This is a genomic window from Mycobacterium parascrofulaceum ATCC BAA-614, assembly GCF_000164135.1.
GTDB lineage: Bacteria > Actinomycetota > Actinomycetes > Mycobacteriales > Mycobacteriaceae > Mycobacterium > Mycobacterium parascrofulaceum.
Genome location: NZ_GG770555.1, coordinates 533,476 through 588,955, shown reverse-complemented (window position 1 = coordinate 588,955; position 55,480 = coordinate 533,476). Strand labels below are relative to the sequence as shown.

General features: G+C 68.9%; 59 protein-coding genes (1 of these 59 cut by a window edge). 32 read left to right on the top strand and 27 right to left on the bottom strand.

Annotated elements, in window-relative coordinates; genetic code table 11:
- Positions 1-226, bottom strand: the beginning of a protein-coding gene (locus HMPREF0591_RS18225) for an HNH endonuclease signature motif containing protein (RefSeq protein WP_007170112.1). It extends 1,151 nt beyond the left edge of the window; only the first 226 of its 1,377 coding nucleotides appear in the window; the start codon lies at positions 224-226; its stop codon lies off the left edge, out of view.
- A gap of 227 nt (positions 227-453) precedes the next feature.
- Between HMPREF0591_RS18225 and HMPREF0591_RS18220 the strand changes: the two genes are divergently transcribed.
- Together HMPREF0591_RS18220 and HMPREF0591_RS18215 are read left to right on the top strand one after the other, a co-directional pair.
- Positions 454-918 carry a hypothetical protein gene (locus HMPREF0591_RS18220; RefSeq protein WP_007170111.1) on the top strand — a complete coding sequence of 155 codons (465 nt, stop codon included), beginning with the start codon at positions 454-456 and terminating at the stop codon, positions 916-918.
- A gap of 127 nt (positions 919-1,045) precedes the next feature.
- Positions 1,046-2,176, top strand: coding sequence for a nitronate monooxygenase (locus tag HMPREF0591_RS18215; RefSeq protein ID WP_007170110.1), 1,131 nt, complete (start codon positions 1,046-1,048; stop codon positions 2,174-2,176).
- A 7-nt stretch (positions 2,177-2,183) separates the two neighbouring features.
- Here the strand turns inward: HMPREF0591_RS18215 and HMPREF0591_RS18210 are convergent, their stop codons facing one another.
- The 3 genes from HMPREF0591_RS18210 to HMPREF0591_RS18200 are packed head-to-tail and all read right to left on the bottom strand — an operon-like array spanning position 2,184 to position 3,168.
- A complete protein-coding gene (locus HMPREF0591_RS18210; protein WP_007170109.1) occupies positions 2,184-2,408 on the bottom strand; it encodes an Rv1893 family protein in 225 nt (74 codons plus the stop codon).
- A 57-nt stretch (positions 2,409-2,465) separates the two neighbouring features.
- Positions 2,466-2,756 (bottom strand): hypothetical protein, encoded by a 291-nt coding sequence (locus HMPREF0591_RS18205; protein WP_007170108.1) that lies wholly within the window; start codon positions 2,754-2,756, stop codon positions 2,466-2,468.
- Positions 2,757-2,769: 13 nt separating this feature from the next.
- Positions 2,770-3,168, bottom strand: coding sequence for a hypothetical protein (locus HMPREF0591_RS18200; protein WP_007170107.1), 399 nt, complete (start codon positions 3,166-3,168; stop codon positions 2,770-2,772).
- A 211-nt stretch (positions 3,169-3,379) separates the two neighbouring features.
- Here HMPREF0591_RS18200 and HMPREF0591_RS18195 point away from each other — a divergent pair, with 211 nt between their 5' ends.
- From HMPREF0591_RS18195 to HMPREF0591_RS18185, 3 genes are read left to right on the top strand one after another with little or no spacing between them, the layout of a single operon-like run.
- Complete coding sequence (locus tag HMPREF0591_RS18195) at positions 3,380-4,666, top strand: cytochrome P450 (protein WP_007170106.1); 1,287 nt, start codon at positions 3,380-3,382, stop codon at positions 4,664-4,666.
- Between the two features lie 9 nt (positions 4,667-4,675).
- The gene (locus HMPREF0591_RS18190) at positions 4,676-5,689 is read left to right on the top strand and encodes an alcohol dehydrogenase catalytic domain-containing protein (RefSeq protein WP_007170105.1); all 1,014 of its coding nucleotides are present in this window, start codon (positions 4,676-4,678) and stop codon (positions 5,687-5,689) included.
- A 13-nt stretch (positions 5,690-5,702) separates the two neighbouring features.
- Positions 5,703-6,251, top strand: a complete 549-nt coding sequence (locus HMPREF0591_RS18185) for a YceI family protein (protein WP_007170104.1) — start codon at positions 5,703-5,705, stop codon at positions 6,249-6,251.
- Between the two features lie 13 nt (positions 6,252-6,264).
- On the opposite strand, the gene HMPREF0591_RS18180 is transcribed toward HMPREF0591_RS18185, so the two are convergent.
- Positions 6,265-7,371 (bottom strand): DUF7159 family protein, encoded by a 1,107-nt coding sequence (locus HMPREF0591_RS18180; RefSeq protein ID WP_040623331.1) that lies wholly within the window; start codon positions 7,369-7,371, stop codon positions 6,265-6,267.
- A 601-nt stretch (positions 7,372-7,972) separates the two neighbouring features.
- Between HMPREF0591_RS18180 and ag85B the strand changes: the two genes are divergently transcribed.
- Positions 7,973-8,965: a diacylglycerol acyltransferase/mycolyltransferase Ag85B gene (gene ag85B / locus HMPREF0591_RS18175; RefSeq protein ID WP_007170101.1), complete on the top strand. Its 993-nt coding sequence runs from the start codon at positions 7,973-7,975 to the stop codon at positions 8,963-8,965.
- Positions 8,966-9,071: 106 nt separating this feature from the next.
- Here ag85B and HMPREF0591_RS18170 read toward each other — a convergent pair whose 3' ends face one another.
- On the bottom strand, positions 9,072-9,608 hold the full coding sequence (locus tag HMPREF0591_RS18170; RefSeq protein WP_244268943.1) for a hypothetical protein: 537 nt from the start codon (positions 9,606-9,608) through the stop codon (positions 9,072-9,074).
- A 140-nt stretch (positions 9,609-9,748) separates the two neighbouring features.
- Here HMPREF0591_RS18170 and HMPREF0591_RS18165 point away from each other — a divergent pair, with 140 nt between their 5' ends.
- From HMPREF0591_RS18165 to HMPREF0591_RS18135, 7 genes are all read left to right on the top strand, one after another.
- Complete coding sequence (locus HMPREF0591_RS18165; protein ID WP_007170099.1) at positions 9,749-10,324, top strand: chorismate mutase; 576 nt, start codon at positions 9,749-9,751, stop codon at positions 10,322-10,324.
- Between the two features lie 93 nt (positions 10,325-10,417).
- Positions 10,418-10,867 carry a resuscitation-promoting factor RpfC gene (gene rpfC / locus HMPREF0591_RS18160; RefSeq protein WP_007170098.1) on the top strand — a complete coding sequence of 150 codons (450 nt, stop codon included), beginning with the start codon at positions 10,418-10,420 and terminating at the stop codon, positions 10,865-10,867.
- A gap of 38 nt (positions 10,868-10,905) precedes the next feature.
- Positions 10,906-11,379, top strand: coding sequence for an SRPBCC family protein (locus HMPREF0591_RS18155; RefSeq protein WP_170826151.1), 474 nt, complete (start codon positions 10,906-10,908; stop codon positions 11,377-11,379).
- A 6-nt stretch (positions 11,380-11,385) separates the two neighbouring features.
- The gene (locus HMPREF0591_RS18150) at positions 11,386-12,219 is read left to right on the top strand and encodes an SDR family oxidoreductase (protein ID WP_007170096.1); all 834 of its coding nucleotides are present in this window, start codon (positions 11,386-11,388) and stop codon (positions 12,217-12,219) included.
- 26 nt (positions 12,220-12,245) lie between these two features.
- On the top strand, positions 12,246-12,662 hold the full coding sequence (locus HMPREF0591_RS18145) for a lipoprotein LpqH (RefSeq protein ID WP_040623324.1): 417 nt from the start codon (positions 12,246-12,248) through the stop codon (positions 12,660-12,662).
- Positions 12,663-12,715: 53 nt separating this feature from the next.
- Entirely contained in the window at positions 12,716-14,047 is a 1,332-nt protein-coding gene (locus tag HMPREF0591_RS18140; protein ID WP_040623322.1) for a cytochrome P450, read from the top strand.
- A 62-nt stretch (positions 14,048-14,109) separates the two neighbouring features.
- Positions 14,110-14,565, top strand: a complete 456-nt coding sequence (locus HMPREF0591_RS18135) for a nuclear transport factor 2 family protein (protein WP_007170093.1) — start codon at positions 14,110-14,112, stop codon at positions 14,563-14,565.
- A 95-nt stretch (positions 14,566-14,660) separates the two neighbouring features.
- Here HMPREF0591_RS18135 and HMPREF0591_RS18130 read toward each other — a convergent pair whose 3' ends face one another.
- The gene (locus HMPREF0591_RS18130) at positions 14,661-16,583 is read right to left on the bottom strand and encodes a heavy metal translocating P-type ATPase (RefSeq protein ID WP_139093891.1); all 1,923 of its coding nucleotides are present in this window, start codon (positions 16,581-16,583) and stop codon (positions 14,661-14,663) included.
- 144 nt (positions 16,584-16,727) lie between these two features.
- On the opposite strand from HMPREF0591_RS18130, the gene HMPREF0591_RS18125 reads away from it, so the two are divergent.
- Positions 16,728-17,087 carry an ArsR/SmtB family transcription factor gene (locus HMPREF0591_RS18125; protein WP_040623067.1) on the top strand — a complete coding sequence of 120 codons (360 nt, stop codon included), beginning with the start codon at positions 16,728-16,730 and terminating at the stop codon, positions 17,085-17,087.
- Between the two features lie 159 nt (positions 17,088-17,246).
- Here the strand turns inward: HMPREF0591_RS18125 and HMPREF0591_RS18120 are convergent, their stop codons facing one another.
- From HMPREF0591_RS18120 to bfr, 11 genes are all read right to left on the bottom strand, one after another.
- Complete coding sequence (locus HMPREF0591_RS18120; protein WP_208857779.1) at positions 17,247-17,552, bottom strand: hypothetical protein; 306 nt, start codon at positions 17,550-17,552, stop codon at positions 17,247-17,249.
- Positions 17,553-17,692: 140 nt separating this feature from the next.
- On the bottom strand, positions 17,693-18,652 hold the full coding sequence (locus HMPREF0591_RS18115; RefSeq protein ID WP_007170089.1) for a cation diffusion facilitator family transporter: 960 nt from the start codon (positions 18,650-18,652) through the stop codon (positions 17,693-17,695).
- 279 nt (positions 18,653-18,931) lie between these two features.
- A complete protein-coding gene (locus tag HMPREF0591_RS31060) occupies positions 18,932-19,072 on the bottom strand; it encodes a DUF3761 domain-containing protein (protein ID WP_007170088.1) in 141 nt (46 codons plus the stop codon).
- 121 nt (positions 19,073-19,193) lie between these two features.
- Complete coding sequence (locus tag HMPREF0591_RS18110; RefSeq protein WP_007170087.1) at positions 19,194-19,628, bottom strand: SRPBCC family protein; 435 nt, start codon at positions 19,626-19,628, stop codon at positions 19,194-19,196.
- Positions 19,628-20,461 carry a lysophospholipid acyltransferase family protein gene (locus HMPREF0591_RS18105; protein ID WP_007170086.1) on the bottom strand — a complete coding sequence of 278 codons (834 nt, stop codon included), beginning with the start codon at positions 20,459-20,461 and terminating at the stop codon, positions 19,628-19,630. The genes HMPREF0591_RS18110 and HMPREF0591_RS18105 overlap by 1 nt, the downstream gene beginning before the upstream one ends.
- A 31-nt stretch (positions 20,462-20,492) precedes the next feature.
- Positions 20,493-21,602, bottom strand: a complete 1,110-nt coding sequence (locus HMPREF0591_RS18100; RefSeq protein ID WP_007170085.1) for an amidohydrolase family protein — start codon at positions 21,600-21,602, stop codon at positions 20,493-20,495.
- Between the two features lie 8 nt (positions 21,603-21,610).
- Entirely contained in the window at positions 21,611-22,963 is a 1,353-nt protein-coding gene (locus HMPREF0591_RS18095; RefSeq protein ID WP_040623065.1) for a type I glutamate--ammonia ligase, read from the bottom strand.
- Between the two features lie 42 nt (positions 22,964-23,005).
- A complete protein-coding gene (locus HMPREF0591_RS18090; RefSeq protein WP_007170083.1) occupies positions 23,006-23,896 on the bottom strand; it encodes a TIGR03854 family LLM class F420-dependent oxidoreductase in 891 nt (296 codons plus the stop codon).
- 145 nt (positions 23,897-24,041) lie between these two features.
- Complete coding sequence (locus HMPREF0591_RS18085) at positions 24,042-24,536, bottom strand: carboxymuconolactone decarboxylase family protein (RefSeq protein WP_007170082.1); 495 nt, start codon at positions 24,534-24,536, stop codon at positions 24,042-24,044.
- Positions 24,537-24,566: 30 nt separating this feature from the next.
- Positions 24,567-26,639 (bottom strand): MDR family MFS transporter, encoded by a 2,073-nt coding sequence (locus tag HMPREF0591_RS18080; RefSeq protein WP_007170081.1) that lies wholly within the window; start codon positions 26,637-26,639, stop codon positions 24,567-24,569.
- A gap of 87 nt (positions 26,640-26,726) precedes the next feature.
- Positions 26,727-27,206 carry a bacterioferritin gene (gene bfr, locus HMPREF0591_RS18075; RefSeq protein ID WP_007170080.1) on the bottom strand — a complete coding sequence of 160 codons (480 nt, stop codon included), beginning with the start codon at positions 27,204-27,206 and terminating at the stop codon, positions 26,727-26,729.
- 230 nt (positions 27,207-27,436) lie between these two features.
- Between bfr and HMPREF0591_RS34430 the strand changes: the two genes are divergently transcribed.
- Positions 27,437-27,562 carry a hypothetical protein gene (locus tag HMPREF0591_RS34430; RefSeq protein ID WP_007170079.1) on the top strand — a complete coding sequence of 42 codons (126 nt, stop codon included), beginning with the start codon at positions 27,437-27,439 and terminating at the stop codon, positions 27,560-27,562.
- Complete coding sequence (locus tag HMPREF0591_RS18070) at positions 27,562-27,747, top strand: (2Fe-2S)-binding protein (RefSeq protein WP_007170078.1); 186 nt, start codon at positions 27,562-27,564, stop codon at positions 27,745-27,747. The genes HMPREF0591_RS34430 and HMPREF0591_RS18070 overlap by 1 nt, the downstream gene beginning before the upstream one ends.
- Before the next feature lie 12 nt (positions 27,748-27,759).
- Here the strand turns inward: HMPREF0591_RS18070 and HMPREF0591_RS18065 are convergent, their stop codons facing one another.
- The 4 genes from HMPREF0591_RS18065 to HMPREF0591_RS18050 are packed head-to-tail and all read right to left on the bottom strand — an operon-like array spanning position 27,760 to position 30,654.
- Positions 27,760-28,512: an enoyl-CoA hydratase/isomerase family protein gene (locus tag HMPREF0591_RS18065; RefSeq protein WP_007170077.1), complete on the bottom strand. Its 753-nt coding sequence runs from the start codon at positions 28,510-28,512 to the stop codon at positions 27,760-27,762.
- A 26-nt stretch (positions 28,513-28,538) separates the two neighbouring features.
- On the bottom strand, positions 28,539-28,982 hold the full coding sequence (locus HMPREF0591_RS18060; RefSeq protein WP_007170076.1) for a TIGR03618 family F420-dependent PPOX class oxidoreductase: 444 nt from the start codon (positions 28,980-28,982) through the stop codon (positions 28,539-28,541).
- Entirely contained in the window at positions 28,979-29,689 is a 711-nt protein-coding gene (locus HMPREF0591_RS18055; RefSeq protein WP_007170075.1) for an EthD domain-containing protein, read from the bottom strand. The genes HMPREF0591_RS18060 and HMPREF0591_RS18055 overlap by 4 nt, the downstream gene beginning before the upstream one ends.
- 29 nt (positions 29,690-29,718) lie before the next feature.
- Positions 29,719-30,654 (bottom strand): hydrogen peroxide-inducible genes activator, encoded by a 936-nt coding sequence (locus HMPREF0591_RS18050; protein ID WP_040623064.1) that lies wholly within the window; start codon positions 30,652-30,654, stop codon positions 29,719-29,721.
- Positions 30,655-30,757: 103 nt separating this feature from the next.
- On the opposite strand from HMPREF0591_RS18050, the gene HMPREF0591_RS18045 reads away from it, so the two are divergent.
- From HMPREF0591_RS18045 to HMPREF0591_RS18035, 3 genes are read left to right on the top strand one after another with little or no spacing between them, the layout of a single operon-like run.
- Positions 30,758-31,345, top strand: coding sequence for a peroxiredoxin (locus HMPREF0591_RS18045; RefSeq protein ID WP_007170073.1), 588 nt, complete (start codon positions 30,758-30,760; stop codon positions 31,343-31,345).
- Positions 31,346-31,373: 28 nt separating this feature from the next.
- A complete protein-coding gene (locus tag HMPREF0591_RS18040; protein WP_007170072.1) occupies positions 31,374-31,910 on the top strand; it encodes an alkyl hydroperoxide reductase in 537 nt (178 codons plus the stop codon).
- Positions 31,911-31,920: 10 nt separating this feature from the next.
- The gene (locus HMPREF0591_RS18035; protein ID WP_007170071.1) at positions 31,921-33,228 is read left to right on the top strand and encodes an alpha-amylase family protein; all 1,308 of its coding nucleotides are present in this window, start codon (positions 31,921-31,923) and stop codon (positions 33,226-33,228) included.
- Here HMPREF0591_RS18035 and HMPREF0591_RS18030 read toward each other — a convergent pair.
- The gene (locus HMPREF0591_RS18030; RefSeq protein WP_007170070.1) at positions 33,214-33,651 is read right to left on the bottom strand and encodes a DUF1810 domain-containing protein; all 438 of its coding nucleotides are present in this window, start codon (positions 33,649-33,651) and stop codon (positions 33,214-33,216) included. The two genes, HMPREF0591_RS18035 and HMPREF0591_RS18030, sit on opposite strands and share 15 nt — an antisense overlap.
- A gap of 18 nt (positions 33,652-33,669) precedes the next feature.
- Here HMPREF0591_RS18030 and HMPREF0591_RS18025 point away from each other — a divergent pair, with 18 nt between their 5' ends.
- From HMPREF0591_RS18025 to HMPREF0591_RS17990, 8 genes are all read left to right on the top strand, one after another.
- Positions 33,670-34,905 carry an alpha-hydroxy acid oxidase gene (locus HMPREF0591_RS18025; protein ID WP_007170069.1) on the top strand — a complete coding sequence of 412 codons (1,236 nt, stop codon included), beginning with the start codon at positions 33,670-33,672 and terminating at the stop codon, positions 34,903-34,905.
- 182 nt (positions 34,906-35,087) lie between these two features.
- Complete coding sequence (lon, locus tag HMPREF0591_RS18020; RefSeq protein ID WP_007170068.1) at positions 35,088-37,415, top strand: endopeptidase La; 2,328 nt, start codon at positions 35,088-35,090, stop codon at positions 37,413-37,415.
- A 360-nt stretch (positions 37,416-37,775) separates the two neighbouring features.
- Positions 37,776-38,264 carry a hypothetical protein gene (locus HMPREF0591_RS33990; RefSeq protein WP_007170067.1) on the top strand — a complete coding sequence of 163 codons (489 nt, stop codon included), beginning with the start codon at positions 37,776-37,778 and terminating at the stop codon, positions 38,262-38,264.
- 91 nt (positions 38,265-38,355) lie between these two features.
- A complete protein-coding gene (locus HMPREF0591_RS18010) occupies positions 38,356-38,733 on the top strand; it encodes a nitroreductase family deazaflavin-dependent oxidoreductase (RefSeq protein WP_007170066.1) in 378 nt (125 codons plus the stop codon).
- Between the two features lie 10 nt (positions 38,734-38,743).
- Complete coding sequence (locus tag HMPREF0591_RS18005) at positions 38,744-39,076, top strand: TfoX/Sxy family protein (RefSeq protein WP_007170065.1); 333 nt, start codon at positions 38,744-38,746, stop codon at positions 39,074-39,076.
- Positions 39,077-39,118: 42 nt separating this feature from the next.
- Positions 39,119-39,754 (top strand): HhH-GDP family DNA glycosylase, encoded by a 636-nt coding sequence (locus HMPREF0591_RS18000; protein ID WP_040623315.1) that lies wholly within the window; start codon positions 39,119-39,121, stop codon positions 39,752-39,754.
- Positions 39,751-40,476, top strand: a complete 726-nt coding sequence (locus tag HMPREF0591_RS17995; protein ID WP_007170063.1) for a DUF72 domain-containing protein — start codon at positions 39,751-39,753, stop codon at positions 40,474-40,476. The genes HMPREF0591_RS18000 and HMPREF0591_RS17995 overlap by 4 nt, the downstream gene beginning before the upstream one ends.
- A gap of 49 nt (positions 40,477-40,525) precedes the next feature.
- Positions 40,526-41,758, top strand: a complete 1,233-nt coding sequence (locus tag HMPREF0591_RS17990; RefSeq protein WP_040623314.1) for an NAD(P)/FAD-dependent oxidoreductase — start codon at positions 40,526-40,528, stop codon at positions 41,756-41,758.
- Here HMPREF0591_RS17990 and HMPREF0591_RS17985 read toward each other — a convergent pair.
- The 3 genes from HMPREF0591_RS17985 to HMPREF0591_RS17975 form a co-directional block, all read right to left on the bottom strand.
- Positions 41,747-43,858 carry an NAD-dependent epimerase/dehydratase family protein gene (locus HMPREF0591_RS17985; RefSeq protein ID WP_007170061.1) on the bottom strand — a complete coding sequence of 704 codons (2,112 nt, stop codon included), beginning with the start codon at positions 43,856-43,858 and terminating at the stop codon, positions 41,747-41,749. The two genes, HMPREF0591_RS17990 and HMPREF0591_RS17985, sit on opposite strands and share 12 nt — an antisense overlap.
- 110 nt (positions 43,859-43,968) lie before the next feature.
- On the bottom strand, positions 43,969-45,453 hold the full coding sequence (locus tag HMPREF0591_RS17980) for an acetyl-CoA acetyltransferase (RefSeq protein WP_007170060.1): 1,485 nt from the start codon (positions 45,451-45,453) through the stop codon (positions 43,969-43,971).
- A gap of 59 nt (positions 45,454-45,512) precedes the next feature.
- Entirely contained in the window at positions 45,513-47,912 is a 2,400-nt protein-coding gene (locus HMPREF0591_RS17975) for a CaiB/BaiF CoA transferase family protein (RefSeq protein WP_040623061.1), read from the bottom strand.
- A 156-nt stretch (positions 47,913-48,068) separates the two neighbouring features.
- Between HMPREF0591_RS17975 and HMPREF0591_RS17970 the strand changes: the two genes are divergently transcribed.
- The 3 genes from HMPREF0591_RS17970 to HMPREF0591_RS17960 all read left to right on the top strand — a co-directional run bounded on the left by HMPREF0591_RS17970 (position 48,069) and on the right by HMPREF0591_RS17960 (position 51,270).
- Positions 48,069-48,986 (top strand): undecaprenyl-diphosphate phosphatase, encoded by a 918-nt coding sequence (locus tag HMPREF0591_RS17970; protein ID WP_007170058.1) that lies wholly within the window; start codon positions 48,069-48,071, stop codon positions 48,984-48,986.
- A 175-nt stretch (positions 48,987-49,161) separates the two neighbouring features.
- Positions 49,162-50,757 carry an alkaline phosphatase family protein gene (locus HMPREF0591_RS17965; RefSeq protein WP_139093890.1) on the top strand — a complete coding sequence of 532 codons (1,596 nt, stop codon included), beginning with the start codon at positions 49,162-49,164 and terminating at the stop codon, positions 50,755-50,757.
- Between the two features lie 15 nt (positions 50,758-50,772).
- Complete coding sequence (locus HMPREF0591_RS17960; RefSeq protein WP_040623059.1) at positions 50,773-51,270, top strand: DUF427 domain-containing protein; 498 nt, start codon at positions 50,773-50,775, stop codon at positions 51,268-51,270.
- 8 nt (positions 51,271-51,278) lie between these two features.
- Here the strand turns inward: HMPREF0591_RS17960 and HMPREF0591_RS17955 are convergent, their stop codons facing one another.
- Positions 51,279-51,788, bottom strand: a complete 510-nt coding sequence (locus tag HMPREF0591_RS17955; protein WP_007170055.1) for a GNAT family N-acetyltransferase — start codon at positions 51,786-51,788, stop codon at positions 51,279-51,281.
- Positions 51,789-51,891: 103 nt separating this feature from the next.
- Here HMPREF0591_RS17955 and HMPREF0591_RS17950 point away from each other — a divergent pair, with 103 nt between their 5' ends.
- Complete coding sequence (locus HMPREF0591_RS17950) at positions 51,892-52,740, top strand: SDR family oxidoreductase (protein WP_007170054.1); 849 nt, start codon at positions 51,892-51,894, stop codon at positions 52,738-52,740.
- 138 nt (positions 52,741-52,878) lie between these two features.
- Complete coding sequence (locus HMPREF0591_RS17945) at positions 52,879-55,245, top strand: phosphoketolase family protein (protein WP_007170053.1); 2,367 nt, start codon at positions 52,879-52,881, stop codon at positions 55,243-55,245.
- Positions 55,246-55,480 lie beyond the last annotated feature (235 nt).

Here is a 55,480-nt window from a genome sequence, read left to right as displayed (position 1 = left end):
ACGACAACCTGCCACCCAGCTCGGCCGGATCCGCCTGCTCCCCCAGCTGATTGATCAACTCATGACTCGGCGCCTGAAGCTTGCGGGTGACGCCTTCGAGTGTCTCCAAGATCCCCAAGCGCTCCGGAGTGGTCAACGCCGCATACGAATGCCCCTGCAAACGAGCCGCCGCCGCGCACAACGCCTCCACGTCGGCCGCAATCTGCTCACGGTCGGTCAACGCCACGTGCGCCGCCCAACCCGGCACCCAAACAAGCAGTAAGCATCACTCGAACGCATGTTCGAATACTAAGCCCGCCCACCGACAAAACTTGCCCGCCCGACACAACTGAAACAAAAGTGGCGCAAGTGATTTCAACGCATAGCGCGCTATCCCCCGACATCTTGCGCCGCTGCGAAACAATGGGTCCACACCGGCGGGTGCTCGCGGTGAGTCGGAGATGGAGGCGCGTCATGGCCACGTTGCTCACGGCCTGTGGCGGATTCTTGTTCGCCGTCCTCTGGATGGATCTGATGTTCGATGTGCAAGTGCTCCGATACCGTTGGGCCCCAACCGATCTTCCCGAGCCCGTGCTGGCCTCCATCGCGGCTTACTACCATCGCGCGACGACCACGTCGCGCCCGATGGGCCGGCTCATCGCCGTCGTCATGCTGGTGCTGCTGGGGGCGTTGACCTACCAGTCCGCGCGCGGGCAGGACCCCTGGTGGCTTCTCGTCCTCTCGGCCGTCCTGGCGGGGACTCCGACCATGCTGGCGCTGACGCAAACGGTTCCCGACGCGGTGCGGCTCGGCCGGCGCGCCGACGGTCCGCCCGAGCAGACGCGCCTGGCGCGGTCCGTCTGCCGCGACCACCTCGTGTGCGCGGGCTGCATGTTCGCGTTCGTGGTGCTGTGGGTTGCGTACGGCGCGCGGATCTGAGCGGCCGCGAATGGCCGAAGCGACGGGTCGTAGTGACAACACGCAGGTCAGGACCCGCTGGCCACGTCAATGCCGTCCGTACTAAACTAGAACACGTTTCAATTCGGCCCGCGCCCCAGGAGTAGGCATGCACACCGCCATCTGCGATGAGCTTGGTATCGAGTTCCCGATCTTCGCGTTCACCCATTGCCGTGATGTCGTGGTCGCGGTCAGCAAGGCCGGCGGTTTCGGCGTGCTGGGCGCGGTGGGCTTTACCCCCGAGCAGCTCGAGATCGAGCTCAACTGGATCGACGAGAACATCGGCGACCACCCATACGGCGTCGACATCGTCATCCCCAACAAGTACGAGGGCATGGACTCGCACCTGTCCGCCGAGGAGCTGGCAGAAACCCTGCGCAAGATGGTGCCCCAGGAGCACCTGGACTTCGGCAAGAAGATCCTCGCCGACCACGGGGTGCCGATCGAGGACAGCGACGGCGACAGCCTGCAACTACTGGGCTGGACCGAGGCGACGGCCACGCCCCAGGTCGAAGTGGCGCTCAAGCACCCGAAGGTGAAGATGATCGCCAACGCGCTGGGCACTCCCCCGGCCGACATGATCAAGCACATCCACGACGCCGGGCTCAAGGTGGCCGCGCTGTGCGGCTCGCCCTCGCAGGCCCGCAAGCACGCGGACGCCGGCGTCGACATCATCATCGCCCAGGGCGGCGAGGCCGGCGGGCACTGCGGCGAGGTGGGCTCGATTGTGTTGTGGCCGCAGGTGGTCAAGGAGGTCGCACCCGTGCCGGTGCTCGCGGCCGGCGGCATCGGCAGCGGCCAGCAGATCGCGGCCGCGCTGGCGCTGGGGGCGCAAGGGGCGTGGACCGGGTCGCAGTGGCTGATGGTCGAGGAGTCCTCCAACACGCCGGTTCAGCAGCAGGCGTACGTCAAGGCGGGCAGCCGGGACACGGTCCGGAGCCGGTCGTTCACCGGTAAGCCCGCGCGCATGCTGCGCAACGACTGGACCGAGGCGTGGGAGGCACCGGACAACCCGAAGCCGCTCGGGATGCCGCTGCAGTACATGGTCTCCGGCATGGCCGTGCGGGCCACGAACCGGTACCCGAATGAGAGCGTGGACGTCGCCTTCAACCCGGTCGGTCAGGTCGTCGGCCAGTTCACCAAGGTGGAGAAGACGGCGACGGTCATCGAGCGCTGGGTGCAGGAGTACCTGGAAGCGACCAACAGGTTGGACGAGCTGAACGAGGCCGCCTCGGTCTGAGGGCCGCCTAGACCTCGTCGTCGAGTTCGTCGCGGCCGCTGAACATTTCCCTCGTCCGGTCGACCGCGTACGTGCCGATGTCGATCGAGTTCTGGACGATGCCGCTGGCGCCGCCGGAGATGTCACCGCGGATGATGTCGCTGGCGTGTTCGACGATGTCGGATGCCTTCTCGACCGCGTTGGTCGCGATGTCCCTGGCCGCGTCGACCGCGTCTTTCGGTTTGAAGCCCATCTCGAGTCTCCTCTTGTCGCCGGACAGTTGCTATGACTCTAGACCGGGCGCCGTGCCCTAGTAGTTCACCAAGGTGCGCCAGTACGATTCGGGAATTTCGGCCCCGGACCGCAGAACCCGGGCCAGCCCGACGGCCATGGCGATGCCCAGCAGGCCCAGCCAGAGCCCGGCCAACCCGATGGCCCCCCACAGCACGGCGGTGACGACGGGCCATGGCGACAGCACCGCGAGTACGGGCGCGAAAAAGAAGCCGGTTCCGATGTACCAGGCCGAACCGGCGCGGTCCGATGCGAGGACGAACCGCAGCCAGCGCGGGACGGGAGTTTCGCCGGGCCGACCGTCGGTCATGGCTCTCAGCCGGTCATTCGGCCGGAGGGAAGAACCCGGCCCCGGTGAACCAGCCCTCTTGCCAACCCCGTTCCCCCAGGCACAGCATGGGTAGCCCGCGATCCGACTGCGCCGCGGACTGCGGCCCGGGGCATTTCGCGCCGGCCTGCTGCACCCCGTACAGCGGGTACGACATGACCCAGTATCCGGTGGTGGCCGCCGGGAACTGGTTGGGTGGAGGGAAGTGGCAGGCCTCGGCCTGGCCGCTCGGGCCCCGACCGAAGATGAAGCGCTCGTAGTTGTCGCACGGCGCGCCCAGCGAGGCCTGATAGTTCATGCCCGGCACGTCGCCGTCGTATCCGGCCGCCGCGCTCGGCGCCAGCCCGACCGCCATACCCGCTACCGAAGCGGCGCTCAGCAATTCCCGAATCATGTTCCACCCCGCCTGTCCTCGCCGGTGACCTGCACCAAAGCATATCCATCGAGGCGCCGGTCACAAGACCGTATTGGCGCCCCGGACGCGAAACGAGGAACACGTTCCAATTTGTCGCCGGCGATCTTGTGTCAACGCTTCCCAACCGTGGTGCGGCAATGGTTTATTTGCACAAAGACGACTAGACCACTTCGTCATCGAGGAGCGGGCCATGCCAACCGTCGAGCCAACCGCCAAGCCGGTCCCCAATCTGCCCCCCGGATTCGACTTCACCGATCCAGACGTCCACGCCGAGCGCCTGCCGGTCGAGGAACTGGCCGAACTGCGGCGGACCGCGCCAATCTGGTGGAACGAGCAGCCGCTCGGGGCGGGCGGATTCGACGACGGCGGCTTCTGGGTGGTGTCCAAGCACAAGGACGTCAAAGAGGTCTCGCTGCGCAGCGATGTCTTCTCCAGCCTGAAGAACACCGCCCTGCCACGCTACAAGGACGGCACGGTCGGCGAGCAGGTCGAACGCGGCAAGTTCGTTCTGCTCAACATGGATGCGCCCCAACACACCCGGCTGCGCAAGATCATCTCGCGGGCGTTCACCCCCCGGGCCATCGAGCGCCTGCGCGGCGACCTCGCCGAGCGCGCCCGGCGCATCGTCGAACAAGCGGCCGCCGAGGGGCGCGGCGACTTCGTCGAGCAGGTCTCCTGCGAACTGCCGTTGCAGGCCATCGCCGGGTTGATGGGTGTGCCGCAGGAAGACCGCAAGAAGCTTTTCCACTGGTCCAACGAGATGGTCGGCGACCAGGACCCCGAGTTCGCCAGCAACGACGCCATGACTGCCTCGGTCGAACTCATCATGTACGGCATGCAAATGGCCGCCGAGCGGACGAAGAACCCGGGCGAAGACCTCGTTACCAAGTTGGTCCAGGCCGACATCGACGGCCACAAGCTCTCCGACGACGAGTTCGGTTTCTTCGTCATCCTGCTCGCCGTGGCAGGCAACGAGACCACCCGCAACTCCATTACCCAGGGCATGATGGCCTTCACCGACTTTCCCGACCAGTGGGAGCTGTTCAAGAGGGAGCGCCCGGCCACCGCGGCCGACGAGATCGTCCGGTGGGCCACGCCGGTGACGTCGTTCCAGCGCACCGCGCTGGAGGACTACGAACTGTCCGGCGTGCAGATCAAGAAGGGTCAGCGGGTGGTGATGGTCTACCGCTCGGCCAATTTCGACGAGGACGTCTTCGAGGACCCGTTCACGTTCAACATCCTGCGCGACCCCAATCCGCACGTGGGATTCGGTGGCACCGGCGCGCATTACTGCATCGGGGCGAATCTGGCGCGGATGACCATCGACCTGATGTTCAACGCGATCGCCGACGGCATCCCGAACCTGGAAGCCATCGGAAAGCCCGAACGCCTGCGGTCCGGCTGGCTCAACGGGATCAAGCATTGGCAGGTCGACTACCACACCGACGGGGCGGCGAAATCACCAGTGGCGCATTAGGCTAACCCAATGCCGACACATCAAGCCGTCCGGATCCAGTCCGAAGGCGGCCCCCTGGAGCTTGCCGAAGTGGACACCCGGCCGCCGGGTCGTGACGAGGTGCGGATCGCCGTCACCGCGTGCGGCATATGCGGAACCGACCGGGCATTCGTCAACGGCGGCTTCCCGAATCTGTCGTGGCCGCTGACCCCGGGGCACGAAATCGCCGGCACCATAGCCGAACTCGGCGAGGGCGTCGAGGGCTTCGCGGTGGGCGATCGGGTCGCGGTCGGCTGGTTCGGCGGCTGCTGCTACCGCTGCGACCCCTGCCGCAAGGGCATCTTCATCCATTGCGTCAATGGCAAGGTGCCCAGCTGGCATTACCCCGGCGGCTACGCGGAATCGGTGACGGTGCCGGCCAACGCCCTGGCGCGGGTCCCCTCAGAGCTCACGGATGTGGAAGCCGCGCCCATGGGCTGCGCGGGGGTCACGACCTACAACGCCCTGCGCCACACGAGGGCCTTGCCCGGCGACCGGGTGGCCGTCCTCGGGGTCGGCGGCCTGGGCCACCTCGGCCTGCAGTTCGCTCGCGCCATGGGGTTCGAGACCATTGCCATCGCCCGCGGCGCCGGAAAGGCCGAGGACGCAAAGAAATTGGGCGCCCACCATTACATCGACTCGACCACCGGCGACGTCTCCGACGCGCTGCGGGCATTGGGTGGGGCGACGGTCGTGCTGGGGACGGCCGGCAACGCGAAGGCCATGGCCGACACGGTCGGCGGCCTGGCGCCGCAGGGTGAACTGGTGACCATCGGGGTGACCCCCGAACCGCTGCCCATCAGTCCCGTGCAGCTGATCACGCCGGGGCTGAGCATTGTCGGCCACCCTTCCGGCACGGCGAAAGACGTTGAAGACACGATGCATTTCGCCGTCCTGTCGGGGGTGCGGGCGTGGGTCGAAGAACTGCCGCTGTCGCAGGCCGCCGAGGGCTATGCGGCATTGGAGCAGGGGCGGGCGCACTACCGCACCGTGCTGACGATGTGATTACAGTCGGCCTATGACCGACGAGTGGAGCCTGGGCGCCGCCGACGGCGAGCTGTGCCTTGCGACCGGAGTCCGGGGCCGCGCCGCGAAAATGGGGCATCGCCTGACGATCGCGATGACCCGCTGGCACGCCACGGTGAGCTGGGCCGGCTCGGAGCCCGCAACCGTGGAACTGGTCGTCGAAACGGATTCGTTCGAGGTGCTGCGCGGCGAGGGCGGCGTGAAGGGGTTGTCCGGGCCGGAGAAGGCTCTGGTGCGGTCCAACGCGTTGAAGTCGTTGGACGCCGGCCGGTTTCCCGAAATCCGCTTCTCCACCCGGGCCATCGAGAAGGCCGGCGACGGGTATCGGCTCACCGGCCGACTCGAGGTTCGGGGTAAATCCCGGGACCACGTAATCGACCTGCGCACCGAGGATCTCGGGGACGCATGGCGGATGTCGACCGAGTCCACGGTCCGGCAGACCGACTACGGCATCAAGCCGTACTCACTGTTGATGGGTTCCGTCCAGGTCGCCGACGACGTTTCGGTGACCTTCACCGCGACTCACCGCAAAGACGGCTGAGCCGCCGAAGCCGTCAGGGCTGCGGTTCGGCGGGCGCCTGCGGCGCCGAGTCACCCGTCGGTTCACCGGAGTCGACCGGGATGTGCTCGAGCACTCGCGTCAAGTAGGGCTGCCGGCCGTTGGGCTCCGGCGGCTGCACCTCCGGCGCGGCGGGTTCGGTGAGCGGTTCGTCCGCGCGAACCTTCGCCTGCGGCGTCAGCGGCGCCACGACCGGGGGCGGCGCGACGGCCTCGGCGACTTGCGGCGCGGGCGGATGCACCGCGTGCCGCGGTGCCGGCTTGCTGGCCGGAGCCAGCTGGATGCCCACCGCGAGCGACAGTGAGGCGACGAAGGTGACCACACCGGCGGCCAGCGTGGTCGCGGCCCCGGTGTAGGACAGTTTCCGCGGTGCGGGTGGCGCGGCGGCGGGCTCGCCGGGGTGCACCGCCAGCAGGTCGTCGCTGAACTCGGTGCTGCGCGCGGCGGCCAGCGCCGCGCCCCGGGCGATCGTCACTTGGGCCATCGCTTGCACGAAAACCGGTACGGGCAGCGCATTCTCGAGGCGCCAGGAGAAACCGTCGATGTCGTTGTGCGCGCCGACCACCACGACCCCGCCCGGCCGCCATCCGTCGCGGTCGAACATGCCGGTCAGCCAGCGCGTCAGGCCGTCGAAGCCGCCGCGCACCTGCTTCGTCGCCGTCTGCGTCTGGCCGTCGTGGGTGTCCACCATGACGACGGTCGTCGCGTCCTGGTCGAGGACGCAGACCGCCGTCTGCTCGTAGCCGATGATCGGTGCGATGGCCTGCGCCAGCGTCTCGACCGCCTCGAGTTGCCGGACCGGCACGACGTTGTCGAAGCCCGCGTCTGTCAGCGCTTCGAGCAGCAACGCCGCCTGCGCCGCCGCCTCGTCGTTCCACGTCACCCCGATGATCCGCAGCCGGTGTTCGCTGGCGGCCGCCTGCGCTTCCACCCGTGCGATCTCGTCCACTACCTCCTCGGCGGTACTGGCGGCGCGTGCGCCGCGGCCGGCGTGCAGCGCCAGCTCCTGATGATCCAGGATGGTGCCGTCTGCGCCGTGTCCCTCAGCGAGGACCCACCCGACGGCGGTCGGCGTCACTGATAGCCCTAGTACCGTTTCCAAACTCATGCCCCAATCGGTCCCGGGGGTCCGGCGCCCTCGACGCACCGACGCACACCAGAAATCCCTGGTGAGGTGGTTCGTGAGAGCCGGAACCGACCCGAGAAAACGTGGTCTCCATCGGCTTGCTCCGTGAGAGCCTACGCGGTCGGCGCGGCGCCGGCCGCCCCGGTTCGGCATCGACGGCCGGACCGGCAAGCCAGAACCGGGAGATCGGCTGCCGGGAAACGCCGGGAAAACGCTACGGAACGATGTCTTCGCCCGGCGGCGATAAACGCCTTGCGCACCGAATCGGCCATTTTTCGGGGGCGGCCCGGTGGTGCGGGGCCAACCGCCGCCGTGATGGCGGGTGAAATGGAGCCTCGAGTGCATTGGGTGATACCCCGCGCGACGCGCCGCTGCCAGGCGTTTCGGGCCGCAGGACGGTATCGGCGCGCCGCGCGCCGTCCGGTGTGAACCCGGCCCGGCCGTTATCCCTGGCCCGCAATTGGTCGGAGAAAGGCGAGACCAAAGTGAGATGTCCTCGCGTCCCGATCGACATTCGGCCTATTCGCACGGTAAATTCCTGCCTGAGACGACGATCACATACGGACAAGGGGCAGGTATGACAGATCTGAGCAAGAAGGTCCGGGCCTGGGGGCGCCGGCTTTTAGTCGGTACGGCAGCGGCTGTCACCCTGCCGGGCCTGATCGGTCTTGCCGGCGGCGCGCCGACCGCGGGAGCGTTTTCGCGCCCGGGCCTGCCCGTCGAATACCTGCAAGTCCCATCCGCGGGGATGGGCCGAAACATCAAGGTCCAATTCCAGAGCGGCGGCAACAACTCCCCCGCGGTGTACCTGCTCGACGGGTTGCGGGCCCAGGACGACTACAACGGCTGGGACATCAACACGCCCGCGTTCGAGTGGTACTACCAGTCGGGCCTGTCGATCATCATGCCCGTCGGTGGCCAGTCCAGCTTCTACAGCGACTGGTACAGCCCGGCCTGCGGCAAGGCCGGCTGCACCACTTACAAGTGGGAGACCTTCCTGACCAGCGAGCTGCCGCAGTACCTGCAGTCCAACAAGAGTGTGAAGCCCACGGGCAGCGCCGCGGTCGGCATTTCCATGGCCGGCTCCTCGGCGCTGATCCTGGCCGCCTACCACCCGCAGCAGTTCATCTACGCCGGTTCGTTGTCTGCCTTGATGGACCCCTCGCAGGGCATGGGGCCCTCCCTGATCGGCCTCGCGATGGGTGACGCCGGCGGCTACAAGGCGAGCGACATGTGGGGCCCGTCGAGCGACCCCGCGTGGCAGCGCAACGACCCCACAATCCAGATCCCCAAGCTGGTCAGCAACAACACCCGCCTCTGGGTCTACTGCGGTAACGGCACGCCGTCGGAGCTGGGTGGGGCCAACATGCCGGCCGAGTTTCTGGAGAACTTCGTACGCAGCAGCAACCTGAAGTTCCAGGACGCCTACAACGCGGCCGGTGGCCACAACGCCGTGTTCCACTTCGACCAGAACGGAACGCACAGCTGGGAGTACTGGGGAGCCCAGCTCAACGCTATGAAGCCGGACCTGCAGGGCACCCTCGGCGCCAGCCCCGGCGGCGGCGGATAAACCTCACCTGCCCCGAGGTCGCTACTGCGCCCGACGTCGACGCCGTCGGGCGCAGTAGTGCGTCTGGGGCCGGTTGAGCGCTTGCGTCAGGACATGTGTCAGCCGGTCAACGCGTTCGGCCGATCTCGTCGGTGATGTCGGACCACGCGGTCGCGTCCCCATGGTGATCGCCGACGTTCCGGCACTGACCGTAGACACGCAGGACACCCAGGCGGGGATCGTCGTCGTGGCGATAAACGATCACGGTGACAGCATCCTTGGTGAGCGTCGCGGCGAAAGCGTGATTGTTGGGCCGTAGGCCCTCGGCCCAGCCGTGCTCGACCAGTGTCGCGGCGATCCGCGGGAAGTAAGTGTCGGCCGCTGCCGCGGCGGGCAGCGAGAACGTCAGATAGATCGCGCCTTGATAGGGCGGATCGTCGCGGTTCTTGCACGACATCAGCGCGTAGCCGGCCGACGACGCCAGCAGACTCGTCGTGGCGACGACGCTTCGCGCCGCTTGGACGACCTGAGCCTTCGACTGATCGTCGCTCAACGGACTGTCGGGATGGTCGAGGCCGTCGACCGGGCTCGAATGCAGGCGCTCCACCATGAGGAACGCGGCACCCAGCAGCAAGGGGATCGCCAGCGCCACCGCGACCAGCACACGAATCTGCTTCGAGCGCAACGATTTCCCGCGGTGCGTGGCAACGCGGTGTGGGCCGCGGCTGTCCATGGTCGACGACATCAGCACTCAGGCTAACTCCGGGGCGCCCGACCGCCCGGCGTTGCCGCACAATCAAGGTCATGACCAGCCGCCGCGCCGCCCTGACGGCCCGCTGCGGCGGTGTGCTCGGCGGGCTCGCGATCCTGGTGGCCTCGCCGGCGACGGCCGACGACACGGGCCCGCTCACGCCGTTGGTGTACGCCGCCGCGCAGCGGTTACAGATCGCCGAGCCCGTGGCCGCCTTCAAATGGACCACCCACGCCGCGATCGAGGACGAGGGCCGGGTTCAGCAGGAGCTGGCGGAAATGGCCGCCGCGGCCGCGGCCCAGCGCGTCGACCCCGATTACGTCACCCGCGTGTTCGGCGACCAGATCAGCGCCACCGAGGGCCTCGAATACAGCCGATTCGCGGATTGGAAGCTGAACCCCGCGGGCGCCCCCCGCGAGTCGGCGGACCTGTCGGCGTCGCGGCGGGCCATCGACGACCTCAACCAGGCCATGCTGTCCCAGGTGGTGGCCAACTGGGAGCTGCTGCATTCGCCGGCGTGCCCCGCCCAGCTCGACCTCGCCAGGGGCGGCGTGGTCCGCGCGCGCCGGCTCGACGCCCTTTATCAGCGGGCGCTGGCGTTAGCAACGCAGTCATATTGCCAGCAATAATTTATTTTTTCCTCATCGGTTTCTAACACTTTCTTTTGGCTCCGACATAACGCCATTTCCGCAGATAGACGGCATATCTCGCCGCATTTTCGAATGGGTAACGCTTTGGCCACGGCGGCCGAAATCCAGGACATGAAAATTCTCTGCAAGCCCCTCGTCAAGTCCCTGGCGGTCGGCGGGTTCGTTGCAGCGTCGATAGCTTCGTCCACGTCCGTGGTCAGCGCCGCCCCCACCCCCAACTGGGACGCGATCGCCCAGTGCGAGTCGGGTGGCAACTGGCACGCCAACACCGGCAACGGCAATTACGGTGGACTCCAATTCAAGCCGGGCACCTGGCAGCGATACGGCGGCGTCGGCAACCCGGCGGCCGCGTCCAGAGAGCAGCAAATCGCCGTAGCCAACCGGGTTTTCGCCGATCAAGGCGTGGAGGCATGGCCGAAGTGCGGCGCCGCCTCGGGCCTGCCGATCGGTTGGTACTCGCACCCCGCGCAGGGCATCAAGGAGATCATCAACGGACTGATCCAGGCGGCGGTGCCGCACTGATCACCAACCGCCCGTGCGGTCTATGACCGAACGGGAAGCTGTGTTTGGATCAGGCCATGGAAGGTTCGGCGACTGTTCATATGGCGGCGTCTGCGAACAAGATCTGGGATCTCATCGCAAACGTCGACAACATCGGCCGGTTCTCCCCGGAAGTGTTCGAGGCCGAGTGGCTCGGCGACGCGACCGGCCCGGCCCTTGGCGCCAAATTCCGTGGGCATGTGCGGCGCAACGAAATCGGGCCGGTGTATTGGACGACGTGCGAGGTCACCGCGTGTGAACCGGGCCGCGAATTCGGATTCGCGGTGCTGCTGGGCGACCGCGCCGTCAACAACTGGCACTACCGGTTGGCGCCCAGCGGCGGCGGCACGGACGTGACCGAATCATTTCGGCTCAGCCCGGCGCCATGGCTCGGCCTCTATTGGTTGTTGGGTGGTTTCCTGCGCAAGCGACGCAACGTCCGCGACATGACCAAGACCCTGAACCGCATCAAAGATGTGGTCGAGGCCGGCTGACGCGCCGTGAAATCGATCTTCATCACCGGTGCGGGCAGCGGTATGGGCCGGGAGGGGGCCAAGCTGTTCCATGCCAAAGGCTGGCGGGTCGGCGCCGTCGACCGCAACGGCGAGGGCCTGGCGACGCTGCACGAGGAACTCACCGGCGATCGACTGTGGACCCGCCAGGTCGACGTGACGGACAGGGCGGCCCTCGAGGGCGCGCTGGCCGACTTTTGCGGGGGTAACAGCGACGGCGGCCTCGACATGATGTGGAACAACGCCGGCATCGGCGAAAGCGGTTGGTTCGAGGACGTGCCGTACGAGGCGGCCATGCGCGTCGTCGACATCAACTACAAGGCGGTCCTGACCGGCGCCTACGCGTCGCTGCCGTACTTGAAGAGGACGCCGGGGAGCTTGATGTTTTCGACCTCGTCGTCGTCGGCGACCTACGGCATGCCGCGCCTGGCCGTTTATTCGTCGACCAAGCATGCGGTCAAGGGGTTGACCGAGGCGCTGAGCGTGGAATGGCAGCGGCACGGGGTGCGGGTCGCGGACGTGCTGCCCGGCCTGATCGACACCGCCATCCTGACCACGACGACGAACCACTCCAACGACGGCGGCGCGCCGATGACGCCGGACCAACTGCACGCCACCGCGCCCAAGAAGGGCATGCTCCGGTTGATGCCGGCAAGCAGTGTGGCGGAAACGGCGTGGCAGGCTTACCGCCACCCGAAGCGGTTGCATTGGTACGTCCCCAAGAGCATTCGCCTGATCGACGTGTTCAAAGGTCTGAGCCCCGAATTCGTGCGACGCAGCATCGTCAAGTCCCTGCCCGCGCTGATGCCGAAGCGGCAGTGAAGAAAGCAACAGAAGGAGGTGAACCGGTGCGAAACCGGTCAATCGCGGTGGTTTGCCTGCTGATCGCCGTCGGCGTCGCGGGCTGTGGCCAGGCCCAGACCACGCCGCGGAAAGCGGCCCACCTGACGATCGATGGAGCCACGCACACCACCCGCCCTCCGGCGTGCAGCCAAAACCAGCAGTACCGCACCATCGACATCAAGGACCACGACGGCAGCGTCGAGGCAGTGGTGTTGACCAGTGGCTACCGGGCGATGCCGCAGTGGGTGAAGATCCGCAACATCGACGGGTTCACCGGCAGCTTCTGGGAGGGCGGGGTCGGTGACGCGCACGCCGACGTCACCAACGACGCCTACACCATCACCGGCAGCGCGTACGGCATCAACAGCAGCAACCCCGACAAAGTGGTGACCACGGAGTTCAAGATCGTCGCCGAGTGCTGACCCCATCCGGGGCGCGGGCCTAGGCTCGGTGACATCGACCGATGGAGGGACGGGTGAAGGAACGGCTGCACTGGTTGGCGATGCACGGCTTCATCCGGGGCGTCGCCACGCTCGGGGTGCGGCGGGGCGACTTGCACGCCAGGTTGATCGCCGATCCGACGGTGGCCGCCAATCCGGTCCCCTTCTACGACGAACTGCGGGCCGCGGGGCCGCTGGTCAAGGGGCGCGTCAGCTATCTGACCGCCGACCATGCGCTCGCCCACGAGCTACTGCGTTCCGACGATTTCCGCGTGCTGGTGTTCGGGGCGAACCTGCCCGGGCCGTTGAAATGGCTCGAACGCCACACCCGCGACGATCTGCTGCATCCGCTGCGCGCGCCGTCGCTGCTCGCGGTCGAGCCGCCCGACCACACCCGGTACCGCAAGACGGTGTCGGCCGTGTTCACCCCGCGGGCTGTCGCCGCGTTGCGGGACCGGGTGGAGCAGACCGCCGCCGCCCTGTTGGATCAGCTGGCCGCCGAATCCGGCGCCTCCCGGGTCGTCGACGTCGTCGGCCGCTATTGCTCGCAGCTGCCGGTCGCGATCATCAGCGACATCCTCGGCGTTCCCGAGCGGGACCGGCGGCGCGTCCTGGAGTTCGGTGAACTCGCCGCGCCGAGCCTGGACATCGGACTGACGTGGCAGCAGTACCGCACGGTGCAGCGGGGGCTCGCCGGCTTCAGCTCCTGGCTCGACGGGCATCTGGGCCGGCTGCGGAGTGCCCCGAGTGACAACGTGATGAGCCAGCTGATCGAGATCGCCGAAAGCGGTTCCGCAGAGACGCATTTGGATGAAAACGAGCTGAAAGCGATCGCCGGGCTGGTATTGGCGGCCGGTTTCGAGACCACGGTGAACCTGCTGGGCAACGGGATTCGCATGTTGCTGGACGCTCCCGACCGCCTCGACACCCTGCGCCGGCGGCCCGAATTATGGCCCAACGCGGTCGAGGAGATATTGCGGCTGGAGTCGCCGGTGCAGCTCACCGCGCGGGTCGCACTCAAGGATGTTGAACTGGGCGGCAAGCACATTCGACGCGGCGACCTGGTGCTGGTCTATCTGGCCGCCGCCAACCGCGACCCGTCCGTGTTCGCCGAACCGCACCGCTTCGACATCGAACGGGCCAACGCGGGAAGGCATCTCGCGTTTTCCGGGGGCCGGCACTTCTGCCTGGGCGCCGCGCTGGCGCGCGCCGAGGGCGAGGTCGGGCTCCGCACGTTCTTCGACCGCTTCCCCGAGGTGCGCGCGGCGGGCGCGGGCAGCAGGCGTGACACGCGCGTGCTGCGGGGCTGGTCGTCGCTGCCGGTAGCGCTGGGGCCGGCGCGGTCGATGGCGCGCGTCGACGGCTAGGGGCGCGCGGTGTTGACACCGGTCCGGGAACCGAGTTTATTTGCGCTATGACAGACGCTTCTATGATCTCGGTCGACGATGTGGTCCTCGGGCTGTGGCAGGCGCTCTCGCGGCGGGACTGGGAGGCGGTCAAGACCTTCCTGTCCGATGACTGCCTCTATGTCGACATGCCGGTGCCGGCGCTATCGGCACGCGGACCCGAAGACATCGTCAAGCGGCTGAAGATGGGCCTCGAGCCGCTGGCCGGCTACGAGAACCACGACGGCGTGCTGGTGTCCAACGGTTCCGACGTGCTGTACGAGCACTCCGAGACCTGGACGTTCGCGACGGGCGAGCAAGGCGTGCTGAGATTCGTGACCGTCCACAAGGTCGCCTTGCAGGGGGCCGAACCGAAGATCACGGTCTGGAAAGACTATTGGGACATGAACTCGTTGGTGGCCTTCGCTCCCCCGAACCACTTCGAGAACCTCGCGACGGCCGACACCAGTTGGGTTTTCGACGCTTCCGCATTGGTCTGACCAACCGCCGGTCGCGGGGCGGGTCAGGACCAAACGGCACTTTCGTCTGCTTTCCATCGCCTCCTACACCGGGCCAACCGGCGCTGCTCGTTCTTCTAGAGGCGTGAGTGACTCGGCGTGGGCCAGGCGCCGTTGCGCAGCAGGCGCAGTCCGTTGAGGCCCACCAGTACGGTGGAGCCCTCGTGGCCGGCGACGCCGAGTGGCAGTGGCAGGTGCCCGAGCAAGTCCCAGGTGACGAGTACGGCGATGAAGGTCGCGGCGATGGTGAGGTTGGCCGCGACCACGCGGCGGGCGCGGCGCGCGAGAGCGATGACAGCCGGCACGGTCGCCAGGTCGTCACGGGTGATGACGGCGTCGGCGGTTTCCAGGGTGAGGTCGGATCCGGACCGGCCCATGGCTATGCCGACGTGGGCCACGGCCATGGCCGGAGCGTCATTCACCCCGTCGCCGACGAGCAGCACTCTGGCGCCGTCGGCTTCCAACGCTCGGACCGCGATGACCTTGTCCTCGGGAAGCAGCTCGGCCCGGACGTCGGAGATACCCAGCTCGCTGGCGAGTCGCGCCGCGGCGCGCGGGTTGTCCCCCGTCAGCAGGACGGGCTCGGCGCCGGTGAGCGTGGCAACGTGCGCGGCCGCGTGGGCGGCTTCGCCGCGGGGGCGGTCCGCCAGGCCGAGCACCCCCGCGGGAGTGCCGTTGACGCGCACGACGATGGCCGTCTGCCCGGTGTGTTCCAGCTCGCTGACGGTTGTCCGGGCGGGATGGTCGTGGCGGTCGAGCAGGGTGGGACTGCCGACCTCGACGATGTCGGCACCGACGTGGGCGCGGACACCGCGTCCGGGTGTCGACGTGAAACCGGTCGCCGACCGCAGCGATAGATTCTCGTCGAGGGCCGCGGCGACGATGGCACGTGCCAACGGATGCTCGGAGGGGTGCTCCGCGGCGGCCGCCAACGACAGCAGCTCCTTATCCGTCCACTTCGCCTGCGGCAGCACGTGTACGCCGGTGAGCCGCGGCGCCCCTTCGGTCAGCGTTCCGGTCTTGTCGAGTGCGACTTGGGTTACGGTGGCGAGCTTTTCGAGCACGACAGCCGATTTGACCAGCACCCCGTGGCGGCCGGCGTTGGCGATCGCCGCCAAGAGCGGCGGCATGGTCGAAAGGACCAATGCGCATGGCGAGGCGACGATCATGAACGTCATCGCCCTCAGCAGCGCCGACTGCAGGTCGGCGCCCAACCACAACGGAATCACGAACAAGGCGATGGTCGCGCCCACCATGCCCACCGAGTAGCGCTGTTCGACTTTCTCGATGAACAACTGCATCCGAGCCTTGCTGGCGCTCGCCTCGGCGACCATCGCAACGATTCGCGCGATGACGGTCTCGGCGGCCGGCCGGGTCACCCGCACCCGAAGTGTGCCGGTGCCGTTGAGCGTCCCGGCGAACACTTCGTCGCCGGTGGTCTTGTCGACCGGCAGAGGCTCTCCGGTGATGGTGGCCTGGTCCACCTCGCTGGCGCCGTCGATGACGACGCCGTCGCCGCCGACCCGTTCCCCGGGACGGATCAGCAGCACGTCGCCGACGTCGAGGATCGCGGTGGCGACGACTTCGTCGGCCCCTGCAGGCGTGATGCGCGTGGCGGTGTCCGGCGCGAGGTCCAGCAGTCCGCGCACGGAATCCTCCGTGCGCTTGGTTGCCACCGCCTCCAGCGCACCGGAGGTGGCGAAGATGACGATCAGCAGCGCTCCGTCGAAAACCTGGCCGATCGCCGCGGCACCGATGGCCGCGGCGACCATCAGCAAGTCGACGTCCAGGGTCTTGCCCCGCAGCGCCTGCAGCCCCGCGAGCCCCGGCTCCCACCCGCCGGCGGCGTAGCAGGCCAGGTAGAGCGTCCAGTACAACCACGCGGGTCCCCCGGCCAGTTGCACGATCAGGCCGAACCCGAACAATCCCGTCGCGATCAGCGCCCACCGGACCTCCGGAGGGGTCCACGCGCTCGACCTCGGGGCTCGCCACGAGCGGATGCGCTCGTCAGCGTCGAATTCGGAAGTAGCAGCGGTCGGCGTGCCAGAAGTCACGCGACCAGCTTATATGCATGGTCATGCGTATTCGCAAATGCATGTGCAGATGAATCGGTGATCACACAGGTCAGCGTTATGCTTGACGCTGTGCACACATCGATCGCCGGGTTCACCATGCCGACTGAGGAGCAGGTTGGCCGTGCCACCGAGTCGTTTCGGATGCTGAGCGACCCGACCCGCATCAAGGTGTTGTGGGCGTTGTCGCAGGGTGAGTCCTCGGTGGCGTGCCTGGCCGAGCTGGCCGATGTGGCACCAGCGGTGGTCAGCCAGCATTTGGCCAAGTTGCGCCTGGCCGGCCTGGTGAAAGGCCGCCGCGAGGGAACGTTCGTCTACTACTCGCCGGCCGACCAGGACGTGTTGCGCGTGCTTGGTCAGGCGCTGTTCGGCACCGACGCCGTCGACACCGACGCCGTCGGCACTGCCGCCGCGCCTGGCACGGGGTCCTGACCGGGGGCCCTGTCGTCCGGGCCGCCGGGGCCGTACACGGCGCAGAACTCGACATCGAACCCGCAGTTCGCCTGGGGCGCAAGCGTTCCCACGCGGTCCGCAGATTTCGAACGCGACGATCTCGAGAATGCCGGACACGCCCGGAAGCGCGCGCAGCCTCTACGGATCAGAACTGTGGGCGAACAAAGTCTCTTTGACCTCGCGCAGCGCGTAGAGCACAAGGACATACCCGGCGAGCGGATCGGCCCACCACCAGCCCGCGAGGGTGTTGAGCAGCAGCCCGAGCAGGACCGCAGTCGAAAGTAGGCCGTCGATCGTGACCCGGCCTCCCGTGGCGAGGACCGGGTTGCCCAGGGCGGCGCCGGTTCGGGCCTTTCCGGCCGCCAGCGCGAACATTGCCGCCGCAGTGATCGCTGTCCAGGTGATGCCCAGCGGTGAGTGTTGCGGATGAAACCCTTTGGCCATCACGGCGCAGCAAAGACTTACGTGCGCCGTCGCTGAGATGGCTCTTCACTGGAGCAGTCTCAACATGGCCGCACCTAGCTACGCTTGCGCGTTGCCCCGACGGGTTCGCCTCGATGACGACTGAGGTCGACGCTCACCCGCTAGGAGGAGCGGTGCGTTGGGCCGTGCGGGTCTTCGCAGACCGCGGAAGCGCTCGCCGTACCCTGCTCACATCCTGCGGAGTCGTTGAAGTAGTCAAGTTGCAGTGTGCTGTGCACGATTCCGTGTTCTTCGGCCAACAACTGCGCCAACTCGGCGCGTGTCGCGTGGTAGTTGCGGTCGGAGGCGACGATCACGTGTGCCGACAATGCGGGCGAGCCGGACGTGATCTCCCAGATATGCAGATCGTGGACCTCGACGACCGCGTCATGGTCCGCCATTGCGCGCCCGATCGCGTCGGGATCGATGTCTTGGGGAGCGGCCTCCAAGAAAATGCGATTGGCGGCGCGCACCAACTCGAAGCCGGCTTTGGCCATGAGCGCCACCACGATCAATGTCGCGATCCCATCCGCGCGCGCAAACCCCGTGAGGATGATGACGAGCCCGGCGACCGCGGTGGCGATGAAGGCGAACAAGTCGTTGAGTATGTGCTGAAACGCGCCTTGAACGTTCAGGCTCGATCGGTTGGCCCGGCTGATCATCCAAGTCGCAGCCACATTGATGACAACACCCACGAGCGCGGTGATCAGGACCAGCGGGCCCGTCACGGCGGGTGGGTGGACCAGCCGCCTTATCGCCTCATATGCCAGCCACCCGGCCAGCACCAGCAACGTGACGCCGTTGGCTTGCGCCGAAAGAACTTCGACGCGCTTCCATCCGTAGGTCATACGACCGCCAGCCGGCCGGGCCGCGAGGCGAATCGCCCACAACGCCAGAGCAATTGATGCCGCGTCGGTGAGCATATGAGCCGCATCGGAAATCAAGGCCAATGATCCGGCGACGATTCCGGCCGTAACCTCACCCGCCATGAATGCGACAATCACGATCAAGGCTCCGGCTAGCCACCGCCGGTCGGCATCGGCGGAGGCCTGCCCGTGGGTGTGGTCGTGACCGCCACTCACTGAGAGGCCCTTGCTGTCCGGTCCATCTGACGGCTGTCGCGTTGCACGCCGTCAAACATATGCGCGCATCGCCATATATGCAACGGCCCGCGGGCCATCATGAAGTGAACGACTGAACGGGCTACGCAGGTTCTGTGGCTGGCATCGCCGTGGCCTAACGAGGGGCGTCGGGGCGGGGCTGTATCGGATCCGGCGATGTCGGCGCCCGGGCCACTCGGATGGTCACCCCTCGTGTCTTCGACCATCCCAGCGCTTCCGCAGCGCCGACGTCGCCGACCGCTACACGTACCGCTGGACGCCGCCGTGGCCGTGGCAGGTGCCGCCGGTGTGCGGATGCTCGCTGAACGACCAATTTCCCGAGCAGGCCGGTGCCGCCAAACCGGTTGCGGCGGCGGGGATGAGGGTCGTTCGGGGCAACATGCTCCAAACCCTTTCGTGTCCGATCTGATTTGGTGGCGTTGCCCGATTCGTCGATCGGAGCCTATGCCGTCCGGCGGTTGATCACATGCGAATTTGGAAAAATTGTCGCGCCCGTAATCGGCTACGACTCGGCCAGCTTCCGGAGGCGCTTCAACGTTTCGGCGAGGGTGCGTCCCACCTGGCGCACGGCGATCCGGTCGGCGATGTATCCGACGAGCCCGCCCGGCGCCTGATACGACAGCCGGAACGTGACCTTCGTGCACCCGTCGCCGGCGTCGCGCAAGCGGATCCGCCCGCGCAGCGTGACGCCGGTGATGCCGACCCAGGCCAGGTCGCGGTCCTCGTCGAACTCGACCACTTCGATCAGGCCACCGACGGGTACGGAGCCGATCTTCCAGTGGACGGTGTAGCGCGCACCGATGCCGGCGGGCTTGTCGTTCGAAGATTCCCAGCGCTCCAGGCTGGTCATGAACGACGGGTAGCGGTCGGGGTCGCTGACGATTTTCCACACCGCGGAACGGTCGGCGTTGATGACGCAACGGCGTTCGACGCGCATCAGCCGATCACCGGGAATCGCCGTTCGGCGGCCAACCGGTCGACGCCGCCCTGCAGGCTGGCCAGCACCTTGTCGTGCACCGCCTGGTCGTCACCGTCGACCTCGATCGGGTCCTGAACCTCGATCACGATCTTGGTCGGCAACGGGATGTGGCCCGCCAGGTCGCTGATGTTCAGGCCCCAGGGCAGCGCCAGCGAAATCGGGATGCTTTTGAGCCGGAGCAGCCGGTCGGCCATCAGGAGCCTGGCCAGCCACTGTCCGCGGTTGAGGAACAACGCGCTTTCCTGCCCGCCGACGCTGGCGACGGGGACGATCGGCACCCCCGCCTCGCGGGCCAGCTTCACGTAGCCCATCCGGCCGCCGAAGTCGACCTTGTGGCGTTCCCAGGAGGGCCGGAAGACCTCGTAGTCGCCGCCGGGGTAGACCAGCAGCGCGGCGCCGGAATCCAGTGCGAGCCGGGCGTTCTCGGGGTTGGCGGCAACCGTGCCGAATTTGCGCAGCCAGCCCAGCGGCGGCGCGGACACGACGAGGTTGTGGGCCAGCTGATAGAAGGGCCGTTCGACCCCGAAATACGAGCAGAAGGCCAGGGTGAACACGAAGGTGTCGGGCGGTACGTTGCCGCCGCTGTGGTTGCCGACCAGCAGCACCGGCCCGTCGGCCGGAATTCGATCCAGGCCCCGCACGTCCGCCCGGAAGTAGAACGACGCCAGCAGCCAGGTGCCCGGGAGCTGGTCTCGGATGTAGTCCGGGTCCCGCTGGTCGAGGTCGGCCTTGGGCACCCACGACACGACCTTGTTGCGGGCCCAATCCAAGACGCCCTTCGCGGTCGCCATAACCGCCCGTATACCCCGGGGTCGCCGGGGGTCAAACGCCGTACAGGCCGGCGGCGTTGTCGTGAGCGATCAGGTCGACCACCCGCATGGCGTCGCGTTCGCTCCAGTCGTCGTCGAGCACGAATTCGCGCAGCACGCGGTGAATGCCGGTGCGCCACAGGGCCGCACCGAGGAAGTGGAGTTCGGCGGGCCCGAACCCGTCCGACGAGTAGAGGATCTTGTGGAACGGCGCCAGCTCCAGCAGCCGCGCGAGGAACGCCGGCGACCGCGCCCCCAGCTGGTTCACGCTCAGCCCGCCGTCGAGATAGACGTTGTTGAACGCCTGCGCGAGGTATCCGGCCTCGCGCTCGTAGGGGTAGCAGTGCAGCAGCACGATCGGGGTCTCCCCGGACCGCCGCAGGAAGTCGAGCAGCAGGAGCGGGTTCGTCGTGTGCAGATCGCAGTCGCGGTCGCCGAGGCCGACGTGCAATTGCAGGGGCTTGCCCAACCGCAGCGCCTGATGCAGGCCGAAAGCCAACAGCACCCGATCCGTCAACCGGGTACCGCCGCGGTCGCGCCATCGGTCGGCCGCCTCGGCGACTTGGGCGGCCGACGGCTCGGTCAGGTCGCCGTCGAACCCGCCCCGGTAGGCCAGGATCGACTTGGTGCCGACCGCCGTCGCCGCGCGCCGGCGCAGGATGTCCTCGAAGGCCGTCGCGTAGTCGCCCGGTGCCCGCGCGGCCTGCTCGGCGACCTGCTCGAGCCGGACGATCTCGTGTGCGCGGCCGCCGGACAGCTCGGCCATGTCGGACGGTGCGGCGGTGTCCGCGCCGATCCCGGTGTCCACCAGCCAGTGGTCGACCCCCGCGGCCGGCAGGAACGTGCGGGCCAGTTCCACCTCGTCGATTCGGCTGCGTCGCTCCCAATAAGACTGCGGATCAACATGTTTCGCGAGACCGAGGACGGGAGCGCAATGGGCCCGCACGGCGAAGCCGAGTTGGGTGTCGAATCCGGAGCCCACGATGGGCTCGGTGTTGGCCTCGTTGAGCGCGTTCTCGAACCGGTGCCGGTCCCCCGGCGCCAGCCAGCAACCGTGGGCGTGTTGATCGATCAGGGTCACCCGGTCGATGTGCTCGGCCAGCGCGCGAGGGTGGGACGCCATGGGCCCTGTCACAGGCTCCAGGCCATGCGGAACTTGTCCGCCAGTTGCTCGGGGTCGAGGGTGCCGTACCGCTCGTGCTCCAGCGTGCGGACGGCGACGAGCATGTCGACCGCGTGATCGCCCAGGATGCCACGCATCAGCCTGGAATGGTCCAACGCGGCGATCACTTCGGCCTGTTTCCTGTCCAGGCTGACGATGCCGTCGCGGTCCCGTTCGGCCGCGGGGAGGTCCGCCGGGTCGATCGTGATCTCCGGGGGCAGCGGCGCTCGGCGCTTGATCCCGTCCAGCGCCAGCCCCAGGATCGCCGCCGACGCCAGGTAGGGGTTCGCGGAGGGGTCCACGATCTTCACTTCGACGTTCCCGCCGCGCGGGTTGCCGGGTCCGCCGGTGATGAATCGCACTGCCGCCTCGCGGTTTTCGGTCCCCCAGCACGCGTACGCGCCGGCCCAGTTGCCGGGGTGCATCCGCAGGCCGGAGACGATCGACCCGCACAACGCGGCCTGGGCCTCCGGCAGTCCGTGCACCACCCCGGCCACCGCGCTCTCCCCGGTCGCCGTCATGCCGTGCGCGCCCGCTCCGTCGGAGAACAGCGGACCATCGGGCATCGTCAGCGAAAAGTGTTGGTGGGCACCCGACCCGACGCCGCCCGCGAATGGGGCGGGCGACAGGCTGATGCGGACGTCGTGGCGGCGCGCCACCCGCCCGATGACGAGCCGCAACAGCACCAGCTGGTCCGCGGCGGCCACCGGCGGTTGGGGCGCCAGGGAGAGTTCGAACTGGTTGGCCCCGTACTCGGGATGGAACTGCTCGATCGCGATGCCCGCCGCGGCCGCCGACCGGGTGACGTCGCGGACGAACGCCTCATGCTCGAGGATGCCGGCAAGGCCGTACTGCGCCCACAGCGTCGACGGCAGGCGGCCGCCGTCGGGGGCCACCAGGAGAAACTCCACCTCGTGCCCGATCAGCGCTTCGACTCCGGCCTCGGCGAGCGCGGCCTCGACCCGGCCCAGCGTCCCGCGGGCGCAGGCGGGGTCGGGCGCGCCGTCCTGGGCGAAGAACCCGGCGGGCGCCCACGCCAGCCCGTCGCCGACGATGCGCAGGGCCGACAGGTCGATGCGGAGGCGCTGGTCGCCGATCACGCCGACCTCGCGGGTGAAGGCGATGCCGCTCTGGTCGATCGCGAAGGCGTGCCACGAGGGGCTGGCGCCAAGCCCGGGGGCGGCGAAGGCGTTCGTCCGCCGGATCGGGACCGTCTTGGCCAGGGTGAGCCCGGCCGGATTCACGACGGTGCCGATGACGGTGTCGACGCCCTCGGCCTCCAGCTGGGCGATCGCCGCGGCGGCGGGCGGTGTGCCGGTCATGGCAGTCATTGTGCAGGCGTCGGGATGCCCGGGCTCGCGAATTCAGTTCTGGCGCGCGGTCAGCTCGCCGACGAAGCGGTCGAGGAAGCCGTCCAAGGGCGCGCCACCGGCCGGCCGGATGACGAATTTCGTCAGCCCGGCGTCGATGTAGGCATCCAGCTGCCGGTGCAGCCGATCCCATCCGACCGCGATCAGCTCGGCGGGGTCGATGTCCGGGCGGCGGCTGCGGGCCGCGGCGGCCAGCGCCGCGGGCAACTCGCCGTCGGCCCCGTCCACGATGGCCAACGAGATGCCGAAGTGATCGGGGTCGATCCGCCGGCCCGCTTGCGCGGCGGCGCGTTCGATCGACTCGCGGCCCGCCCGCGCCTCGTCGGGGGTGAGGAAGCTGCCCAACCAGCCGTCGGCCAGCGCGCCGATCCGGCGGAACGCCGCCGGCGCCGAGCCACCGAGCCAGATGTCCAGCGGGGGTTGCGGCCTGGGCATGACGGCGGCCCCGCTGACGGAGAAGTACCGGCCGTCGTAGCTCGCCGAGTCCCCTTCCAGCGCCGAGCGCAGGACCCGCAGCGCCTCGTCGAACACGGCGGCCCGCTCACCGTCGGGGACGACGAACACCTCGCGCTCGGCCGGGATCGCCGAGCGCAGGCCGAAGACGGGCAGGACCCGCTTGGGTGCGACCGCCGCCAGCGACGCCAACTGCTTGGCGACCAATACCGGGTGCCGCCCGGGCAGCACGGCCACCGAGGTGCCGACCTTCAACCGGGTCGTCCTGGCGAGCGCGTAGGCCATCCCGACCACCGGATCGACCGCCGGCGAGTACACCAGCTCGGAGAACCACAGCGAGTCGACGCCGTTGGCCTCCAGGTGGTCGATGACGGGAGCCAACCGATCCGGAGCGGTGTCCGCGCCCAGTCCGACGCCGAAGCGGATCTTCACCGCCGTGCCCTCCCTGTCGTCGCTGTCGTACCCGTCGCAACACGGTGGCGACGGGATTTGTGCCCACCAGACATAAACGGCTGCGACGTTTTCCGGCGAGTCGTCGCAAAGGTTTATGTGTCGTGGCGCGCGGGAGCGCGGGAGGCTAGGCGCGGCTGGGAATGGTCAGCTTGCAGGCTTGGCCGATGTCGAGGGTCCGCAACACGCGACCCATGCCGACCCACAACGCGCAGGACAGGGCCAAGTCGGCCAGCAGCTCGTCGGAGAAGTGCTCGGAGCAACGGCTCCAGAAGTCCTCGTCGTCGCGCAGGGCGGTGTGATCGGTGGCGAATCGTTCCGCGAACTCGGCCGCCAGACGCTCCTGTTCGCTGTAGCCGGGCCAGGTGCGCCATTCGCGGGCGTGGTCGTACAACTCCTCGTCGACGCCCGCGGCGGGTCCGTCCTCGTCACGGGTGTTGACGCAGACCACGCATTCGTTGCGGTGAGCGATCACCGCCCGGGCCAATTCGCGGGTGCGCAGCGGCAACCGGTTCTTGGTGTAGACCGCGTTGCTGAATCCGCCGAGGGCTCCGCCGATGTCCGGAGACTTCGCGAACCAGCCGGCCAGGTCGTCGTCAGCAAATGTTCCGATTCGGCTCATGGCGTGATGGTACGCCGCGCACCGCCCGTTTCACGGGGTGGGCGCCGGGATCTTCATGGTGGGACGGTCGTCGCTCCAGTCCTGTTGCGCGAGAACGCGGCCCGCGACTCGATTCAGCGCCGCCTCGACCACGCGACGATCCGGTCGCCCGTCGAAACCCGGTGAGCGGGCGAGCTTGTCGACCAGCCAGCCCACCAGCAGCGAGTGCACGTAGTCCACCTGTTGGGCCCCCGCGGGTGTCAGCGACAGCCGGTCGCCGTCGCCGCGGGCGTATCCGGTGGCGATCAGCCGCGAGAAGGTGGGCTCCAAGACCTCGAACGGTATCCGCAGGTACTCGGCGATGTCGGTGAGCCGGGCCGTGCCATACATCTGTTCGTAGCGGTTGATGCGCAGGACGCCCCACAATCCGGCCACGTCGAGCCGGCAGTCGGGTCGCATGGCGATGCTGCGCAATCGCATGCCGGGCACACCGCGCAGCATGCGCTCGACCGCGCCCTCCAGCATCTGATCCGGGGTCTCGGTGTTCGGCATGCCGAACGCGTCGCCGAGATCGATTGTGCTGTCGTGCAATTCCCGCAGTGGGACCTGCCGCAGAAACAACGCGAGGACGAAACCCACCAGTGCGACCGGAACCGCCCACAGAAAAACCTGGGTGAGCGACTCGGAATAGGCGGCGACGATCGGAGCGGCCGCCTCCCGGGGCAGCCGGTGCAACGCCTCCGGTGAGGCGGCGGCCGCGGCCGGCGCGCGGCTGGCCACCATCGCCGGGCCGATCCGGCTGTGCAGGAAGTTCGTGAACAGCGAACCGAAGATGGCGGCGCCGAACGAGCTGCCGATCGTGCGGAAGAAGGTGACGCCGGAGGTCGCGACGCCCAGGTCGTCGAAGCCCACGGTGTTCTGCACGATCAGGACGAGGGTCTGCATGCACATCCCGATCCCGGCGCCCAGGATGACGAGGAACAGCGACTGAACGAACACCGATGTCGACGGGTCCATCCGCGACATCAGAAAGAACGCCACCGCCATGACGGCGGTGCCGGCGACGGGAAAGACTTTGTATTTGCCTGTGCGGCCGACTATGACACCGCTGCCCATCGAGGTGGTCAGCATTCCGATCACCATCGGCAACGTGCGCAGGCCCGACGTGGTGGCGGAGACGCCGTCGACGAATTGCATGTACGTCGGCAGGAACGTCAGGGCGCCCAGCATCGCGAAACCGACCACGAACGACAGGACGCAGCACACCGTGAACACCGGGCTGCCGAACAGCCGGGTCGGCAGTATCGGTGCGGCGGCGCGGCTTTCCACCCAGGCGAAGAGGCACAACGCGATCACCGAGCCGGCGAACAGGCCGATGATGGTGGGCGATCCCCACGGGTATGTGGTCCCGCCCCAGCTGGTGGCCAGGGTGAGTCCGGCGGCGCCGAGGCCGACCAACATGATCCCGGTGTAGTCGATGACGGGTTTGGTGCGCTCGGACAGCGACGGGATGGCGGCGGCCGCCACGAAGAACACCACGACCGAGATCGGCACGTTGATCCAGAAGGCCCAGCGCCAAGTGAAGTGGTCGGTGAAGTACCCGCCGAGCAACGGACCGATCACGGTGGTCACGCCGAACACCGCGCCCATCGCGCCCTGGTAGCGGCCGCGATCCCGCAGCGGGATCACCTCGCCGATCAGCGCCATGGCGGTCACCATGAGCCCGCCGCCCCCGATGCCCTGCAGCGCGCGGGACGCGACCAGCATGCCCATCGAGCCCGAGAGCCCACACAGCACCGACCCGGCGACGAAGAACACGACGGCCGCCTGGAACACCCTCTTGCGGCCGAACAGGTCACCGAACTTGCCGACGAGGGCGGTGATGATGGTCGAGGCGAGCAGGTAGCTGGTGACCACCCACGATTGATGGCCTGCGCCACCAAGATTGGCGACGATGGTTGGCAAAGCGGTCGCCACGATCGTCTGGTCCAGCGCGGCCATCAGCATGCCGAGCAGGATCGCCACGAAGATGAAATTGCGTCGCTGCAGGTCGACCGCGACGTCCCCGGGTCCCGAATCCGAAGCGTGGCCGGCCGGAGCCGCCGGTGGTGTCGCCCTCGTCATGCCCGCCCTTCCACGGCTTTCGATGGTAGTGAGTGCCCACGGTCGACCCGTGGCAACCAAAAGCCGCGAAAAGGCGTGCGCGGTGGGTTAGCTCGGCGGCCGGGAGACGCACTGCGCGGAGTAGAGCTCCACGCCGAGCTTGTCCATCAGCTCGAGTTGCGTCTCGAGGTAGTCGATGTGCTTTTCCTCGTCGGCCACGATCTCTTCCAGCAGGTTGGCGCTGGTGGTGTCCTGCTTCTCGCGGCACATGATGATGCCGGGCTTGAGCCGGTCCATCACCTCGTACTCGATGGCCAGGTCGGCCTCGAACTGCTCGCGCAGCGTCTGGCCGATGCGCAGTGAAAAGAGGCGCTGGTAGTTGGGCAGCCCGTCGAGCAGCAGGATGCGATCGGTGATCGCCTCGGCGTGCCGCATCTCGTCGAAGGACTCTTCCCGGGTGTGCTTGGCGACCTCGGTGAAACCCCAGTTGTCCTGCATCTTGGAATGCAGGAAATATTGGTTGATCGCGGTGAGCTCGCCGGTCAACTGCTCGTTGAGCAGGCGCAAAACGTCCGGATCCCCTTGCATGTTCACTCCCCTACGGTGACGGTGAAAACGGTGGTCATTCTCGGCCCCGGGCCGGAGGCGCTGGGCTGAGCGCATCGTGGCGGGCCGTACTCGCACTTTGCCACGACAGGGGGCAATCTTCCAGCAAGGTATGGCTGTGCTCAGTGTGTGGCGCGCCGGGCCCGCGCGAGCCACGTTGCTGGCGGGTAAGGTTAGACTGCGCTAACGAACTTAGGTTAGACTCAACTAATATGGAGTTCGGTTCGCTTTCTCTGGAAATCCCGGCGACCCGGGATGCCGAAAGGGAGGACGAGGTGCGCTCGCTCGGCCAGGCCGTCGACGAAGGGAACGTCGCCCGCATGCAGGGGATGCGCTGATGTACGTATGCCTGTGTGTCGGCGTGACGAACCACACGGTGTCCGAAATCGTCGCGCGCGGCGCCTCCACTTCCAGAGAGGTCGCGGCGGCGTGCGGGGCCGGCGGCGACTGCGGACGCTGCAGACGGACGCTGCGGGCGATCATCGCCGCGTCGGCGAATCTGGAGACCGCGCCGTCGGTGTGAACCCCCGCCCGCTCAGCGGGCCTTGTTGAAGTCCGCCAGCGCGGCGGCGTTGGCCTGCGCCCCCATCAACTCGGCGAAGTGAGCGTTTTCCCGCGCGGTGGCCGCCGCGATTTCCGGGCGCACCGGTTCCATCATTGTGTGCTTGACGGCCATCAGGCTCGAAATGGGGCGGCTCCCAAGGATTTCGGCGTGCCGACGGGCTTCGGGCAACAGGTCCTCGGGATCGCAGACGCGCCAGACCAGGCCCATCCGCAGCGCCTCGTCGGCGTCGACCCATTCCGAGGACATCAACAGCCAGGCGGCGTTCTGCCGGCCGACCAGTTGCGGTAGCAGGTACGACGAGGCCGCCTCCGGCGCGACTCCCAGGCTGGTGAACGGGCACTTCAGCCGGGCCGTCGACGACATGAACGCCAGGTCGGCATAGCCGAGGATGGTGGCGCCGATGCCCACCCCGACACCGTTGACCGCGCAGACGAGCGGCTTGGGGAACCCGCTGAGGGCGTCGATCAGCCCGACGAAGCCGTGCCTGCCCGGCGTGAAATCCGGGTCGGTGATGCGGGCCTGCATCTCGCCGAGGTCGGTCCCCGCGCTGAACCCGCGGCCCGCGCCGGTCAGCAGCACCACGGCGACCTCGGGGTCCTCGGCGGCGGCCAACAACGCGTCCGCGGTGGCGTCGTAGAGGGCCTCGTTGAAGGCGTTCAGCGCCTCGGGCCGGTTCAGCGTGAGGGTGCGCACCCGGTTTTCGTCATCGATCTGCAGCGTCACGGCTGCAGCCTAACTGCTCGCGGGGGTCAGCCGTTGCTGTAGACGCGGGTGGGCGCGACCAGCACGACGGCCCGGCGCTCGCGGGCCATCACGCGGTCGTAGGAGTCCCAGTCGTCGTGGGTGCCGCCCGCGGCGGTGAAGACGTCCCGAAGCAACAGCCGCAGCTGGTCGTCGGAGGTCAGCCAGGGCTGGGTGTCGTCCGGACCCGCCAGCTCCGCGCGGCCCTCGACGGTCGCCCACTGCCATCCGTTGCGGAAGGTGACCGCCAGCTGCGGCCGCGCCCGCAGGTTGGCCAGTTTCACCTTGCCGTAGGTGGTGAAACCCAACACCTGCTCGCCGCTCGCCGGGTGCGCCAACAGGCCGACGTTGACCAGCGAGGCCTGCACCGTCCCGTCCGCGCGAACGGTGGACACCACCGCCAAGCCGTTTTCGGCCTCGGCCAACGCCACCGCGTCGCGCAGAGTGGTCATGTGTGTTCCTCGCTGAACGGTGTCGTGAAGACGTAGCGGCTGGTGGGGACGGTGTCGATGTTCTCGTTGGCGCCGAAGGCCGTGGTGCTGGCGACCATTCGGCCCAACCGGTGTTGCAGGTCGTCGTCGTCGGCGGCACCGAAGAACGCCTTGAGATCGGTGATCGCCTCCTGGGGGAACAACTCTTCGACGATGCCGGCGATTCCCGGGGCGTCCGGGGTCAGGGTGCGCACGACCCAGTTCTGGGTGTAGCCGAAGGTCGACTGCGTCTCGATGGCCACCGGGGTGTGGTCGCGCTGCCACCGGGTCAGCCAGCTCGCCTGGTCGAGGCCGGCGGGCCGGCGCAGCAGCGCTATGTTGGCCAAACCCGCTGTGCGGGAACCGGCTTCGGTGACGGGTGGTTTCAGCGGGACCGACTCAGTCACCAAGTACGCGGCGAGCTGGTCGCATTCCGCCTCCAGCAGCGCCAGGGCGGCCGCCATCTGCTCGCCGTAACACTGCTGGGTCCACATGCTCACCACCGCCGCGACCGGCGGGTCCAGCGTCGTGAGCGTCATCAGTGAGTGCCGCACGGCGTCGTCGCGCACGTTGACGGACAACCCGGGCAGGCCCAGCTCGAGCAGGGCGTCGGCGACCGGCCCCCGTTGCCGGGCGCACCACTGCTCGTCCGAATCGGCGCGCATGAGGACGGCGATGACCTTTTCCATGGGCTGAACCTACCTGCGGGCGACCCCGCCTACTTGACCAGCCGCACCGGGTGTTGGTTGCTGATCAACCCGCCGATGGTCCCGGCCAGCCGCCGGTAGGACTCGTCGCGGCCGCTGGAAGAGCGGTACACCAGGCCGATCCGCCGGCCGGGGCGGGGGGTGGCGAACTGCGCCAGGCCGAGACGGCTCCTGCTCGCCTCGACCGGCACCGCGCTCTGCGGGATCAGCGTCACGCCGAGGCCACCCGTCACGCATTGCACCGCGGTGGCCAGCGATGCCGCGCGGGTGTTGGCCAGTTCCGCTCGCACACCCGCCTTGTGGCAGACGTCCAGCGCCTGATCGCGCAGGCAGTGCCCCTCGTCCAACAGCAGCAGCGGCAGGTCGGCCAGCGCCGTCGCCGGGACGCGTTTCTTGCCCGACAGCGGATGCCCGGGCGGCAGCGCGAGGACGAAGTCCTCGTCGTAGATCGGGATCGCGGTGAGTCCGCCGCCGTCGACCGGCAGGGCGATCAGCGCCGCGTCCAACGCTCCCTCGCGCAACACCGTCATCAGCCGTTCGGTCTGGTCTTCCGTCACCCGCAACGTCATCGCCGGGAATTGCCCGGCGAGGCCGGCCAGCACGGTCGGCAATACGTAGGGCGCGACCGTCGGGATCAGCCCCAGCCGCATCCCGGCGCGCAGCGGGTCGGACGCCCCGGCGGCCGCGGCGGTGAACCCGTCCACCGCCTCGATCGCCGCCTGGGCGCGCGGCAGCAGCTCCGTGCCCGCCGCCGTCAACAGGACACGCCGCGTCGAGCGCTCGACGAGCTGGGTGCCCAGCCCGGTCTCCAGCGCCGCCAGCGCCTGCGACAACGTCGACTGGCTGACGCCGAGAGCCGTTGCGGCGCCGCTGAACTGACGCTTTTCGGCGATCGCGACGAACGCGCGGAGGCCGGCGATCGTCGGCTGATAACTCTTATCGGGCATGCCTATAAGTATAGTGGGAAATATCACCTTTACTTCAGTAAGGGTATGCGGGCACCATGGGCAGTGACCGCTAATCTTGAGTAAATCCAAAACAAGGAGCGATATGCCTCTGCTGACCATCGGCGACCAGTTCCCCGCCTACGAGCTCACCGCGCTTATCCCCGGCGACCTGTCCAAGGTCGACGCCAAGCAGCCCGAGGACTACTTCACCACCGTCACGAGCGACGACCACGAGGGCAAGTGGCGCGTCGTGTTCTTCTGGCCCAAGGACTTCACCTTCGTGTGCCCGACCGAGATTGCCGCCTTCGGCAAGCTCAACGACGAGTTCGCCGACCGCGATGCGCAAGTGCTGGGCGTCTCGATCGACAGCGAGTTCGTCCACTTCAACTGGCGGGCCCAGCACGAGGACCTGAAGAAGCTGCCGTTCCCGATGCTCTCGGACATCAAGCGGGAGCTGAGCCTGGCCACCGGCGTCCTCAACGCCGAGGGTGTTGCCGACCGGGCGACCTTCCTGGTGGATCCCAACAACGAGATCCAATTCGTCTCGGTCACCGCCGGATCCGTCGGCCGCAACGTCGAGGAAGTGCTGCGGGTCCTGGACGCACTGCAGTCCGACGAGCTGTGCGCATGCAACTGGCGCAAGGGCGACCCGACGCTCGACGCCGCCGAGTTGCTCAAGGCCTCGGCCTAGTCACGTAGGGTCTGATCAGGGAGGCGAGATGAGCGTAGAAAACCTCAAGGAAGCGCTGCCCGAGTACGCCAAGGACCTCAAGCTCAACCTGGGCTCGATCACCCGTACCACCGAGCTCAACGAGGAACAGCTGTGGGGCACCCTGCTGGCGTGTGCCGCGGCGACGCGAAACACGCAGGTGCTCAGCGAGATCGGTGCCGATGCGGCCGACATCTTGTCCGCCGAGGCGTACAACGCCGCGCTCGGTGCCGCATCGATCATGGGCATGAACAACGTGTTCTACCGCGGCCGGGGCTTCCTGGACGGCAAATACGACGACCTGCGTGCGGGTCTGCGGATGAACCTCATCGCCAACCCCGGCGTCGCGAAGGCCCACTTCGAGCTGTGGTGCTTCGCGGTGTCGTCGATCAACGGATGCCCCGACTGCGTGGCCTCCCACGAACACACCCTGCGTGAGGCGGGGGTGAGCCGGGAGTCCATCCAGGAGGCGCTGAAGGCGGCGGCGATCGTTTCGGGTGTGGCCCAGGCGATGATCGCCGCGCAGACGCTGGCGACGGTCGGCTGACGGTAGCGCAGTGACGGCGCCGGGCTGGGTAGAACACGCGATCTGGTGGCAGGTCTATCCGCTCGGGTCCGTCGGCGCCTTTCCCGCGTCAGAGCCGCCGCGGCCGGAGGAACACCGGCTGCGGCGGCTCGTCGACTGGTTCGACCACGCCATCGCGCTGGGCGCGTCGGGCGTGGCGCTGGGGCCGATCTTCGCCTCGCGCACACACGGTTACGACACCACCGACCACTACCGCATCGACCCGCGGCTCGGTGACGACGCCGACTTCGACTACCTGGTCGCCGAGGCCCACGGCCGCGGCCTGCGCATCCTGCTCGACGGCGTGTTCAACCACGTCGGGGTGGACTTCCCCGGTTACCGCCAGGCGGCGAACGACGACTCCGCGGCGCGCTGGTTTCGCGGGCGCCCCGGACGCTTTCACACGTTCGAGGGCCACTCCGAGCTGATCACGCTCAACCACGACAACCCCGAAGTCATCGACTACACCGCGGACGTGATGGCGCACTGGCTGGAGCGCGGCGCCGACGGCTGGCGCCTCGACGCGGCTTACACGGTGCCGGAACGGTTTTGGGCGTCGACGCTGCCGCGGGTGCGCGAGCGGTTCGGGGACGCCTGGTTCGTCGGCGAGCTGATCCACGGCGACTACGCGGCCGTGGTGCGGGCGGCCACGTTCGACTCGGCCACCCAGTACGAGCTGTGGAAGGCGATCTGGAGCAGCCTCAACGACGGCAACTTCTTCGAGCTGGACTGGGCGCTGCAACGCCACGGCGACTTCCTGGCCGGCTTCGCGCCCCTCACCTTCATCGGCAACCACGACGTCACCCGCATCGCCAGCCGGCTGGAACGCCCGGAGCACGTGGCGCACGCGCTGGTGATCCTGCTGACGGTCGGCGGCGTGCCCAGCGTGTACGCCGGCGACGAGCTGGGATTCCGCGGCGTCAAGGAGGAGCGCTACGGCGGTGACGACGCGGTGCGGCCCGAGTTCGGCTCTCCCCCATTGGAATTGGACGCGTTCGGCGCCCAGATGTGGGCGCTGCACCAGTTCCTCGTCGGCCTGCGCCGGCGTCATCCGTGGCTGCACCGGGCGTCGACCACCGCGTTGCGGCTGGAGAACCGGCACTACGTGTACGAGACCCGCAACGGTGACGACGCGCTGCTGGTCGCGCTGAACATCGGCGACGAGCCGATGCGCGTCTCGCTGCCGGAGTTGGGCACGGCGCACCGCCGGGTCGTCGGCGGATCCTCGGCCCCACCACAAGAGCGGGTGGACGCGCTGGTGGTGGAACCGCACGGCTGGCGGATCTTAAGCCCGGCCTAGGCGCTCCAGCGTGAGCTGGTCCTGCCGACCGTCGTAGTACTTGTCGAGGACGGCCAGGAAGTCCTCGTTGTCGTCGGTCGCGTGGGCGAACAGCGTCATCGACGAGCGCAGCTTGAGGTCGTCGGGCGAGCCGAAGATGTCGCGGACGGACCGGCCCTGCACCTCGTTGACCAGCCGGGTGCACTCGCGCAGCCGCGGTCCCAGCACGCCGTGGCGCAGATAGCCCTTGGCTTCCCCGAGCGAGGAGATGCCATACCGATCGGCGGTCGGACTGCTACCCAGGCCGCGCAATTGCGGGAACACGAACCACATCCAGTGACCGCGCTTTCGGCCGTCGCGCAACTCCGCGACGACGTGCGGATAGACCGCGGCCTGGGCCTTGGTGAAGCGATTCAGATCGTAGGGGTCGCTCGCCGATTCCATGTGACTACGGTGGCACAGGTGGGAGTCAAACGACGAGTGCCCAAGGTGCGCGACCTCGCGCCGCTGATCCAGTTCAAGCGGCCGCAGTTCGACGCGACCAGGCGCCGCCTCGACGCCGCGTACACCATCGAAGATCTGCGTCGCATCGCCAAACGGCGCACGCCGAAGGCGGCGTTCGACTACACCGACGGCGCCGCCGAGGACGAGATTTCCCTCCGGCGGGCCCGACAAGCGTTCCGCGACATCGAGTTTCACCCGACGATCTTGCGTGATGTCACCAACGTCACCGCCGGCTGGAACGTCCTTGGCCAACCGGTCGTCCTGCCGTTCGGCATCGCGCCCACCGGCTTCACCCGGCTGATGCACACCGAGGGCGAGATCGCCGGCGCGGCGGCCGCGGCCAAGGCCGGCATTCCGTTCTCGTTGTCCACGCTCGGCACCTGCGCCATCGAGGACCTGGTGGCCGCTGTTCCCCAGGGCAGGAAGTGGTTTCAGCTGTACATGTGGCGCGACCGCGAACGCTCGATGGCGTTGGTGCGGCGCGCGGCCGATGCGGGTTTCGACACCCTGCTGGCCACCGTCGACGTCCCGGTCTCCGGCGCGCGGCTGCGCGACAACCGCAACGGGATGACGATCCCGCCGACGCTGACGCTGCGCACCGTGCTGGATGCGGTGCCGCACCCGAAGTGGTGGTTCGACCTGCTGACCACCGAACCGCTGGCGTTCGCGTCGCTGGACCGGTGGCCCGGCACCGTCGCCGAGTACCTGAGCACCATGTTCGACCCGAGCCTGACCTTCGACGACCTGGAGTGGATCAAGGCGCAGTGGCCGGGCAAGTTGGTCGTCAAGGGCATCCAGACGCTCGACGACGCCCGCGCCGTCGTCGACCGCGGTGTCGACGGCATCGTGCTGTCGAATCACGGCGGGCGCCAACTGGATCGGGCCCCGGTGCCCTTCCACCTGTTGCCCTCGGTCGCCCGCGAGGTCGGCAAGCACACCGAGATCCTGCTGGACACCGGCATCATGTCGGGGGCCGACATCGTGGCGGCGATCGCGCTGGGCGCGCGGTGCACGCTGGTCGGGCGGGCGTACCTGTACGGGTTGATGGCCGGCGGCGAGGCGGGGGTGGCGCGGGCGATCGACATCCTGCAGCAAGGCGTGCTCCGCACCATGCGGTTGCTGGGGGTCACCTGCCTCGAGGAGCTCTCCCCCAGGCACGTCACACAGCTGCGGCACCCGGGGCCGGTTCAGTAGCGCCGAGATTGCCGTCAGGGTTGTGTTGTCGGCGCCCGGCACGACCATGGCGGCAATCTCGGCGCCGCTGGCGGGCCGGCGGGTGTGAGGCTGACCGCACACCCGTGTGGGCCGGCCCTCCCCGGGGAACAAACCGGCGCCCGGCTGGGTTGAGCGCATCAGACTCAGTTTTTGGAGGATTGATGGCTGAAGCCAAATCGATGCCGGTGCTGTTCGTCACCGACACCATCGTGTTGCCCGGAATGGTCGTCCCGATCGCGCTGGACGAGGCCGCGCGGGCGGCGATCGACGCTGCCCGGGCGAGTGAATCCGGGCAGCTGCTGATCGCGCCCCGGCTGGACGACCGGTACGCGACGCACGGTGTGATCGCCACGACTTTGCAGGTCGGGCGCATCGCCGGCGGCGGCACCGCGGCCGTCGTGCGCGGCGAGCGCAGGGCGCAGATCGGGACGGGAGCCTCCGGGCCCGGCGCCGCGCTGTGGGTCGAGGTGACCGACGTCCCCGAGGCCGAGACGACGGACGAGATCAAGGCGCTGGCGGCGGAGTACAAGAAGCTGCTGCTGGCCATGCTGCAACGGCGCGAGGCCTGGGAGATCGTCGACTACGTGAACCGGCTGACCGACCCGTCGGCGCTGGCCGACACCTCCGGCTACGCGTCCTACCTGTCCAGCGAGCAGAAGCGGCAACTGGTGGAGACGGTCGACGTGGCCGAGCGGCTGCGCGTGCTGATCGACTGGACCGGCGCCCACCTCGCCGAGGTCGAGGTCAACGACAAGATCGCCGAGGACGTCCGCGAGGGCATGGAGAAGACGCAGAAGGAGTTCCTGCTGCGCCAACAGCTGGCCGCGATCCGCAAGGAGCTGGGCGAGTTGGGACCGGAGGGCCCCGAAGATGGGGCCTACCGGGCCCGCGTCGAGGCCGCCGACCTGCCCGAGAAGGTGCGTGAGGCGGCGCTGCGCGAGGTCGGCAAGCTGGAACGCTCCAGCGACCAGAGCCCGGAAAGCGGCTGGATCCGCACCTGGCTGGACACCGTGCTCGACCTGCCCTGGAACGCACGCACCGAGGACTCGACCGACCTGAAGGCCGCCCGCGAGGTCCTGGACGCCGACCACCACGGGCTGGACGACGTCAAGGACCGGATCGTCGAATACCTGGCCGTGCGGGCCCGCCGCGCCCACCGGGGGCTGCAGGTCGTCGGCGGCCGCGGCTCCGGCGCGGTGATGGTGCTGGCCGGTCCCCCCGGCGTCGGCAAGACCTCGCTGGGCGAGAGCGTCGCCCGGGCGCTGGGCCGCAAGTTCGTGCGCGTCGCCCTGGGCGGTGTGCGCGACGAGGCCGAGATCCGCGGGCACCGGCGCACCTACGTCGGCGCGCTGCCCGGCCGCATCGTGCGGGCGATCGGCGAGGCGGGGACGATGAATCCCGTTGTGCTGCTGGACGAGATCGACAAGGTGGGCTCCGACTACCGCGGCGACCCGTCGGCCGCCCTGCTGGAGGTGCTCGACCCGGCGCAGAACCACACGTTCCGCGACCATTACCTGGATCTCGACCTCGACCTGTCCGACGTGGTGTTCCTGGCCACCGCCAACGTGATCGAGAACATCCCGTCCGCCCTGCTGGACCGCATGGAGTTGGTGCAGATCGACGGCTACACCGAGGACGACAAGGTCGCCATCGCGCGGGACTACCTGCTGCCCCGGCAGCGGGACCGGGCGGCGCTGACCGAGGACGAGGTCACGCTGACCGACGCCGCGCTGCGCAAGATCGCCGCCGACTACACCCGGGAGCCCGGGGTGCGGCAGTTCGAGCGGCTGCTGGCCAAGGCGCTGCGCAAGGTGACCACCAAGCTGGCGGAGGACCCGGAACCGATCACCGTCGACGAGCCGGATCTGGTCGACTACCTGGGCCGTCCGCGGTTCACGCCGGAATCGGCCGAACGCACGGCGGTGCCCGGCGTGGCCACCGGCCTGGCCGTCACCGGCCTGGGCGGCGACGTGCTCTACATCGAGGCCGGCGCAACCGACGGCGAGCCGGGCTTGCAGCTCACCGGCCAGCTGGGCGACGTCATGAAGGAGTCGGCGCAGATCGCGCTGTCCTACGTGCGTTCGCACGCCGCTGAGCTGCGGGTCGACCCGAAGGCCCTCGACCGGCGCATCCACGTGCACGTGCCCGCGGGCGCGGTGCCCAAGGACGGCCCGTCGGCCGGCGTCACCATGGTGACCGCCCTGGTGTCGATGGCCACCGGACGTCAGGTGCGCTCGGATGTCGGCATGACCGGTGAGGTCACGCTGAACGGGCGGGTGTTGCCGATCGGCGGCGTCAAGCAGAAGCTGCTGGCGGCCCAACGTGCCGGGCTGGCAACGGTTTTCATCCCGTCCCGCAATGAACCCGACCTGGACGACGTGCCCGCCGAGGTGCTGGACGCGCTGGATGTGCGGCCGATGACCGACGTCGCCGACATCGTCGCGCAGGCGCTGGAATCGGCGGCGCACACCGCGACGATCGCCGCCTGAGATGCGTTGGCCGGGATGCACAGCAAACTCGCTCGCATCCCGGCCAAACGCGAAGTCCGGAATCGGTGTCGACACCATTCCCCGGCGGTCCCCGGCATTGGGCGTTGCGCAGGAGCGGGTGATACGCGCCTCCGGGGCCGCTCCGCCCGCCCGCCATGAGCCCGCGGGCCGCGATGCGATGAACGTCCCGACCGACCTGGCCGGACGCAGCAAATAGGGGGAAGAGGTTTTCCGCATCGAACACTCGGGTATTGGGTGGGTGGAGGTTCGACTGCCCGTGAGGGCGATGGGGTGAGCGAATCACCAAGTCAACTGGTTCAGCTGCGTAGGCAGCCAAACTGCTCGACAAGGGGATTCATCATGAAGTTGAACAGAATCGCAGCCGGCGCGGTCATGGCCGGCACCATCACGTCCGCGGCGTTCGGAATCGGCGCCGGATTGGCCCAGGCCGACCCGAACGGCCCGAATATTCCCGGGCCGAACGTTCCGGGCCCCAACGTGCCCGGAGGCGACCGGGATATGCCGGGGCCGGGCCAGCATGTGCCGGGCCAGCCGATCTGCAACCCCGGCGCGCCGGGCGTCAACTGCAACGCGCCTGGCAGCCCGCTCCCTCCGGGACACAACGGGTTCCCGCCGCCGGGGCACTACAACGACCCGGTCCGCTACGGGCTGCCGGCCACTTGGGTTCCGCCGGTGGGTGACCCCGACGGGACGCAACTCCCCGTGGTATTCAACCCGCAGCTCGGCCAGTGGGGCGTCAACACGTCTACTGGTTTCCAGGTGTTCACGCCGGCAGGCGGAACCTCGGGTTCAGGCCAGGTCAACGGCGGGATCAACCCCGGGACCTAAAACGGCATCACGAGGCGGCCGCCCCCGAAAGGGGGCGGCCGTTTCCCGTTGCGGGGTGACATCGGCAGCGGCCTCGGCGTTGAATGAAACCGTGAGTCTCAAACGCCAAGTGGTTCATCGCGTGCAGCGGCTGCTCGTCAACCCGGTGGGCCGCCAGATGCCGGGAATCATCCTGGAAACCACCGGCCGCAAGAGCGGCAAGCCGCGGCGCACCGCCGTCGGCGGACGCGTGGTCGACAACCAATTCTGGATGGTCTCCGAACACGGTGAACACTCCGACTACGTCCGCAACATCAAGGCCGATCCCGCCGTCCGGCTGCGCATCGGCGGGCAATGGCGCTCGGGTACCGCGCATCTGCTGCCCGACGACGACCCGCTGCGCCGGCTGGGCGGCCTGCCGCGCCTCAACAGCGCCGTGGTGCGCCTGATGGGCAGCGACTTGCTGACCATTCGCGTGGACCTGGACTGACGCGCCGAGCATGGCGTATGACGAAAAGCTGGCCGACGAGATCCGCGAACTCGTCGCCGCAGAGCGCGGCGTGGAAGAAAAACGCATGTTCGGCGGCCTCGCCTTCCTGGTCAACGGCAACATGTCGGTGGCCGTCAGCGGCCAGGGCGGCCTGCTGGTCCGCGTGCCCGCCGTCGACCTCGACAACCTGCTGCGGCGCGCCCACGTCAGCCCCATGGTGATGGCCGGCCGCGACGTGCGCGGGTGGGTGCGGGTGGACGTCGCCGGCATCCGGACCAAACGCCAGCTCCAGGGCTGGGTGACGCGTGGCGTCGGTTACGCGCGCAGCCTGCCGGCCAAGTGATCGCCGCGGTTTGCTGACAGCCGGCACGGGTACGTGTTCGACATGGCCAACCGCGAGCGACTGGTGCGGCGGCTGCTCGATGTTGCCGGGACCACCTATGCCGCCGAGGCGCGGATCAAGCTCGGGGACAAGCCGATGCCCCTGTTCCAGCTGCTGATCGTCTGCATGCTGGCCAGCAAGCCGATCGATGCGGCCATCGCCATGGCCGCCGGGCGCGAACTGTTCAAGGCGGGGCTGCGCACGCCGAAGGCGGTGCTCGCCGCCGACCGGCGGGCCATGATCGAGGCCTTCGGCCGCGCCCACTACGTGCGCTACGACGAAAGCTCCGCCACCCGGCTCACCGACATGGCCGAACGCGTGCGCGACGAGTACTCCGGCGATCTGCGCGAACTCGCGAAGCGCAGTCGCCACGACGTCGCCGCGACGAAACGCCTGCTCACGCAATTCAAGGGGATCGGGGACACCGGCGCCGACATCTACCTGCGCGAGGTGCAGGACGTGTGGACCTGGGTGCGGCCCTATTTCGACGACCGTGCCACCGCGGCGGCCCAGCAACTGGGCCTGCCCACCCGGCCGGAGAAGCTGGGAGCCCTTGCGCCGCGGGCCAATGCGCGGCTGGCCGCCGCGCTCATCCGGGTGTCGCTGGACGACGACGTGCGCCGGCAGGTGAGCGGTTGACCGTGCGGATCGGCACGTCCGGGTGGTCCTACAACCATTGGGCGGGCGTGCTCTACCCGCCGGGCCTGCCCGCCGCGCGGCGGCTGGCCCGCTACGTCGAGGTGTTCGACACCGTCGAGTTGAACGCGAGTTTCTACCGCTGGCCGAAGGATTCGACCTTCGCGGGATGGCGAGCCCAGCTGCCGGACGGCTTCAGGATGTCGGTCAAGGCGCATCGCGGACTGACCCACTACCGGCGCCTGGCGTCCTCGGGGCCGTGGATCGAGCGATTCGAGCGCTGTTGGGAACTGCTCGGCGATCGCCGCGGTGTGCTCCTGGTCCAGCTCCACCCGGAGCAGCAGCGCGACGACGCGCGCCTGGACGCGTTTCTCGGCGGCGTGCCGGAGTCGATCCGGGTGGCCGTCGAGCTGCGCCATCCGTCGTGGAACGACCCTGGCGTCTACGACCTGCTGGAGCGCCGGCGCGCCGCCTACGTGGTGATGAGCGGCGCCGGGCTGGCGTGCGTGCCACGTGCCACCACCGACCTGGTGTACGTCCGCATGCACGGTCCGGACCAGGACGCGATCTACGCCGGTTCCTACTCGGACGACGAGCTGCGGCGGTGGGCCGACCGGATCGCCGCATGGCAGGGCGAAGGCAGGGACGTGTGGATGTACTTCAACAACGATCTCGGCGGCCACGCGGTGCGGAACGCGCTGACGTTGCAAGGACTTTTGCGGTAAGCCGGCCCGAGTAGGCTCGAAATGTCGACGGCAGAACGGAGTGACGATCATGGCCAGCTCTATCACAATCGTCATCATCGGCGGCGGTCTTGCCGGAGCGAAAGCGGTCGAAGCGTTGCGCGACAGAGACTTCGACGGGCGCATCACGCTATTTGCCGAAGAGGAACGGCTGCCCTACGAGCGGCCCCCGCTGTCCAAGGAGTATCTGGCCGGAAAGAAGTCGCTGACCGATTTCACGGTGCACGACTCCGACTGGTATGACGACCACAACGTCGACCTGAGGCTCGGTTCTCGGGTGTCGGCCGTGAACGCGGGCGAACACACCGTCGCGCTCCCCGACGGCACCACGGTGCGGTACGACAAGCTGCTGCTGGCCACCGGGTCGTCGTCGCGCCGCCCGCCGATACCCGGGTCCGACGCGGAGTCGGTTCACTATCTGCGCACCTACGAGGACGCCGTGGCCCTGAATTCCGTTCTCACCGAAGGGTCCTCGCTGGCGGTGGTGGGCGCCGGGTGGATCGGGCTGGAGGTCGCCGCCGCCGCCCGCCAGCGTGGTGTCGACGTGACCGTCGTCGAGTCCGCCAAGCAACCGCTGGTGGCCGCGCTCGGCGAGACGGTGGGCGAAGTGTTCGCCGGTCTGCATCGCGATCACGGGGTGGACTTGCGGCTCGAGGCGCAGGTGGAGGAGATCACCACCACCGGCGGCAAGGCGACCGGACTGAAGATGCGGGACGGGTCGGCGGTGGCCGCCGACGCCGTCCTGGTCGCGGTCGGCGCCACGCCGAATGTCGAACTCGCCGAACAGGCCGGGCTCGCCATGGGCTCGGGCGGCGTGCTGGTCGATACGTCGTTGCGCACCAGCGATCCCGACATCTACGCCGTCGGCGACATCGCCGCCGCGGAGCACCCGCTGTTCGGCGGCCGGATCCGCACCGAGCATTGGGCCAACGCGCTCAAGCAGCCCGCGGTCGCGGCCGCCGGAATGCTCGGCAGCCCAGGCGAACACGATGAACTCCCGTATTTCTTCACCGATCAATACGACCTCGGGATGGAGTATGTCGGGCACGCGTCGGGCTCCGAGCGCGTGGTGTTCCGGGGCGACGTCGCCGCACGCGAGTTCGTCGCGTTCTGGCTCGACCCCGAAAGCCGCGTCCTGGCCGGGATGAACGTCAACATCTGGGACGTGCTCGACGACGTCAAAGCGCTGATCAGATCCGGTGCTTCCGTCGACCCCGACCGGCTGGCCGATCCCGAGACTCCCCTGGCCGAGCTAGTCGGCTGAGGCTTCGACGGGAGTCCACGTCCCGTCGATGACGTCGGGCGGGTGCTGCGCCTGCAACCGTTCCCGTTCGGCGCGGCGGCGTTTGATCCGCAACCGGGCGTCGCCCGGCATGGTGACCAGCTCGTCGCACGTCAGGTAGAACACGTCGTCGGCGGCGTCGATCGCGTCGGCCGTGACCCGGCGGGACCCGAGCTCCCGCAACGTCATCCGCAGCTGATGGGTGAACCGCATGGTCACGTCGAGGGCGAGCTCGCGCGAGTCGCGAGCGTTGGCGGCCAGCCGCTGGGCCAGCGTCGAGGGTGGCGGCTCGGTGGGTGCGCCCTCGGCGACGGCGAGTTCTCCCGCCGCGGTGAGCAGCATCGCCGGGTCGTCGGCGTAGGTCCGGCTGGCCAGCTCGCCCTCCCCCGGCCCGCGGTGCCCGACACGCGTGACGGCGTCGTCCACGGCGGCGGCGGTGCTGGGAGACAACGCGCGAATGCTGGCGAGGTTGCCGTCGGCGGCCAGCGCACAGAGCGGAGGGTCGGCCCGCAGCACCGCGGCCAGCCGCGCGGTCTCGGCCGCCACCAAGGCGCTGTCCATGATCATGTCCACACCGGGCACCCCGCGTGCCGCCTTGCGGCGTTCGAGTGCCGCCGCGGTGACCCCGGTGTCGATCAGCCACAGCGCGGTGAGAATCCAGCCTTGGTGAATGCGGTCCCGCAGCAAGCGAATTCGGGCGCCTAGGACGGCGTCGGGCAGCGCCGCCAGCTGCGCGGCGTCGAACTGTTCCGTTTCGGCGGCCGCGCTGTAGTCCCGCGTGTCCGACTTGAGATGGCGCAACAGGGCCAGTGACCGCCCCGCCACCACGGCTTTGGCGATGGAGCCGAGGGCGCCGCCCGCCAGCGCGGGCTCGCCGAACGGGAGGGGGTCTCCGAGGTGCGGCCGGCCGGCCAGGGCGTTGCGGGCGACGGCGTCCTGATCCCAACCGGGAAGCTGCGCGGCGGCGACCATGTTGACCGACACCCCGACGTAGGGCCGATGACCGAACACCGCGATGGCCCTGCTCCCCCATTCGTCGCCCACCGCACCCCCCAGCGCCAGCACGTGGCCGAGCACCCGATTCGCCGTGCGCAACCCGCTCAGTTGAACGTCCAGGGTGATCGGGGTGAGCGGTCCCGGCAGCGCCCCGGAGAGATTGCCCGCACTGAAAATCGGGAAGCGCGGGTCGATCCGGTCGTCGAACTCGCCCTCCACGCCCTCGGGCGCCGCGCTGTGGTCCTGCCCGGACGGCCGCGGGCGGGGCATGACCTCGACCGGCAATGCCAGTTGGCGCCCGTGGCCGACGGCGCCCGCCGCGGCGATCCGGCGGCCGACGAGCCCGCGGGCGGTGTCGGCGACGGCCTCGAGCGCCTGCCAGCCGAACGCGAAAGACCAATCCTCTTGCACCGCGGCAATATCCATGTCCGGAACGAGCCGCGGCCAGCTCCGCACCCCGTTGGGCCGGGTCCGCGGGTCGGCGGCTCGCAGCATCCGCCAGGCGGTGACCACGTTGACCGTGTCCGGGGAGGCGAGGTCGACCACGCCGGTGCGGTCGACGTTCAGCGACGACACCAGGAAGCGCACCAGGTCTTCGACGTGCAGCACCCGCATCGGCTGCGCCGAAACCTTGGTCCGCAGCAGCGTGGCCACCGTGCGGCACACCATCCAGTCGAGCTGGCGGCCCACGGGCGGGGCGGTGCGCACGACCAGGCTGGGGCCCCAACTGGTCGCCACCAGATCCTCGGCCGGCCGGTACAGCGCCGGCGGCCCCGCCGCCTGGGACACGAACAGCAGCCGCGCGCCGGCGCGGGCGGCGACGTCGGTCACGTGCGCGAGGCCGTCGATATCGGCGCTGCCGGGGGCGGTGATGTCGATCGGCGCCAGGTGGATCACCGCGTCGGCTTCGCCGGCGAGCTCCCGGAGGACGGGGTTGCGCAGGGATGCGCAAACAAAATCGACGTTGCGGTCGAGGCAGGGGTGCGGGCTCTCAGCAATCCCACTGACCGTGTGCCCGGCAGCGATCAACTGCCGTGCGACCAGCCGCCCGAGTGCGCCGGTGGCGTCGGTAACCAGGATCTGCACCTGGGGCTCACCTCCCCCGACCTCAAACTAGACAATAGGCAAGACGGCCCAACCTACGCGACCGTTACGGGCCAACCGGCACCCTGAGCCGGCGGGATGGCGCCAAGGAGTTATTGCAGCGCGGCGCTGCCGTCGGCGGCGACGGCGACCTTGGCGCCGCCGATGTCTTCGCTCACCGTCGCCTCCGCCGCCGCGCTGTCGGTGATCAGCGCGAGGGTGCGGGACCCCTCGGGCGTGCGCACCGCCAAAAAGGCCTTTTCCGGGCGGCCCTCGCGGTCGAACGGCGTCGTCCACGCCTCCACCGTGCCGACGCCCTCCCATTCCACCAGGCCCTCGCGGGTCGGCTCGCGGTCGACGGCGGGTTGCACGTCCTCCCAACGGAACTCGGCGGGCGGCTCGGTGCCGTACACGCCGAAGCTGTGCTTGGTCAGGAAGCCACCGTTGGCGGTGATCAGGCCGCGGCGCCCGGGGTTCGCCGTCAGCAACTCGGCCATGGTGGCGATGGAGTGCATCACGTAGTTGCTCCACGGACCGCCCGCGAACGTCAGCCCGCCGGTGACGGTGAGCGGTCGGGCGGGATCGCCGACGGGAAGGCCCAGTTCGTTCGCGGCCACCTGGACGGCCGAGGGGAAGCAGGAATACAGGTCGACGTAGTCCAGCTCGTCGACGCCCAGCCCGGCCAGCTCGAGCGCCCGGCCGCCGCCGATCCGGATGGCCGGGGAGCGGTGCAGTTCGTCGCGCTCGGCGATCGCCGAGGTGTCGTGCGCGTCGGTGCCGGCATGCGGGAAGACCCAGCGGTCGTCGGGGACCTGCAGCCGCCTGGCCTGTTCCACCGAGGTCAAGACCAGCGCGGCGCCCTGGTCGACCATGTTGTTGGAGTTCATCAGCTTGGTGTACGGCCAGCTGATCATCCGGTTCTGCGGGCCGGGCTGCCAGATCTCCCCGGCGGTCACCGGTTTGCGGATCCAGGCGTGCGGGTTGTCGACCGCGACGGCGTTGAAGCGCGCCCACAACTCGCCGATGCGCTTGCGGTGGTCGTCGACCGACTCGCCGTTGGCGATCCGCAGCGCCTGCTCGAACAGCGGGTAGACGTAGGCCGGGCGGTCCAGCCGGATCCTGATCTCGGCGTCGCCGGCCATCGGGACGTCGTCGCCGCTGACCTCGGCCATCGGGACGGAGTCGTCCTGGACGGTCCACTCGAGCTTGCCGCCCTTGGCGCGCAGGCCCCGGCGGGTGCGCCAGGTCTCGGCGCCGGCCAGCAGCACCACCCCGGCGCTGCCCCGCTGGATGTCCAGGCACGCCTGGTTGACCAGCGATTGCGGCACGTTGCCGCCGACGGGGCTGTACAGCGTGGTGAAGCCGGCGGCGCCGATCCGCTGGCCGAGCAACAGCCCCGGGTCCCGGTAGTGCGCCGACAGGATGTTCACCACCCGGATCGAATCCACGGCCGCGATCACCCGCGCGTCGGCGGCCTGCCGGGCCGCCGCGGCCATCAGGTCGACCGGCTCGACGGACCGCTTGTCCGGGTCGATCTCGTCGCGGTGGTTGACCTGGCCGTAGCCGATCAGCACGGGCGTCCTGGGGTCCACGGTCATACGACGAATTTAGCGTGGCTATCGATCCGTCCGGTCGCGCGGGCCGGGTTCGGCGCGCGTTATGGGGGACCGAACAGCGTGCCGTCGCCGATGAGACGATCGATCTCCTGCGGGCCGATGCCGAGCACTCTGCGGCAGACGTCGACGGTGTCCTGGCCGGGTAGCGGCGCCGGCCGCTGCGGCGCCCGGGGGATGTGCTGAAACGGGGCCGGCGCCGTCTCGGCCGGCAGCGTGCGTTCGACGAGGGGGTGCCGCATCTCGGCATACAGTTTCCGCTCGAGCAGCTGCGGATCCTCCAGAATGTCGGGCGGCCGGTTCATCGGGCCGGCCGCGACACCGGAGGACTGCAGCAGCTGGGCGGCCCGCACCGGGGTGCGCTTCCGGGTCCAGGCCGCCACCAATTCCACCAACTCCCGGCGGTTCGCCAGGCGCGCCTCGCCGGTGGCGAACCGCGGGTCGTCGGCCCATTCGTGATGATCGAAAACGCCAGCGGCGCAACGCCATTCCTCGTCCGAGCCGATCGAGATGACGCACCATTCGTCGTCACCGGCGCACGGGTAGACGGCGTGCAGGCTGGTGTCGTCGGCGATCCTGGGCACGCCGGCGGCCGCCGCGGCCTGGGTGACGTACAACGTGTCGAGCTGGTTGATCACGACCTCGGCCTGTGAGATGTGCACGTGCGACCCGCCGCCCGTGCGGTGCCGGTGGATCAGCGCGGAAAGCGCCGCGATCGCGGTGATCCGCCCGACCACGTGATCGGGAAAGACCGTGGTCGCGTCGTAAAAGGCGTGCCGCGCAGCGCCATCCCGGCTCTCCGGGTCGTCGGCCGTCCACAGCCGGGTGACACCGGTCGCGGCGCGCACCAGCGGACCGTAGCCCAAGCGGGCGCTCCACGGGCCCTGGTCGCCGTAGGCGCTGCTCTCCGCGAGGACGATCCGCGGGTTGGCGGCCCGCAGGTTGTCATACGAAAACCCAAGCGCGGTCAGCGTTCCCGGCTTGAAGTTGGCGAAGACGGCATCGGACTCCGCGACCAGCCGGGTGAAGATCTCCTTGCCGGCGGCGCTGCGCAGGTCCAGGCCCATGCCCAGGTGGTTGCGGTGCGTCCAGGCGAACGACTCGCTCATCGCCTCGCCGACGCGGGCCTGCCGCAGCCCGTCGGGGTAGTCGGCGCTTTCGATCTTGATGACCTCGGCACCCAGGTCGCCGAACAGCCGGCTCAGCTCGCCGCCGGCGACGATGATGCCCAGATCCAGGATGCGCAGTCCCGCGAACGGGTATTCGCCGACGCGACCGGAGGGCGAGGACACCACCGCCGGATTTCCGCGCCAGCCCGGCCCGTCCTGCCCCGCGGCGGGGGCGGGGGTGCGGAAGCCCGCGTGCCGCCCGTCGACGACGAAATAGCCGGTCGGCACGGCGGCGCGCACGCCCGGAACGAGCTCGGCGTCGGTGATCGCGCCCACCCCCCGGAAATGCTCCGAGGTCATCGCCCACGACGGCGTCAGCACCGCGGCGATCGGCACCCCGTGGGCCTGCCCCTCGGCCACCAGGTCCTTCATGGTCTGGCCGGCGAACAGCGCCTGAATCAGCTCGCTGATCTGCGGCCACGCCGCGAAGCGCGCGCCGATCACGTCGTATTTGGGGTCTTGGAAGTCGTCCGGTTCGCCGAGCCAGCGGCGCAGGCCACGCCATTGCCGCGGCGCCATCACGCAGAGCCGGACGTAGCCGTCCTTGCACTCGTAGATCGGGTAGGCGTCCTGGTTCTTCGGGCGGCCCCGCCACTGCCCGGCGCGGCGGATTCCCGCGGCGACCTGCCCGTGCGCACCGAACGCCGGGTCGAGCGACATGACCACCGCGTCGAATCGCGAGAAGTCGATGTATTCGCCGGTACCGCAACGCAGCCGGTTGTAGTACGCGACGAGGGCGGCCCAGGCCCCCTGGACGGCGGCGGTCGCCGATGCGATCCCGTCCGGCGGCAGCACCGGCGTGCCGGTGGTGGGACCGGATCGCGACAGCGCGCCGCACATCGCGTACAACACCGGGTCGGTGGCCCGCCACAACGACCGCGGACCCGTGGCGCCGAAGTCGGTGATCGACAGCACCACCAGATGCGGATGCTGGGCCGCCAGCTCCTCGACCGAGGTCCCGAAGGTGGGGGCCTCCCCGTAGAAACCGTCGTCGACGACGATGTCGGCCTGCCCGGCCAGGTCGAGGAACACCTCGCAGTCGTCCTCGTCGAACGGGTCCAGCACCACGCTGCGCTTGTTGGCGTTGTGCACCGCAAACGGGATGCTCGCGCCGGCCAGCGTCGGCGCCGCGGCGCGCGCCGGGCTTCCGCTGGGGGGTTCGACCTTGAGGACATCGGCGCCCAGGTCGGCGAACAGGCGCGTCACCGCGTCACCGTTTCCGCTCGACAAGTCGAGGACGCGCACGGCGTCGAGCAACCCGTCGGCCATCAGCACACGGTACCCGCAGGTGCCGGGTCCGGCCGGGCGGACGGCGACCCCAACCAAATAGCCAACTGGGCAAGCTGATTGGGTGGGCGGACTCGCGGTCGGCTATCGTCACAGGCCGATCGGCGAGGCCATGGGAGAAACGATCCGACGGAGGCACTCGACATGAGCGCGCACTTGACCTACATCGAGGCCATCGTGGTGGGCGCGTTCCAGGGCGTCACCGAGTTGTTCCCCGTCTCCAGTCTCGGGCACGCGGTGTTGGTTCCCGCGGTGGTCGGCGGCAGGTGGGCCCGAGACCTCAGCGTCTCCGGGCCCGAATCGCCCTACCTCGCGTTCATCGTCGGCCTGCATGTGGCCACCGCTGCGGCCCTGCTGGTCTTCTTCTGGCGGGACTGGCTGCGCATCGTGGCCGGGTTCGTGTCGTCGTTGCGGCACCGCCGGATCGAGACCGCCGGCGAGCGGCTCGCCTGGCTGATCGTGGGGGCCACCATCCCGGTGGGGCTGGCCGGGCTGGCGCTGGAGCGGACGTTCCGCACCACCCTCGGCAAGCCCGTCCCCGCGGCAATCTTCCTGCTAGTCAACGGCATCGCCCTTTACGCGGGCGAGGTGCTGCGCCGGCGCGTGGCGCCCGCGCCCGATCCGGAGCGGAGCGGCGGGGAGCAGCCCGGGCACTCCGGCGAGGCCGTCGACAATCGGCTGGCCCAACTCCCCCTGCGCCGCGGCATCCTGATCGGCGCCGCGCAGATCCTGGCCCTGCTGCCCGGCATCAGCCGCTCGGGCATCACCATGGTGGCCGGCCTGTGGCGCGGTCTGTCCCACGAGGACGCCGCCCGATTCTCCTTCTTGCTGGCCACACCCATCATCCTGGCCGCCGGCGTCTACAAGATTCCCGAACTGTTCGGGGCCCGCGCCACCGGCATCCACGGCCAGGTGCTGGCCGGCAGCGTCGCATCTTTCGTCTGCGCCTACCTCGCCGTGCGGTTCCTGACGCAGTACTTTCAGACCCGCACCCTCACCCCGTTCGCCGTCTACTGCGCGCTGGCCGGCGGCGCCAGCCTGGTGTGGCTCGCCGTCAGCTGACCTACACGACTTCTCCTGACCTCGCCCCGGCGACTCGGTCACCAAATGGCAACCGCTGGATAACGGTTCGCGCAAGAGCGTAGGCCGGCGGCGTGACGTAGCTCACCATCGACGGAGCAATGCGCGGCGTGTTGACCACCGAGGGGATGGCTGAATGTTCTGTCGTCTTTGTCGGGTGGCCGGCGCCGCCGTGGGGGCTGCCCTGCTGGTGCTCTCGACGTGCACCGCACCCAGGGCGGCCGCCGCCGCGACGATGAGCCCCAACCTGTTGGTCAACCCGGGCGCCGAGGTGGGCGACCCGTCCTTGTCGGGCTACAGCGGGGTGACGATACCGGGCTGGACGGTGACCGGCACGCCGACCGTGATCAAATACAACACCCTGGTCCGGCTCCCCTCGCCGCTCGGGTCGCCGGGCCCGACCATGCCGAAGTTCCTGGCGTTCCCGTCCGCTCAGCACGGCCCGCCCGACGGCGGCGCGCAGTACTTCGGCGGTGGCAACGTGGCGACGTCCACCATCACCCAGGTCGTCGACCTCAGCGGCGCGGCCGGGGCCATCGACGGCGGCGCCGTGCCCTACACGCTGAGCGGCTGGCTGGGTGGCAACAGGCTGGAACTGTCCGAGGCGTCGGCGACCGTGGAGTTCCTGGCCGCCAGCCAATTGCCCTTGGGCACAGGGAAAATCGGACCGGTATCCATCCTTCAGCGTGGGTTTCAGACCGAGCTGTTCCCGCGCGAGACCACGGGGACGATACCGGCGGGCACCCGCAGCGCGCGGGTCACCGTGATGTTCAAGGACACCCACTGGGCGGGCGGCGCCTACAACCACTCGTACGCCGACAACCTCTCGCTCACCATCGGCGCGCCCTTGCCCGCCCCGCCGCTACCCACGCCGCCCAACTCGACCGCCGCGCCGCTCGACCACGTGTTTCTGGTCTACATGGAAAACCATGGCGTGAAAGACGTTGTGGGCAGCCCCAATGCGCCCTACATCAACAGCCTGATCAGCTCCTACGGATACGGGTCGAACTACTTTGGACTGACCCACCCGAGCCTGCCCAACTACTACCCGATACTCGGCGGGTCCGACTTCGGCGCCAACTACAACTGCGAGATGAACTGCTTCGACGCGCCGAACCTCGCCGACTCCATCGAGGCGGCGGGCAAGAGCTGGGCCAGTTACGAGCAGAGCATGCCCACCCCGTGCGCCACCACGTCGAGCGGTCCGTACAGCCCCGGGGAACTGCCCTTCCTCGCCTTCCACGACATCGTCTCCAACGCAGCCCGCTGCCAGGCGCACGTGCTGCCGCTGACACGGATGGCCACGGATCTGGCCAACACCAACACCACCCCGAACTTCGTGTGGTTCGCCGCGGACGAGGACCACAACATGGAAGGCCCGGTGAACCTCCGCTTCGTCGGCAGTGAGCTGACGAACCATCAGTACAACATCAAGGCCGGCGACCAGTTCCTGCAGCAGGTGCTGCCGACGATTGTGAATTCGCCGGCGTTCCAGACGCAACGCAGCGCGATATTCATCACCTGGGACGAGGATTTCAACAACCTCTCGCTGACCATCGGCAACGAAGGTAACCACATCCCCATGATCGTCATCCCGTCGCCGAATTCCGGGATGCGCCAAGGCCATTTGGTGGCCGCCGCCCACAACAATCACTACAGCCTGCTGCGCACCATCGAGGACTCGCTGCAGCTTCCCCGCCTCACCAACAACGACAAGTACGCTCAACCGATGAACGAATATTGGACCCCATAGCCCGATGCGACGCGCATGAGCCGATCCGGGTCGGGAGGCGCCGGGCCTCCGCGGGAGTCGGTGTGGGATTACCCGCGCCCGCCCCGCGTCGAGCCGTTCACCGGTGAAATCACCGTCGAGTTGGGTGGCGAAGTCATCGCATCCACCCGTCGGTCCTGGCGGGTGCTCGAGACCAGCCATCCGCCCGCCTATTACCTCCCGCGCGAGGCGTTCGCCGAAGGGTCGCTGCGTGCGGCGCCCGGGAGCTCCTGGTGTGAATGGAAAGGCCGGGCAACGTATTTCGATCTACTCGGCGGTGGCGTCGTGGCCCGGAAATCCGCGTGGAGTTATCCGAACCCGACTCCCGGATTCGAATCCATCGCCGGGGCCGTCGCGGTCATGGCCGCCAACGTCGACCGCTGCACGGTCAACGGGGAGGTCGTCGTGCCCCAGCCCGGGGGCTTCTACGGCGGCTGGATCACCAGCTGGGTGACCGGCCCGTTCAAGGGCGGTCCCGGTTCGGCGGGTTGGTGATCGTGTGGCTACACCGGCGCCATCCGATAACGCACCAGGCGCCGCGTGTCACTCCCGAAAGTGCCTGTGCGGCAACCCCCGTCGGCCCGCCATCCGGAGCGCTCGTAGAACCGCCGGGCGGCGGCGTTCCCGTCGAGCACCCACAGCACGGCTTGCGCCACACCGACGGCCCGCAGCCGCTCACGGGCGGCGGTCATCAGCAGGGTCCCCACGCCGGTGCCCACGCACGCCGGGTCGACGTACAGCGCCATCAGCTCGCCGCAGTTCGGTGGGTCGCCGTCGCGACACAGGCCCGTGGTGGCGAAGCCGCGAATCCCCGACCCGTCGACCGCGACCACGGTGGAGGGGAGCCGCAACCCCATCCGCCCGAACGTGTAGCGGTGGACCAGCCCCTCGGGGGTCAGACCGCCCAGGTAGTCCTCGGCGATGAGTCCCCGGTAGGCCGACCGCCAGGACCGCACGTGCAGGCACGCCACCTGGTAGGCGTCCGCGGGGACCGCCACCCGCACCTCGGTCATCGTTGCAGTATCTCCGGCCCGGTTGTTGCGTACCCACACGCCGAGTGCTGTGCTTACCGGATCGCTTTGGTTTGACACCCGTCAAGAATTCGGAGGGTACGAGATGGCAGACACCGCATCCGTCGGGCTGAAGGTCCGCGGCAAGGTCATCGTGATCACCGGCGGCGCCCGCGGGATCGGGCTGGCCACGGCGACCGCGCTGCACAATCTGGGCGCGAAGGTGGCGATCGGCGACGTCGACGAGGTGCGGGTGAAGGAGTCCGGTGCCGCGCTCGGCCTGGACGTGTACGGCAAGCTGGACGTGACCGACCCGCATTCGTTCTCCGAGTTCCTCGACGAGGTCGAGCGCCAGCTCGGCCCGCTCGACGTGCTGGTCAACAACGCCGGCATCATGCCGCTCGGCCGCGTCGTCGACGAACCCGACGCCGTTACCCGGCGCGTACTCGACATCAACGTCTACGGCGTGATCCTCGGCAGCAAGCTCGCGGCCCAGCGCATGGTCCCCCGCGGGCGCGGACACGTCATCAACGTCGCCTCGCTCGCCGGGGAGACGTACATCGCCGGGGCGGCGACCTACTGCGCCAGCAAGCACGCGGTGATCGGATTCACCGACACCGCGAGGATCGAATACCGCCGGGCGGGCGTGAAATTCTCGGTCGTCATGCCGACGTTCGTGAACACCGAGCTGATCGCGGGGACGTCCGGCGCCAAGGGCATCAAGAACGCCGAGCCGGCCGACATCGCCGAGGCGATCGTCAAACTCGTCGCCCACCCCCGGCCGCGGGTGCGGGTCACGAAGACGGCCGGCGCGATCATCGCGTCGCAGAAGTTCCTGCCGCGGGCGCTGTCCGAGGGGCTGAACCGCGCGCTGGGCGGCGAGCACGTCTTCACCGACGACGTCGATGCCGAGAAGCGCAAGGCCTACGAGTCGCGCGCCCGCGGCGAGGAGTAGTCGGCGAGCCGAGCGAAGCGGGTCGCCGCCCTCACGCGGCGATCGCGAGGGCGGCGGGGCCGGGCGAAGCGGGTCGCCGCCCTCAGGAGTGAGCACCGCGTCGGACGCCGTTCACCGCGCGCGCGGACAATCGTCGGGGTGAGCTCACAAACGCAGACCACCGCTCCCCTTGCCGACCACGAACTCGACCTGATCGACGCCTACTGGCGCGCCGCCAACTACCTGTCCGTCGGGCAGATCTACCTGCTCGACAACCCCCTGCTCACCGAACCGCTGGCGCCCGAGCACGTCAAGCCGCGGCTCCTGGGTCACTGGGGCACCACCCCGGCGCTCAACCTCATCTACGCCCACCTGAACCGGATCATCCGCGAGCGCGACGCCAGCGTCATCTACGTCACCGGCCCCGGCCACGGCGGCCCGGCCCTGGTCGCCAACGCCTACCTCGAGGGCACCTACAGCGAGGTGTACACCGGCATCGAAGAGGATGCCGAAGGGCTGCGAAAGCTGTTCCGCCAGTTCTCTTTCCCGGGCGGAATCCCCAGCCACGTCGCCGCCCAGACGCCGGGGTCCATCCATGAGGGCGGTGAACTCGGCTATGCGCTGGTGCACGCGTACGGCGCGGCCTTCGACAACCCCTACCTGGTGGTGGCCTGCGTGATCGGCGACGGCGAGGCCGAGACCGGGCCGCTGGCGGCCAGCTGGCACTCCAACAAGTTCCTCAACCCGGTCACCGACGGCGCGGTGCTGCCCATCCTGCAGCTCAACGGCTACAAGATCGCCAACCCCACCGTGCTGGCGCGCATCCCGCACGCCGAGCTGGAGGCGCTGCTGCGCGGCTACGGCTACCGGCCCATCACGGTCGCCGGGGACGACCCGGCCGACGTGCACCGGCAGCTGGCGGCCGCGCTCGACGACGCCTTCGACGACATCGCGGCCATCCAGCGCGCCGCCCGCGGCGGCAACCAGACCCAGCGGCCCGTCTGGCCGATGATCGTGCTGCGCACGCCCAAGGGCTGGACCGGCCCGAAGGTGGTGGACGGCAAGAAGGTCGAGGGCACCTGGCGCGCGCATCAGGTTCCGCTCGCCGAGACGCACGACAATCCCCAGCACCGGGCGCAGCTCGAGGAGTGGTTGCGCAGCTACCGGCCCGGGGAGCTCTTCGACGCCGGCGGCAGGCTGCGCGCCGAGCTGCGGGCACTGGCCCCCACCGGTGACCGCCGGATGAGCGCCAACCCGCACGCCAACGGCGGGCTGCTGCTGCACGACCTCGACCTGCCCGACTTCCGCGACTACGCCGTCACGGTGGAGCGGCCCGCCACCGCCTCGCACGAGGCGACCCGGGTGCTGGGCACCTTCCTGCGGGACGTGATCGCCCGGAACAAGGACCGGTTCCGGTTGATGGGCCCCGACGAGACGGCCTCCAACCGGTTGGACGCCGTCTACGGGTCGACGGCCAAGGTCTGGCTCTCCGAGCTCGGGCCCGAGGACGAGAACCTGGCGCCCGACGGCCGGGTGATGGAGGTGCTCTCCGAGCACCTGTGCCAGGGCTGGCTGGAGGGCTACCTGCTGACCGGCCGGCACGGCCTGTTCAACTGTTACGAGGCGTTCGTCCACATCGTCGACTCGATGCTCAACCAGCACGCCAAATGGCTGGCCACCAGCCTGGAGCTGCCGTGGCGGCGGCCGATCGCGTCGCTCAACTACCTGCTGTCCTCGCACGTATGGCGCCAGGACCACAACGGCGCGTCGCACCAGGACCCCGGCTTCATCGACCTGGTCGCCAACAAGCGGGCCGAACTGACCCGGGTGTACCTGCCGCCGGACGGCAACACGCTGCTGTCGGTGGCCGATCATTGCCTGCGCAGCCGCGACTACATCAACGTGATCGTCGCCGGCAAGCAGCCGGCGCTGGCCTACCTGGACATGGACCAGGCCATCGCGCACTGCGCGCGGGGCGTGGGCATCTGGCCCTGGGCGAGTACGGCCACCGGTGAACCGGACGTGGTGCTGGCCTGCGCCGGCGACATCCCGACGCTGGAAACCCTGGCCGCCGCCGACATCCTGCGTCGCGAACTGCCCGAGCTGGCGGTCCGGGTGGTCAACGTCGTCGACCTGATGCGGCTGCAGCCGGATTCCGAGCACCCGCACGGCCTGCCGGACAAGGAGTTCGACGCGCTGTTCACCCGCGACAAGCCGGTCATCTTCGCCTACCACGGCTACCCGTGGCTCATTCACCGGCTCACCTACCGCCGCACCAACCACCCGCACATCCACGTGCGCGGGTTCAAGGAGCGCGGCACCACCACGACGCCGTTCGACATGGTGATGCTGAACGATCTCGACCGCTTCCACTTGGTGATCGACGTCATCGACCGGGTCGACGGGCTGGCCAGCCGGGCCGCGGAGTTGCGTCAGCGCATGGTCGACGCCCGGCTCGCCGCCTGCGTCTACACCCGCGAGCACGGCGAGGACGATCCGCGAATCGCGAACTGGACCTGGGAGTGATATTCGCGCCGAGATTGCCGTCATGGCTGTCTTTTCGGCCCAATCGCGACCATGACGGCAATTTCGGCGACGCGCCTAGCCGTCGGGACGGTCCATCGCCTGCTGGGCCCACATCGCGGCCGACCGCATGAGCACGTCGCGTTCCATCGCCATGTCGGCGATCTGCTTGCGCAAGGCGTCGAGCTCTTCACGCAGGTTCGCGGTCGGCGGGCCGGCACCGCCCGCCGCGGCCGGG

Coding starts and splice junctions, on each gene's coding strand:
- HMPREF0591_RS18220 (WP_007170111.1), top strand. CDS start 454: ATGGCCACGTTGCTCACGGCCTGTGGCGGATTCTTGTTCGCCGTCCTC.
- HMPREF0591_RS18215 (WP_007170110.1), top strand. CDS start 1,046: ATGCACACCGCCATCTGCGATGAGCTTGGTATCGAGTTCCCGATCTTC.
- HMPREF0591_RS18210 (WP_007170109.1), bottom strand. CDS start 2,408: ATGGGCTTCAAACCGAAAGACGCGGTCGACGCGGCCAGGGACATCGCG.
- HMPREF0591_RS18205 (WP_007170108.1), bottom strand. CDS start 2,756: ATGACCGACGGTCGGCCCGGCGAAACTCCCGTCCCGCGCTGGCTGCGG.
- HMPREF0591_RS18200 (WP_007170107.1), bottom strand. CDS start 3,168: ATGATTCGGGAATTGCTGAGCGCCGCTTCGGTAGCGGGTATGGCGGTC.
- HMPREF0591_RS18195 (WP_007170106.1), top strand. CDS start 3,380: ATGCCAACCGTCGAGCCAACCGCCAAGCCGGTCCCCAATCTGCCCCCC.
- HMPREF0591_RS18190 (WP_007170105.1), top strand. CDS start 4,676: ATGCCGACACATCAAGCCGTCCGGATCCAGTCCGAAGGCGGCCCCCTG.
- HMPREF0591_RS18185 (WP_007170104.1), top strand. CDS start 5,703: ATGACCGACGAGTGGAGCCTGGGCGCCGCCGACGGCGAGCTGTGCCTT.
- ag85B (WP_007170101.1), top strand. CDS start 7,973: ATGACAGATCTGAGCAAGAAGGTCCGGGCCTGGGGGCGCCGGCTTTTA.
- HMPREF0591_RS18165 (WP_007170099.1), top strand. CDS start 9,749: ATGACCAGCCGCCGCGCCGCCCTGACGGCCCGCTGCGGCGGTGTGCTC.
- rpfC (WP_007170098.1), top strand. CDS start 10,418: ATGGGTAACGCTTTGGCCACGGCGGCCGAAATCCAGGACATGAAAATT.
- HMPREF0591_RS18135 (WP_007170093.1), top strand. CDS start 14,110: ATGATCTCGGTCGACGATGTGGTCCTCGGGCTGTGGCAGGCGCTCTCG.
- HMPREF0591_RS18120 (WP_208857779.1), bottom strand. CDS start 17,552: ATGGCCAAAGGGTTTCATCCGCAACACTCACCGCTGGGCATCACCTGG.
- HMPREF0591_RS31060 (WP_007170088.1), bottom strand. CDS start 19,072: ATGTTGCCCCGAACGACCCTCATCCCCGCCGCCGCAACCGGTTTGGCG.
- HMPREF0591_RS18110 (WP_007170087.1), bottom strand. CDS start 19,628: ATGCGCGTCGAACGCCGTTGCGTCATCAACGCCGACCGTTCCGCGGTG.
- HMPREF0591_RS18105 (WP_007170086.1), bottom strand. CDS start 20,461: ATGGCGACCGCGAAGGGCGTCTTGGATTGGGCCCGCAACAAGGTCGTG.
- HMPREF0591_RS18100 (WP_007170085.1), bottom strand. CDS start 21,602: ATGGCGTCCCACCCTCGCGCGCTGGCCGAGCACATCGACCGGGTGACC.
- HMPREF0591_RS18095 (WP_040623065.1), bottom strand. CDS start 22,963: ATGACCGGCACACCGCCCGCCGCCGCGGCGATCGCCCAGCTGGAGGCC.
- HMPREF0591_RS18085 (WP_007170082.1), bottom strand. CDS start 24,536: ATGAGCCGAATCGGAACATTTGCTGACGACGACCTGGCCGGCTGGTTC.
- HMPREF0591_RS18080 (WP_007170081.1), bottom strand. CDS start 26,639: ATGACGAGGGCGACACCACCGGCGGCTCCGGCCGGCCACGCTTCGGAT.
- bfr (WP_007170080.1), bottom strand. CDS start 27,206: ATGCAAGGGGATCCGGACGTTTTGCGCCTGCTCAACGAGCAGTTGACC.
- HMPREF0591_RS34430 (WP_007170079.1), top strand. CDS start 27,437: ATGGAGTTCGGTTCGCTTTCTCTGGAAATCCCGGCGACCCGGGATGCC.
- HMPREF0591_RS18070 (WP_007170078.1), top strand. CDS start 27,562: ATGTACGTATGCCTGTGTGTCGGCGTGACGAACCACACGGTGTCCGAA.
- HMPREF0591_RS18060 (WP_007170076.1), bottom strand. CDS start 28,982: ATGACCACTCTGCGCGACGCGGTGGCGTTGGCCGAGGCCGAAAACGGC.
- HMPREF0591_RS18055 (WP_007170075.1), bottom strand. CDS start 29,689: ATGGAAAAGGTCATCGCCGTCCTCATGCGCGCCGATTCGGACGAGCAG.
- HMPREF0591_RS18050 (WP_040623064.1), bottom strand. CDS start 30,654: ATGCCCGATAAGAGTTATCAGCCGACGATCGCCGGCCTCCGCGCGTTC.
- HMPREF0591_RS18045 (WP_007170073.1), top strand. CDS start 30,758: ATGCCTCTGCTGACCATCGGCGACCAGTTCCCCGCCTACGAGCTCACC.
- HMPREF0591_RS18040 (WP_007170072.1), top strand. CDS start 31,374: ATGAGCGTAGAAAACCTCAAGGAAGCGCTGCCCGAGTACGCCAAGGAC.
- HMPREF0591_RS18030 (WP_007170070.1), bottom strand. CDS start 33,651: ATGGAATCGGCGAGCGACCCCTACGATCTGAATCGCTTCACCAAGGCC.
- lon (WP_007170068.1), top strand. CDS start 35,088: ATGGCTGAAGCCAAATCGATGCCGGTGCTGTTCGTCACCGACACCATC.
- HMPREF0591_RS33990 (WP_007170067.1), top strand. CDS start 37,776: ATGAAGTTGAACAGAATCGCAGCCGGCGCGGTCATGGCCGGCACCATC.
- HMPREF0591_RS18005 (WP_007170065.1), top strand. CDS start 38,744: ATGGCGTATGACGAAAAGCTGGCCGACGAGATCCGCGAACTCGTCGCC.
- HMPREF0591_RS18000 (WP_040623315.1), top strand. CDS start 39,119: ATGGCCAACCGCGAGCGACTGGTGCGGCGGCTGCTCGATGTTGCCGGG.
- HMPREF0591_RS17990 (WP_040623314.1), top strand. CDS start 40,526: ATGGCCAGCTCTATCACAATCGTCATCATCGGCGGCGGTCTTGCCGGA.
- HMPREF0591_RS17980 (WP_007170060.1), bottom strand. CDS start 45,453: ATGACCGTGGACCCCAGGACGCCCGTGCTGATCGGCTACGGCCAGGTC.
- HMPREF0591_RS17970 (WP_007170058.1), top strand. CDS start 48,069: ATGAGCGCGCACTTGACCTACATCGAGGCCATCGTGGTGGGCGCGTTC.
- HMPREF0591_RS17960 (WP_040623059.1), top strand. CDS start 50,773: ATGAGCCGATCCGGGTCGGGAGGCGCCGGGCCTCCGCGGGAGTCGGTG.
- HMPREF0591_RS17955 (WP_007170055.1), bottom strand. CDS start 51,788: ATGACCGAGGTGCGGGTGGCGGTCCCCGCGGACGCCTACCAGGTGGCG.
- HMPREF0591_RS17950 (WP_007170054.1), top strand. CDS start 51,892: ATGGCAGACACCGCATCCGTCGGGCTGAAGGTCCGCGGCAAGGTCATC.